50 protein-coding genes, 1 tRNA gene and 1 pseudogene (1 of these 52 cut by a window edge) are annotated in these 57,671 nt (G+C 44.0%); 15 read left to right on the forward strand and 37 right to left on the reverse strand.

Annotation, left to right across the window (positions count from 1 at the left end; translation table 11 throughout):
• Positions 1 to 54: 54 nt before the first annotated feature.
• The 4 genes from DW121_RS13760 to DW121_RS13775 form a co-directional block, all read right to left on the reverse strand.
• Positions 55 to 462 (reverse strand): hypothetical protein, encoded by a 408-nt coding sequence (locus DW121_RS13760; protein ID WP_118324119.1) that lies wholly within the window; start codon positions 460 to 462, stop codon positions 55 to 57.
• A gap of 65 nt (positions 463 to 527) precedes the next feature.
• A complete protein-coding gene (locus tag DW121_RS13765; protein WP_158573931.1) occupies positions 528 to 887 on the reverse strand; it encodes a hypothetical protein in 360 nt (119 codons plus the stop codon).
• 63 nt (positions 888 to 950) lie between these two features.
• Positions 951 to 1,379: a hypothetical protein gene (locus DW121_RS13770; RefSeq protein ID WP_118324123.1), complete on the reverse strand. Its 429-nt coding sequence runs from the start codon at positions 1,377 to 1,379 to the stop codon at positions 951 to 953.
• Between the two features lie 63 nt (positions 1,380 to 1,442).
• Positions 1,443 to 1,832, reverse strand: a complete 390-nt coding sequence (locus DW121_RS13775) for a hypothetical protein (RefSeq protein WP_118324125.1) — start codon at positions 1,830 to 1,832, stop codon at positions 1,443 to 1,445.
• A 72-nt stretch (positions 1,833 to 1,904) separates the two neighbouring features.
• Between DW121_RS13775 and DW121_RS13780 the strand changes: the two genes are divergently transcribed.
• Both DW121_RS13780 and DW121_RS15950 read left to right on the forward strand, forming a co-directional pair.
• Positions 1,905 to 2,501: a master DNA invertase Mpi family serine-type recombinase gene (locus tag DW121_RS13780; RefSeq protein WP_118324185.1), complete on the forward strand. Its 597-nt coding sequence runs from the start codon at positions 1,905 to 1,907 to the stop codon at positions 2,499 to 2,501.
• A 24-nt stretch (positions 2,502 to 2,525) separates the two neighbouring features.
• Positions 2,526 to 2,633: pseudogene (locus DW121_RS15950) on the forward strand (DUF6808 domain-containing protein); the annotation flags it as partial.
• Between the two features lie 122 nt (positions 2,634 to 2,755).
• Here the strand turns inward: DW121_RS15950 and DW121_RS13785 are convergent.
• The 7 genes from DW121_RS13785 to DW121_RS13815 form a co-directional block, all read right to left on the reverse strand.
• A complete protein-coding gene (locus tag DW121_RS13785; RefSeq protein ID WP_118324127.1) occupies positions 2,756 to 3,739 on the reverse strand; it encodes a serine protease in 984 nt (327 codons plus the stop codon).
• A 298-nt stretch (positions 3,740 to 4,037) separates the two neighbouring features.
• Complete coding sequence (locus DW121_RS13790) at positions 4,038 to 5,288, reverse strand: site-specific integrase (protein ID WP_118324129.1); 1,251 nt, start codon at positions 5,286 to 5,288, stop codon at positions 4,038 to 4,040.
• A 152-nt stretch (positions 5,289 to 5,440) separates the two neighbouring features.
• A tRNA-Arg gene (locus DW121_RS13795) sits at positions 5,441 to 5,514 on the reverse strand.
• Positions 5,515 to 5,743: 229 nt separating this feature from the next.
• The gene (locus tag DW121_RS13800; RefSeq protein WP_117711728.1) at positions 5,744 to 5,926 is read right to left on the reverse strand and encodes a hypothetical protein; all 183 of its coding nucleotides are present in this window, start codon (positions 5,924 to 5,926) and stop codon (positions 5,744 to 5,746) included.
• A gap of 287 nt (positions 5,927 to 6,213) precedes the next feature.
• Positions 6,214 to 7,671, reverse strand: coding sequence for an AbgT family transporter (locus tag DW121_RS13805; protein WP_117711729.1), 1,458 nt, complete (start codon positions 7,669 to 7,671; stop codon positions 6,214 to 6,216).
• A gap of 20 nt (positions 7,672 to 7,691) precedes the next feature.
• Positions 7,692 to 8,420, reverse strand: a complete 729-nt coding sequence (locus DW121_RS13810) for a DUF5932 domain-containing protein (protein ID WP_117711730.1) — start codon at positions 8,418 to 8,420, stop codon at positions 7,692 to 7,694.
• Positions 8,421 to 8,484: 64 nt separating this feature from the next.
• Entirely contained in the window at positions 8,485 to 12,810 is a 4,326-nt protein-coding gene (locus DW121_RS13815) for a DUF5113 domain-containing protein (RefSeq protein WP_118324131.1), read from the reverse strand.
• 159 nt (positions 12,811 to 12,969) lie between these two features.
• On the opposite strand from DW121_RS13815, the gene DW121_RS13820 reads away from it, so the two are divergent.
• A complete protein-coding gene (locus DW121_RS13820) occupies positions 12,970 to 13,908 on the forward strand; it encodes a ribose-phosphate pyrophosphokinase (protein WP_187120043.1) in 939 nt (312 codons plus the stop codon).
• An 89-nt stretch (positions 13,909 to 13,997) separates the two neighbouring features.
• Here the strand turns inward: DW121_RS13820 and DW121_RS13825 are convergent, their stop codons facing one another.
• The 5 genes from DW121_RS13825 to DW121_RS13845 form a co-directional block, all read right to left on the reverse strand.
• The gene (locus DW121_RS13825; RefSeq protein ID WP_117711732.1) at positions 13,998 to 15,155 is read right to left on the reverse strand and encodes a phosphatidylinositol-4-phosphate 5-kinase; all 1,158 of its coding nucleotides are present in this window, start codon (positions 15,153 to 15,155) and stop codon (positions 13,998 to 14,000) included.
• Between the two features lie 79 nt (positions 15,156 to 15,234).
• Entirely contained in the window at positions 15,235 to 16,527 is a 1,293-nt protein-coding gene (locus DW121_RS13830; RefSeq protein ID WP_118324133.1) for a M16 family metallopeptidase, read from the reverse strand.
• A 14-nt stretch (positions 16,528 to 16,541) separates the two neighbouring features.
• Positions 16,542 to 17,300 carry a 3-deoxy-manno-octulosonate cytidylyltransferase gene (gene kdsB, locus DW121_RS13835; protein WP_118324135.1) on the reverse strand — a complete coding sequence of 253 codons (759 nt, stop codon included), beginning with the start codon at positions 17,298 to 17,300 and terminating at the stop codon, positions 16,542 to 16,544.
• A 47-nt stretch (positions 17,301 to 17,347) separates the two neighbouring features.
• A complete protein-coding gene (locus DW121_RS13840; protein WP_117711735.1) occupies positions 17,348 to 17,722 on the reverse strand; it encodes a 2-amino-4-hydroxy-6-hydroxymethyldihydropteridine diphosphokinase in 375 nt (124 codons plus the stop codon).
• Between the two features lie 23 nt (positions 17,723 to 17,745).
• Positions 17,746 to 20,067 carry a transglycosylase domain-containing protein gene (locus tag DW121_RS13845; RefSeq protein ID WP_117712001.1) on the reverse strand — a complete coding sequence of 774 codons (2,322 nt, stop codon included), beginning with the start codon at positions 20,065 to 20,067 and terminating at the stop codon, positions 17,746 to 17,748.
• 597 nt (positions 20,068 to 20,664) lie between these two features.
• On the opposite strand from DW121_RS13845, the gene pyrB reads away from it, so the two are divergent.
• The 5 genes from pyrB to glyA all read left to right on the forward strand — a co-directional run bounded on the left by pyrB (position 20,665) and on the right by glyA (position 24,906).
• A complete protein-coding gene (gene pyrB / locus DW121_RS13850; protein ID WP_117711736.1) occupies positions 20,665 to 21,603 on the forward strand; it encodes an aspartate carbamoyltransferase in 939 nt (312 codons plus the stop codon).
• A 55-nt stretch (positions 21,604 to 21,658) separates the two neighbouring features.
• Positions 21,659 to 22,120, forward strand: a complete 462-nt coding sequence (pyrI, locus tag DW121_RS13855; protein ID WP_117711737.1) for an aspartate carbamoyltransferase regulatory subunit — start codon at positions 21,659 to 21,661, stop codon at positions 22,118 to 22,120.
• A gap of 8 nt (positions 22,121 to 22,128) precedes the next feature.
• Entirely contained in the window at positions 22,129 to 22,695 is a 567-nt protein-coding gene (locus tag DW121_RS13860) for a flavin reductase family protein (protein WP_117711738.1), read from the forward strand.
• Between the two features lie 47 nt (positions 22,696 to 22,742).
• Positions 22,743 to 23,522, forward strand: a complete 780-nt coding sequence (locus DW121_RS13865) for a porin family protein (RefSeq protein ID WP_118324137.1) — start codon at positions 22,743 to 22,745, stop codon at positions 23,520 to 23,522.
• Positions 23,523 to 23,625: 103 nt separating this feature from the next.
• On the forward strand, positions 23,626 to 24,906 hold the full coding sequence (gene glyA, locus DW121_RS13870) for a serine hydroxymethyltransferase (RefSeq protein ID WP_117711740.1): 1,281 nt from the start codon (positions 23,626 to 23,628) through the stop codon (positions 24,904 to 24,906).
• Positions 24,907 to 25,155: 249 nt separating this feature from the next.
• Here glyA and DW121_RS13875 read toward each other — a convergent pair whose 3' ends face one another.
• Together DW121_RS13875 and DW121_RS13880 are read right to left on the reverse strand one after the other, a co-directional pair.
• The gene (locus DW121_RS13875; RefSeq protein ID WP_118324187.1) at positions 25,156 to 26,826 is read right to left on the reverse strand and encodes a formate--tetrahydrofolate ligase; all 1,671 of its coding nucleotides are present in this window, start codon (positions 26,824 to 26,826) and stop codon (positions 25,156 to 25,158) included.
• Between the two features lie 733 nt (positions 26,827 to 27,559).
• Entirely contained in the window at positions 27,560 to 29,725 is a 2,166-nt protein-coding gene (locus tag DW121_RS13880) for an outer membrane beta-barrel family protein (protein ID WP_118324189.1), read from the reverse strand.
• 182 nt (positions 29,726 to 29,907) lie between these two features.
• Between DW121_RS13880 and DW121_RS13885 the strand changes: the two genes are divergently transcribed.
• The 3 genes from DW121_RS13885 to DW121_RS13895 all read left to right on the forward strand — a co-directional run bounded on the left by DW121_RS13885 (position 29,908) and on the right by DW121_RS13895 (position 32,943).
• On the forward strand, positions 29,908 to 31,509 hold the full coding sequence (locus tag DW121_RS13885) for a sensor histidine kinase (protein WP_118324139.1): 1,602 nt from the start codon (positions 29,908 to 29,910) through the stop codon (positions 31,507 to 31,509).
• A gap of 3 nt (positions 31,510 to 31,512) precedes the next feature.
• Positions 31,513 to 32,229, forward strand: a complete 717-nt coding sequence (locus DW121_RS13890; RefSeq protein ID WP_118324141.1) for a response regulator transcription factor — start codon at positions 31,513 to 31,515, stop codon at positions 32,227 to 32,229.
• Between the two features lie 132 nt (positions 32,230 to 32,361).
• Entirely contained in the window at positions 32,362 to 32,943 is a 582-nt protein-coding gene (locus tag DW121_RS13895; RefSeq protein ID WP_118324143.1) for an occludin, read from the forward strand.
• Here the strand turns inward: DW121_RS13895 and DW121_RS13900 are convergent.
• The 19 genes from DW121_RS13900 to DW121_RS13990 form a co-directional block, all read right to left on the reverse strand.
• On the reverse strand, positions 32,940 to 35,147 hold the full coding sequence (locus tag DW121_RS13900; RefSeq protein ID WP_118324145.1) for an AAA family ATPase: 2,208 nt from the start codon (positions 35,145 to 35,147) through the stop codon (positions 32,940 to 32,942). The genes DW121_RS13895 and DW121_RS13900 overlap by 4 nt on opposite strands.
• A 163-nt stretch (positions 35,148 to 35,310) precedes the next feature.
• Positions 35,311 to 36,198, reverse strand: a complete 888-nt coding sequence (locus tag DW121_RS13905) for a F0F1 ATP synthase subunit gamma (protein ID WP_118324147.1) — start codon at positions 36,196 to 36,198, stop codon at positions 35,311 to 35,313.
• A gap of 52 nt (positions 36,199 to 36,250) precedes the next feature.
• Positions 36,251 to 37,834 (reverse strand): F0F1 ATP synthase subunit alpha, encoded by a 1,584-nt coding sequence (gene atpA / locus DW121_RS13910; RefSeq protein WP_118324191.1) that lies wholly within the window; start codon positions 37,832 to 37,834, stop codon positions 36,251 to 36,253.
• A 30-nt stretch (positions 37,835 to 37,864) separates the two neighbouring features.
• Positions 37,865 to 38,425, reverse strand: coding sequence for a F0F1 ATP synthase subunit delta (locus DW121_RS13915; RefSeq protein ID WP_118324149.1), 561 nt, complete (start codon positions 38,423 to 38,425; stop codon positions 37,865 to 37,867).
• A 19-nt stretch (positions 38,426 to 38,444) separates the two neighbouring features.
• Positions 38,445 to 38,945, reverse strand: coding sequence for a F0F1 ATP synthase subunit B (gene atpF / locus DW121_RS13920; protein WP_117711747.1), 501 nt, complete (start codon positions 38,943 to 38,945; stop codon positions 38,445 to 38,447).
• A 12-nt stretch (positions 38,946 to 38,957) separates the two neighbouring features.
• On the reverse strand, positions 38,958 to 39,215 hold the full coding sequence (gene atpE / locus DW121_RS13925) for an ATP synthase F0 subunit C (RefSeq protein WP_005653914.1): 258 nt from the start codon (positions 39,213 to 39,215) through the stop codon (positions 38,958 to 38,960).
• 53 nt (positions 39,216 to 39,268) lie between these two features.
• Positions 39,269 to 40,375, reverse strand: a complete 1,107-nt coding sequence (atpB, locus tag DW121_RS13930; protein ID WP_117711748.1) for a F0F1 ATP synthase subunit A — start codon at positions 40,373 to 40,375, stop codon at positions 39,269 to 39,271.
• Positions 40,359 to 40,784: a hypothetical protein gene (locus tag DW121_RS13935; protein WP_117711749.1), complete on the reverse strand. Its 426-nt coding sequence runs from the start codon at positions 40,782 to 40,784 to the stop codon at positions 40,359 to 40,361. Before DW121_RS13935 ends, atpB begins: the two co-directional genes overlap by 17 nt.
• Positions 40,785 to 40,817: 33 nt before the next feature.
• The gene (gene atpC, locus DW121_RS13940) at positions 40,818 to 41,063 is read right to left on the reverse strand and encodes an ATP synthase F1 subunit epsilon (RefSeq protein ID WP_117711750.1); all 246 of its coding nucleotides are present in this window, start codon (positions 41,061 to 41,063) and stop codon (positions 40,818 to 40,820) included.
• 32 nt (positions 41,064 to 41,095) lie between these two features.
• Positions 41,096 to 42,616, reverse strand: coding sequence for a F0F1 ATP synthase subunit beta (gene atpD / locus DW121_RS13945; protein WP_117711751.1), 1,521 nt, complete (start codon positions 42,614 to 42,616; stop codon positions 41,096 to 41,098).
• An 832-nt stretch (positions 42,617 to 43,448) separates the two neighbouring features.
• The gene (galE, locus tag DW121_RS13950) at positions 43,449 to 44,483 is read right to left on the reverse strand and encodes a UDP-glucose 4-epimerase GalE (protein WP_118324151.1); all 1,035 of its coding nucleotides are present in this window, start codon (positions 44,481 to 44,483) and stop codon (positions 43,449 to 43,451) included.
• A gap of 219 nt (positions 44,484 to 44,702) precedes the next feature.
• Positions 44,703 to 45,281: an electron transport complex subunit RsxA gene (gene rsxA / locus DW121_RS13955; protein ID WP_117711753.1), complete on the reverse strand. Its 579-nt coding sequence runs from the start codon at positions 45,279 to 45,281 to the stop codon at positions 44,703 to 44,705.
• Positions 45,282 to 45,310: 29 nt separating this feature from the next.
• Positions 45,311 to 45,895 (reverse strand): electron transport complex subunit RsxE, encoded by a 585-nt coding sequence (rsxE, locus tag DW121_RS13960; protein ID WP_117711754.1) that lies wholly within the window; start codon positions 45,893 to 45,895, stop codon positions 45,311 to 45,313.
• A gap of 15 nt (positions 45,896 to 45,910) precedes the next feature.
• The gene (locus DW121_RS13965; RefSeq protein ID WP_117711755.1) at positions 45,911 to 46,546 is read right to left on the reverse strand and encodes an RnfABCDGE type electron transport complex subunit G; all 636 of its coding nucleotides are present in this window, start codon (positions 46,544 to 46,546) and stop codon (positions 45,911 to 45,913) included.
• The gene (locus DW121_RS13970) at positions 46,543 to 47,535 is read right to left on the reverse strand and encodes an RnfABCDGE type electron transport complex subunit D (RefSeq protein ID WP_118324153.1); all 993 of its coding nucleotides are present in this window, start codon (positions 47,533 to 47,535) and stop codon (positions 46,543 to 46,545) included. The genes DW121_RS13965 and DW121_RS13970 overlap by 4 nt, the downstream gene beginning before the upstream one ends.
• Positions 47,536 to 47,558: 23 nt before the next feature.
• On the reverse strand, positions 47,559 to 48,896 hold the full coding sequence (gene rsxC / locus DW121_RS13975) for an electron transport complex subunit RsxC (protein ID WP_117711757.1): 1,338 nt from the start codon (positions 48,894 to 48,896) through the stop codon (positions 47,559 to 47,561).
• A 37-nt stretch (positions 48,897 to 48,933) separates the two neighbouring features.
• A complete protein-coding gene (locus DW121_RS13980; protein WP_118324155.1) occupies positions 48,934 to 49,794 on the reverse strand; it encodes a Fe-S cluster domain-containing protein in 861 nt (286 codons plus the stop codon).
• A gap of 38 nt (positions 49,795 to 49,832) precedes the next feature.
• Positions 49,833 to 50,252: a SoxR reducing system RseC family protein gene (locus tag DW121_RS13985; RefSeq protein WP_117711759.1), complete on the reverse strand. Its 420-nt coding sequence runs from the start codon at positions 50,250 to 50,252 to the stop codon at positions 49,833 to 49,835.
• Between the two features lie 203 nt (positions 50,253 to 50,455).
• Positions 50,456 to 51,877, reverse strand: coding sequence for a DUF3078 domain-containing protein (locus DW121_RS13990; protein WP_117711760.1), 1,422 nt, complete (start codon positions 51,875 to 51,877; stop codon positions 50,456 to 50,458).
• A gap of 205 nt (positions 51,878 to 52,082) precedes the next feature.
• Here DW121_RS13990 and DW121_RS13995 point away from each other — a divergent pair, with 205 nt between their 5' ends.
• From DW121_RS13995 to DW121_RS14010, 4 genes are all read left to right on the forward strand, one after another.
• Entirely contained in the window at positions 52,083 to 53,696 is a 1,614-nt protein-coding gene (locus tag DW121_RS13995; protein WP_117711761.1) for a CTP synthase, read from the forward strand.
• 41 nt (positions 53,697 to 53,737) lie between these two features.
• Positions 53,738 to 55,585: a membrane protein insertase YidC gene (yidC, locus tag DW121_RS14000; RefSeq protein WP_117711762.1), complete on the forward strand. Its 1,848-nt coding sequence runs from the start codon at positions 53,738 to 53,740 to the stop codon at positions 55,583 to 55,585.
• Positions 55,586 to 55,727: 142 nt separating this feature from the next.
• Positions 55,728 to 57,059 carry an MATE family efflux transporter gene (locus DW121_RS14005; RefSeq protein ID WP_117711763.1) on the forward strand — a complete coding sequence of 444 codons (1,332 nt, stop codon included), beginning with the start codon at positions 55,728 to 55,730 and terminating at the stop codon, positions 57,057 to 57,059.
• 44 nt (positions 57,060 to 57,103) lie between these two features.
• On the forward strand, positions 57,104 to 57,671 hold the beginning of the coding sequence (locus tag DW121_RS14010; RefSeq protein ID WP_233555818.1) for an alpha/beta hydrolase family protein. Its footprint extends 1,637 nt past the window's final position; 568 of the gene's 2,205 nt are visible here — the first part of the coding sequence; it begins with the start codon at positions 57,104 to 57,106; the stop codon falls past the right edge of the window.

Consider the following 57,671-nt stretch of genomic DNA (forward strand, 5'->3'; position numbering starts at 1 on the left):
TTTTAGGGGCAAAGAATATGGCGGATATACAAGGAGTTAAATAATACTTCCTAATTAAGTAAGAGTAATTAACTTCCAATCATAAAAGTTACTTTTGTTTGCAGATACTCTAAAATATAATTTCCAATTATTGAGACCACATAAAAATTGCATAATATAGCTTCCGTCTTGAAGTGCAAAAGTACTCAATAAACCAACTCCAGTAAATCCATTAGGAATATTAGCACAGTTTATCGCTTCTAATGAGATTGTACAACTATTGATAATAGTATTGCAATCCGTACACCATTCACCCCATTTATACGTATTATAAGGGAACGATTTTTCATCCAACATTATTTCACCTATGGTTTTTGCTAAATCATCCTTTTTAATCTTTATTTGTGAGCCATCTCCTAACTCTGCATAAACGTATGCTGCATCCGTTGCCGGCGTAAACTCATTCATCTTCTTATCTGTCATACCCTTGTACCTTTTAGGGGCAATGAATATGGTACAAAAAGCACGTACAGGCATTTACATGAAAATCAAGTAAAAGATATTGCTTTCCAGTCCGTCCACTGATCCCATTTTCCATTATTATACAATAATGTCCTATATCCAATATTACGATTATATACGCTGGTCGAAATTTGTATAGCAGCACCATTTAAAGCGAAACACAGTAATATTCCAGTATTATATCCGTTTATTGTATTACCTGTTGTATAAAATACACTATTTTCTTTTAAATCATTAAGATCTCCTTCAAAAGTTCCTTTCAATTGAAATAATAAAGAGAACAAATCATTCTTCTTTATTTTCACCTGCGAACCGTTCGCATCTTCCGCATACATATATTCCGTATCTGCCACCTGTTGAAACTCATTCATTCGTTTATCTGCCATCATTATACTTTTTAGGGGCAGAAGATATGGCTGAGAATAGTGAGTAAAAAAGACAGTGAGTTATTAGGTAAAAGATATTTTCTTCCAGCTTAATTGAACTTCTTCTCCTACATTGATTATTTGCGATTCAGCAACTCCAACCATTATCCCTCTATTAGAAAATACATAAACATGTTTATCTACATCTAAATTGCATGTTGACACCCATTTACCTAAAGTATTCCTTACTCCATATTGAATACAAATATTTCCACTACTATATTCAGTTCCGATTGATTGTAGAATATATTCTCTACTTTTACCTGCTATTAGTACGCTGCCGTCAGTTGATAAATTATCACCAAGTACTAATGTAGAGAAAGACGAACTTAGCAGTTTGATGAAATCACTTTTTTTTATCTTTCCCTGATTCCTACCTAATTCTATGTAAATGTACTCGTAGTCTGATTTAATTGTAAGTTCATTCATAGGTATATCCAATTTCTCTTCCATATCCCATATATTTAAGGGGCAAAGAATATGATAGTTCTTTAATTGTCAATTTCTATATATCTTTTATGGTAATGAATCTTTATCTATATATAGACATATCTGAGTATCTGCCCCATTAACAACAGAGGTCCCTTGATTATTTTGTGCACCTAATGTAAGTTCGTTTGACGTCAAAGGAATTCGAATAGCAAAATCTCCAATATTTCTAATATACATATATACAATATATTGAGTCGGATTATTTGAGTTATAAGCAAAAATAATACCGACGTTCGGCATACATATACCAGCACCGCCACCATCTTCTTTTTTAATTCCAACAGAAGATAATTTTAATAATAAATTTTTCTTCAAAAGCCCAAAAGATATTTTTCCACTGTTATTTCCAAGCAATCCCCTTACATAATCAACTGAAAGTAGCTCTTTCATTTCATTTTCTCTTTTATCCGCCATAATCTTACTTTTTAGGGGCGTCTAATGTGAGTTTTGTTCGCACAGATACTATCCTTACTTTTACAGGCAAAAATGATTTACGCTTACATCAGAGTATCAACGGATAAACAAACAGTTGAAAATCAACGCTTCGAAATTGAGAAATTTGCTCGCATCAGAGAATTGTCTATTGATAAATGGATATCCGAAACGGTATCAGGCACAAAGTCTGCCAAAAAACGAAAACTCGGTCCACTCATTAAGAAATTAAAGAAAGGAGATACCCTTATTGCATCAGAAATCAGTCGTCTCGGTCGCCGATTAATGGAAGTTATGTCTATATTGAACACTCTTATGCAAAAGAATATCACTGTTCTTACGGTTAAAGAGAAATATGAACTTGGTAATAATATTCAATCACAGATACTTGCTTTCGCCTTTGGTTTATCTGCACAAATTGAACGTGATTTGATAAGCCAACGGACAAAGGAGGGGCTTGCTCGGCGTGTGGCTGAGGGACAAAAATTAGGTCGTTATAAAGGAGGCCATAATTCAAAGTATAAATTGACAGGTAAAGAAAGCCTTATCCGTACAATGCTTGAATATGGATACAGCAAGGCAGCTATTTGTCGAAAGTTGAAATGTAACCCTAAGACCTTGGACGACCATCTTGTGAGAATGGAATTATAAAGGGTATCAACTCTACTAAAAAACATAGTTCCGAAGAAGAAGCGTTGGGGATTGGGGTTACAGGTTGGGTATGGATATCCGGGTGGTTTTTATGTTGGAGCTGGGGTGAGTTGTGATTTATGGCAGTGGTAATTTCTGTCTTAAAGTTCAGTAAATTAGTGAAAAGAATTATTTTGAACTCTTTTTTGAGCAGATATATACCTCTTTCTGATTTGTTATTTTTACAATCTGTATTGTTTCCATTTTCATGTGTTTTATTCGTGAAAGTCCTCAAAGCGAACAGGCATTTCATGTTTTTGGGCTATAATTGAATTTATTATTTTAATAGGAATAGCGACACCATAGCCAAGCTCATCATAACTATCTCCTTCGGCTATTGTATCGCTAATCGCAACACCAACAATGGAACCATATTTATTAATAACTGGTCCGCCACTGTTACCACCTGTTATCCGAGCTGTTATTAACATTAATTGAGTGATATTTTGTGTGAACATTTCATTTGCAATGGAAGTAATAGCCCCACGTGATGGGGCAAAACGAACATTTGCTAAAGACGAAACTGTAGCTTTTTCAACCGTGAGAAAATTAAGAAAACGAGGTATCATTGGATATCCCATAACAAGAATATCATCTAAGATATATGGATCTTGAATAAAAACTTGCTCCGTTTTTTGAGACAAATCTATATAGGCTATATCAATAGCATCATTGTCACTTATATAAATTTTGGCTTTGCTTAATTGTTCCTTGCTATAACCTGGTATTGAAACATAAGCCCCGTCTTCTAAACAGTGTTTAGCGGTAACAATGCCATTAAGAAACTTAAAGCAACTTCCCATCATAGGCTTTTTATCTTCTGTATATGCGATAATAGGAATAACCTTATCTTTGTAGAAATTATATACATATTCGAAACCATAAACTACAGAGTTATAGTAATGGGACATTTCGTCCTTTAGGGTAACTAAAGCATCTAAATTTCCTACATATCCATAATTATTGTTTATCCCCAGTGCAGTTCCCCCTTTAATCAAAGACATTATATTGTTATTGCACAATATATCACATATCTTGGTAATGATAGCTGGCTGTAAAAATTGTACCCCCTGTGGAGAGTGTGTTGTACAAAAATCTACAATATTTCTCTTATTGATACTATTACTGACATGAAAATATTTCAAGATGTCAATTATTAATTCTGGATATAAAATATCATAGTCATTAAAGTCTTTCATTTCTACAAATTTAATATTGATAAGCAAAGATACTCATTGTTACTGAAAATATGGGTAAGTTATGTAATTTTAGTTAGAAGTAAATATCTATAATATTCTAAATATCTACATTTAGTAGAATGGTAAAAATTGTGTTTTGATTAAATTTGCAGTGCTGGTAAAAGCATAAATGTATCAGTCAATAATGAATTTGACGTGCCACGTTGGGATATGACTATTATGGATAATTGGGCGTTGATAATAAGCAATTGATATAAAAATCCCCGATATGCTCGAACACCAGGGATTGCCTTTCTTCTTATCCTTTCATCATCATAATATCAGCCCTCATCTCTATGTAGTCTTGGTACTTCTCCGGGTTGTTTACATAGTCAATCACCCTGTTGATGGCTATCTCCGCTTGTTTCTGTTTGACTTTCGTGTAGTACCTTATGATACCCTTGCTTTTATCCGAATGTCCAAGGCAGTAGTCTATCACGCTATCGGGTATTCCAAGTTCTGATGCAAACTGGGCGAAGGTCTTGCGGGCTGAATAGTAAACGACCTTTTGATTGACGTTTAGATTCTCCGCTAAAAGATTTATGTTCCGCGTTAAATATCGATAGAAATTTGAGTAGGTGAACTTATAACCAAAATCAAGTTTCCCAGTATTGCGATTCATCCATTCATTTATTATCGATTTCGCTACATCTGGAATCGGAATGACTATCCGTTGTTCCCCTTGCTTTAGATTGCGTGCTTTTTTTCTTATATATTCCACTTTATCAGTTCTTCTGAAATCAACATTAAGCAAGTCAGCCAAGTTTATTCCACCAAGATAAAATGAGAGCATAAATAAATCTCTTGCTACACGCAGTCTTTTCTCTTTCGGTGCGTAGTTTTTTATCTTTATTAAGTTTTCTACTGTTATGTCAACTTCTCTAACAGGAGAACTTTTGATTGAGTAATAAGCAAATGGATTCACATCATACTTAACCAATTGTTTTTTAATTCCACGATTGATAATTGTTCTTGTGCGGGACATCATCATGCTGATAGTAGTCTCTCCTACTCTTTTCGTATTTCGCAGAAAGCGGTCATAGTTACTAATAATCTCCGGCGTGATTTCAGATAATAAGAATTCTCCCTTTGTAAATTCAGTAAAGTACCTGCAATTCCGTTCAAGTAACTTGGCGTAGTTTTCACGTCCGTCCTCGATAAGCTCGTTGATGTACGCTTGAGATACAGCTTGAAATATCGATGCTGTTTGTCCTGCCGGTGTACTGTTGACCAATATTTCACGTAATTGCTTGCAGTCGTACATTTGAATACATTTGATGCTGTCAAGCTTTTCTTGATATTCATTCAGAATATTACGTAACTTAGTATTTATTATTGCTGCATCCGGACGTTTTACTACTTGTCCGTTTTTGAATTGAGAAAGATGGTCGATTTTAAATCGAGTGACAATATACTTCGTTTCTTCTCGATGATGGATAGCTATACGAATTTTGTGTGAACCATCACTCAATACCTTTGCTGGAATTAAAGCTAATCTGATTGTTGCCATGGTCTAAAAAAATTAGAGAAATCCTTAGACAAGATTTCGACAAGATAAATCGCTCAAAAGTGAGCATTTTCTCGTTTTTTTTAATCCAATAGCGATTGATAAAAAAGAAAAAAACGCTAATTATCTTATTGATAATCAGCGTTTTACAGAAGTGATTCCGTTGCGATTCGAACGCAAGACCCACGCCTTAGAAGGGCGTTGCTCTATCCAGCTGAGCTACGGAACCAGCCTTAATTGCGGTGCAAAGGTACGCTTTTTTATGAAAACTGCAAATATTATATTCAAAATATTTATTATCTGTATTAAAATGATAATATCTTGCATAAAGAGTAAATAGTTGTATAATTGAAATACAACACATTAACTCCCATGAAGTCATTCTAAAGAATATACGAGTTATATGTCAGAAGAGTTTTTACAATCCCTCTCCTATTTCGGTATCAATTATAATTGTACTACAACTGATAATAGGTATCATTAGCCATAACAATTGCATCTTCCAAAGTACCTCCACTTTGTTCTACAAATGCAATAACGGCATCTATAAATTCGTTGAAAGTGGCAACATCCTCACCGGCAATTTTTTCATTATAATCTTCCTCTGTAAAATCCAAATTTTCTATTAATTCTGTTTTCATTTTTGTTTCAATGGTTATATTATAGTATCATTATTGAATACCTTTTTTTGCAAAAATAATATATCGTCTTGACTTCTTAGCTATTATTTGCAAATAATATTTACCATTAAATTATATTTTAGCAAACAAAATTCAAACATAAACTTACTTATTAACAGCTATAATGTAATAGATTTCCAAGTATTCTCAAGTTATTCAGAACAGTCTTAACAAATGTATATGTTTTTCCAAACGATTTATTTAAATCAATATCATTCACATTCTGCTCTATCTATAATGTCAAGATATCACAACCCAAGTGGTAGTTTACAGGCGTACCAAAGTACAAACAAAGCAGTCCAGGCAATAAGAATAGCCAACGAATATCTCCATGTATATTGAAGTAGTGAACCATATGTGGACTGCCTGTCGTATTGCTGCATATAGGTCAGCACAAGCGGCATATAGAACATAAAGGGGGTTATGGCATTCGTCGCGCTGTCACCAATACGATATGCACATTGCGTCATATCCGGTGAAATTCCCATACCGGCCAATACCGGAATAAAGATAAAAGACATAAACGCCCACTTCGACGTGGAGGAAACCATTATAAGGTTGATAAGAGCAGTAAACAGAATGAATAATATCAATATCCACAAACTATCCAGTTGGGCAGAAGAGAGTGCATTCGCTCCCATTATTGCGATACATTTATCCAAATGGGAATACTCAAAGCAAGCAAACATCTGGGAAGCAAAAAAAGCAATGACAAAATAAACGCCCAATAGATTCATCGGTTGGGTCAGCCCCTCTATTACATCGTTGTCCGTACGATAACGCCCTGATGCAAATCCATATACCATTCCCATTAAACCGATACCCAAAGAGAGCAAAAACAAGATACCTATAATGAAAGGTGAACGGATAAGCCCGCCGTTGACACCCCTCAAAATTCCCCATGAAGAGAATGTAGCCCACAGAACAAGCGTTGCATAAAGCAACCCTACAATTACCGCTCCCCACAAAGCCCTCTGTTCCTTACGAGAGAGCTGCTTATAACCGCAGAAAGCACTGTTCCCATTATATTTTCCCAAACTTGGCAATAACTTTTTACGGGTGATGTAATAGATAATGAATATCAATAGAAAAGTAGATATACAAAAGAAATAATAATTGCATAGCGGTCCGACTCTTCCACCCGATACATTCGTCATATCAGAGGCCTCTTGTGTTGCAGCCGCAAGCATAGGGTCGAGCGTACTTAAAAGAATATTGGCACTATAACCACACGATACAGACACATAGGATGCAATAATACCGCCTATGGGATGCAATCCCACTGAGTGAAACAATGTTGCGGCAATAGGCAGTAATATGATATATCCGGCATCCCCCACTACATTGGACAGCAATCCCAGAACAATAACACTAAGCACAATACGCCACGGATTATGTTCCCGGTTGCGTATGCCTTTGCGTATACACGCATCTATAAACCCCGAATGCCGGGCAACTCCTATTCCGAACATCGCCACAATAACCAGTCCCAACGGAGCAAAACCGGTAAAGTTTGTCACCACATGGCGCAGCAACCAACGAATCCCTTCCGGGCTCAACAAACTTTGTACACGTATTTCTTCTCCGGTCTGAGGCAGACGCACGCTTAAACCGTAGACATCAAATATCCACGACAGAAAGATGACTCCCAGCGTCAACAGGAAGAACATCGTTGCAGGATGGGGCATGCGCCATTTATTTCTCATAGTTTCTCAGTGCCTCCGGACTATTCATCGTCCGCTTCCAAGTTGTCAATATCAAGAATGCGCAGTTCAAGTGCACGCACAACAAGGCGCGTAGCGTTCACTCCCATCCGTTCGGAAGCCGAGAAAAGGCGTCCTACCAAATCATTCTGCCGCTTCTCCAATGATTTCACTCCGAACGGCATTCCTTTCAGATTGGCAATCATTTCTTTGGTATATCCCAGGGCCAAATGGCGCAGAAAACGTTCATCATATTCGTCTATATCGTAACTGATGACGGCTTCCTGCCGTTTCGCGTCATTTTGGACGGAAGTCTTAAAGCGTTCCACAATCTTCTCCAATATGGGGTAATTAAAAACAAGTTTCTTGCCATCCATAACGGCTTGTACGTCCGTCTTTGTCAACAATTCTCCGGTTTTCAGGATGATACCGTCAGCTCCTGCATCAAGAACATCTACCCATAGTTTCTCATTCAAAATCTCTCCGGTAAATATCAGCACGTGCACGCCGGGATACCGTTTAAAGATATTGCGGCAAATATCCACACCGATAGTAGTAGAGCCACCCAAGCCTAAATCCAACAACACGAGATCAGGTACACCGGCTTCCATTAAGGTCCAGAACTCCTGTTCCGTCATGGCGGTACCGATAACTTCCGCATCCGGTATCTCATGGCGGAATATCTCTTCCGTACCTTTTAACTCCAGTTTTACGTCTTCTACAATGATGACTTTAAATTTCTTTGCTTTCATATTTCATATCTTTTCATCCTAACTTATTTTGATTTGCTCCGAGAAAAAACAATTATCCTCCGGGCTAAACTCTCTTTAGACAACGGGGCAACGTAAAGTATACTGCAAATCCTCCCCCTTCCATCGGCTCTGCATTGATGCGGCATCCTCTCCTTCCTGCAAATTCATCATGGTCGCGAATAATCTGTTTACATATCAGATATTCCGTACCATGCAACTCTCCCCTTTCACCTGCCGTCATACGTGCCAAGTCCGGGTAGAACAATTGGTTCAATTCTTCCTTTGTTTTCTCCCGCCGCATATCCGTAAAAAGGAAACGCACAAAATCATCTTCTACTGCACAAGTCAGGCAGATTTTTCCTGAAACAGATACAGACAGGGCTTCATCAATCAGATTCTCCAGCAGAAAACGCAATTGATTCACATCTCCGACAACTGACTCATCCACTGCTTCCGCATTGAAAACAACGGAGGTAGAAACTCCCTTGCTTGCCTTGCGGAAATACTTCTCCGCAGCTTCCAGCAGTCCGGGTACAGGAATCACCGTACGCCTGAAAGTAACCTCCTCCAGCTGGCGGGACGCACATTGGCTCAAAATAGAGAATACGCCTTTATAATACTCTATCAGTTCACTGATGGCCGCCACAGTTTCCTGTTCTTCCGTTTCCGGCAATTCACCGGAACGGAGCCTGCCTATCAGCTGCTTTATCCTGTTGGGATAATAAATCGTCTCATGTTTGATGGTAGACAAACAATTGTCGAGCACCATATTCTGCACATGCAGCAAGCTATCTTCCCATGATGCACGGCGTGCTTCATCCTGAGCCGTTTCGATATCCCGGTATTTTATGGCCAACTTCACCACCGCATTAAATACCACTATCGCAACGTAGCGGGCTATCAGTTCCAGCAGCAAACGGTCGGATTCTTGTTGCGCTTCACTTCTCACCAAACACAGCACTCCTATACATTGACTGGAATTTCCGGCTTTCACGACAAGAGGAAGCGCTTGCATTCCATTCTCCGACAAGTACATTTGCTCCTTAAAACAACGTTGCATCAGGTCTGTCCATGCAGGCAGCTGCCCCTCGGTTATTTCTTCCAGAGGATTGGCGGCGTATTCCAGTTTGCGGGCGGCTTCATTATATACAGCAATACCCAGCCGTTCTATGCCCAGCAACTCATTAACGGCATCGAACGCATTGTTCGCTATTTGTTGCGGAATATCTTTCAACGTATCTTCTTCCCGTTGCAGCATCTCCTCATTTTCAGATACAGGCATTACAGACGCAGTAAATACCTGTTTGTTGATTTCCAACACTTGTTCCAGATTCCAACGGTTCACCAACCTCCGGCGAAAATACAGGATGTAATACCCCAGACATAGCGTAACCAGCAAAATAGCGACCAGTAAGATACTCACCATCTTATTATTCGTAGAACGTTCCAGTTCACGACAGAAGCTCTCCAGAGACTGATCTTCACCCAGCAGCTTATACAAAGTAGTATAAGCGCTATTATTATAATTGTAATTATCCCATTGCTTCAAGGCGAGAAACGCCACAGCCGCCTCATTCCTAATATCCAGTATCACATGAAAATCGGAATTGAACATCTCGTTCCACCAGTCCAGTTCGGCAGGCATATCATTCCCCGTTAAAGTCATATAGCGGTCCGGTTGCCCGGCATACTTCCTATAATGTTCATTCAGGCAAGTCATTGCGGAATCTATATATTGCAAAGCCATTGCAAATTCGCCGTCCACATTACAGTAGTACGCTTCATTGGCATAATCGGAAGCCCGGTCCAGCAATACCCCGTATTCTTCCTGCAAAGCCAATGTCAACGAATCCGTAAGAGTGTCCATAGGCACATCATCGCCGGCTGCCTTCGTACAGGAAGCCACACTCACAAACAGTACCAGCAACATCATTGTCAGAACCTTGCGTACACCGGTAGGCAGTCTGAAGTAGAAACGGCTGCCCTGTCCCAATGTGCTTTCCACATTGAACAGGCACACATTGAAAATCGGGTTCGTTTTCTTATACTTCTCAATGATGCCCTTACAGTTCATCAAGCCGAATCCGCTACCTTTGTTCTTCCTCAATTCCTCCCGGTCGGACGCATCTTTCATACCGATAGCTTTGGAGTCATACACTTTCTCGCCTACGATGCGGGTAACATCTTCCGGAGACAGGCCACACCCGTTATCTTCAACGGATATTTCCACGCAGTCATTCTCCTTACGGGCATAAACCCTTACCTTTCCTCCTTTAGGAGTATATTTGCGCGCATTTTCAGCCAGTGTATTTATCATAAAGAGAGTCAATGCCCTGTCTGCCTTCACGCAAGCATCGGTCGGTTGCACTTCCAAATCCAGTTGTTTCATTTCAAAAGCCCGGCTTCCTTTCCTCAACAGTTCGAAGAGTTCATTCAGTTCAAATGCTTCAATGTTCAGGCTCAACGTACCTTGCTTCATCTTAATCCACAAAGCCAAAATATCATTGTACTCGTTAATCGTGGTGACAAGCTCGTCAATATACTGATACTTCTCTTTTTTGATAGTTTCGTCATGGATATACCCCATGCGCACCAGCTTGTGCACCTCGTTCAGAATACGGTCAATATACGGATGAATACCGTTCACAATAGACAGACAAGCCTTTTTTATCAGATTCTGCCGTTTGTTTCCGGCGATGTGCTGTTCGTGGATATAACGTTGTTTTTCCAGCCTGCGCTGTTCCTCGCCGAGGGAGATGGAAGTCATTCCGTTGTCCAGCGCCCATTGTATATAAGGGTTGATTACTTGCATCATAGCCTGTTCATCTTTCCCCATGCGCTGTGCGAATACCAGTTTTCTATCTTTAATAGATATATCTTCTGTACCGAATAAGTCTTTCAGCTCAGGACGTACTGCCGCTAAAATCGCATCCGTTATATCCTCCTCGGTTTGTGCATCGGCGAGGATAGATGCAGTTATCCCCTGACATATATCCAGCATGGATTGCAAGCGGCGCAGATGTAATTTGTTGCGTATTTTGGAGCGTTTATTAAAGAACCAAAAGAATATCAATACCCAAATAACTCCCGTAATCACAAAGAAAAGCAAGAAGTTCAGTTGTCCCGCCTCCTTCTCCAATGCTTGGTAGCGGCTTTCCAGTTCTTTGTCCTGACGGGTATCTTCCAGAATATCCAAATAGATATTCCTGTTATAGTCAGAATATTCTTTCATCTCCAGTCCGGCATATGTCACGCTCAGTTGTTCTCGTATTCTTGAAATCCACTCGGGCACGGTCTTCAGTTTCTGTTGAATCCACGACTTCTCCGCGCATATCGTATCACGGCGGTCATATGCCTTCAGCCAATCCAAGCTGTCGTGACAATCGTAAAAGCGGCGATGATGATCGTTCACACATTCCAGAGCACGTGTCAATGTGTCCAGAGCCTGTCCATACTCCCCGTGTGCATTCAGATACTTCCCGATAGACACATAAGCGCCTGCTATCTGGTAAATGTCATTGTATTGCCGGAACTTCTCCAAAGCCAATTGTCCCAACCGCATGGGCAATAAAGAATCCATCGGCTCGCCAAACTGCTTCAGAGCGTGCGAACGACGTCCTTGAAAAAATTCATAATCATCCGGCGAAGCCGTCAGGTTTGCCAGACCTTGCACACCGTTCCCCTCAAAATACAAATACCCTTTTCTGGAAGCCAGCCTCCAAGTAGTATAAAGTTCGTCAAATTCCCTTAGACGACGCTCATCCGGCGTCTCGCCTTCACACAAAGAAGCCGAACCTTTTATATAGTGATAATACAATAACTGGTTGGTATCTGTTGCCAGTTCCTCGTTCTCCGACACCTCATTTATGGATGCCAGAGCTTCCGGACGCTGTTGCAGATAATAATAGTATACGGCAGATACAATATAGAACTCCGACCGCGCATAACTCAGGCGCATTCGCTCATGCCTGTCTGCAAACAGGTTATTATCCTCCGCAATACGCTTCATACGGCGTACGGCGCTATTTCGATAATCATAAAATTCCTTGTTCAGCGCTGTCCGTTGATAAATCTTCATCAAACCGATATCGGCGATAAGAAGTTCCAACTCGTTCTTTGTCAGATTGTACACTTCCTGATGATACCTCTCGGCCTGTTCAAAATCCATACGCATAAAGGCGCAGAATCCCAAGTTATTACAGGCTTCGGCCTTTCCCTGCCTGTAAAGTTCCGCCTCTTGATAGGCCCTTGAAGCCGCATGGAACGATGAATCCAGATTTTTATATCGATAGGCGTATGCCGCCTGATTCAAGGAGTCAATCAGGTGCACCTCCTTTGTGGGAGCCGTACCCACGCACGAAACAAATGCCGTACCAACCAAGTATAGCATTCCCACCGACAATAATATAGATGAAAGGCGTTTCACAAAGCAAAGCTACAAATAAATCCGGTAAAGAAAAATATTTTTTCTACAATAAGTCTTGTATTATGTAGCGGGAAATTCATACCTTTGCATGCAAATTAATAAATAGGTAACATCTATTACAAAATGAGCGAAAAAGCACCCTTTATGGTATTCTCAGGAACAAACTCGAGATACCTTGCAGAAAAAATCTGCGCCAGCCTTGATTGCCCCTTAGGAAAGATGAACATCACCCACTTTGCTGATGGTGAATTCGCCGTTTCTTATGAAGAGTCTATCCGTGGCGCAAACGTATTCCTGGTTCAATCCACTTTCCCTAATTCCGACAATTTGATGGAACTTCTGCTGATGGTTGATGCGGCCAAAAGAGCATCTGCCAAAAGTGTAATTGCAGTTATTCCTTATTTTGGTTGGGCACGTCAAGACAGAAAAGACAAACCTCGTGTTTCCATCGGCGCCAAGCTGGTAGCCGACCTGCTCTCTGTTGCAGGTATCGACCGTTTGATTACTATGGATCTCCATGCTGACCAGATTCAAGGTTTCTTCAACATTCCGGTTGACCATCTGTATGCATCGGCAGTATTCCTTCCTTATATCGAATCATTAAAGCTGGATGATCTTGTTATTGCAACCCCCGACGTAGGCGGTTCAAAACGTGCCAGCACATTCTCCAAATACCTCGGTGTACCATTGGTTTTGTGCAACAAAACGCGCGAAAAGGCGAACGTAGTTGCCACCATGCAGATTATCGGCGATGTACAAGGCAAGAATGTCGTATTGGTAGATGACATCGTAGATACGGCAGGCACTATTACCAAAGCAGCCAATATCATGATGGAGGCCGGTGCCAAGTCCGTACGTGCCATTGCCAGCCACTGCGTAATGTCCGACCCCGCATCATTCCGTGTACAAGAATCCGGTTTGACGGAAATGGTTTTCACAGACAGTATTCCTTATGCCAAGAAGTGCGCTAAAGTTAAGCAATTAAGTATTGCCGATATGTTTGCCGAAACTATCAGAAGAGTAATGTCAAACGAATCCATCAGTTCTCAATACATTATTTGAGAATAAAAAATTGAAAATAAAAAAAGAGAGAGGGCTGCACAGTTTCATTGCGCAGCCCTCTCTCTTTTTTTATTCTCAATTCTCAATTCTCAGTTTTCCAATCTTCCCATTTTGTAGGTTCCCTTCCGCACTAACTTTCCATTCTTGTCGGTTTCTACAAACGGGCCATCCTTTTTGCCTTGTTTGAAGAAGCCTTCGTAGCGGTTGCCGTTCTTATCTTCCTGTACGCCGCTTCCCTCTTCCAGTCCGTTCACAAAACCACCTTTGTATTTTGTGCCGTCGGTAAGAATCAGGGTTCCTTGACCATTGAATTTATTATCTTTCCATTCACCTTCGTAGGAGTCACCGACGTTCCATTTGTAAACGCCATAACCGTTGCGTTGGTTGTCCTTCCACTGACCGTCATATACAGCACCGCTTGCCCACGTAAATATACCGTGCCCGTCCTGCATACCGTTCTTGAAGTTTCCTACATATTTATTTCCGCTCGCATGGTAGTAAATACCTGCGCCCGTACGTTCGCCCTGCACATAAGAACCCTCGTAGCGGTCGCCCGTATGGAAGAAGTAAATACCCTTTCCATGCTGCATATCCTCTTTCCAGTCGCCCACGTACTTGTCACCATTGGCATATTCAAACGTGCCTTTGCCGTCGCGGACATCATTTTTCCAATGCCCGTCGTATTTGCAGCCGTCATTCCATATTAATGTGCCTTCTCCGTTTTTCTTGTCATCCTTCCACGAACCGATATATTTGGAACCGTTTTTCCAAGTATAAGTGCCTTCGCCTTCACGTTTGTCGTTTGCCCAGTCACCTTCGTACAGGTCGCCGTTATAATAGTACATGGTACCCTTACCGTGTTGGTAGTCCTGATACCACATACCGTCGTAACGGTTGTTATTCATAAAATAATAGATTCCTCTGCCATGTTGCTGGTCTTGAAACCACTGGCCGTCGTATTTCTCGCCGTCGGGAAAAGTGTAAACTCCGTATCCCTCTCGTTTTCCTTTGACGTACTCGCCTTCATACACATCGCCATTCTTGAAAACCGTTTTTCCTTTGCCGTTGGGTTTGCGTCCTTTCATCTCGCCGGTATATACGGAACCGTCTTTAAACGTATGCGTCCCTATTTTTATTTCCGATGAGAAAGTCCCTTTTATTTTATCAAAGAAACCGCTTTTTTCTTGGGCTGCGGCATTTCCCTGTGACAAGAATAACAGAATGATTGCAGTATATAGATATTTCATCTTTGGTTACAAATTACTTGATTAGGATTTGGACAAAGATACGATTAATCTGCTAAAACCACGAGACGCATTCCGCTTTTTATGACATTTTTTTGCCGGATATGACTTCTTTTAATTTCTCTTTGCACAAATGCCGTCCGGCAAGTTCGCGTATATCTTCGGGGGTAATCTCCTTAACCGCATTCAGGGCATCCTCAAAGTGAGTGTCCCCAAAACCGGAAACTTGGACGAATATCCACGCATCTGCCAGTGAGAATGCCGATTCATAGCTGCGGCACATCTCGCCCAGCATATAATTCTTTACCATAGAGAGTTCGTCTTCCGGCACCAATTCATTCTGCAGGCGGTCTATTTCATGGTAAACCTCCTGAATGAGAGGTTCTACAAACTCGTTTGCCGTTTCCGTATTGACAACCAGCATCCCCTTTCCCGGATACGGGACGATGCCTGCGGAAATGCCATAGGTATAGCCTTTCTCTTCGCGGATGTTGGACATCAGGCGGCTTCCGAAGTATCCGCCGAACAACGTCACCATTACCCGCGTCTTCAGGTAATCGGGATGGTTGCGTTCCAAAGAGAGCGTGCCCATGCGGACTGCACTCTGCATGGCATCCGCATACTCCACAAAAATCCGTTTGTCCGCAGATGAAGCCGGGATAAAATCTTTCTTCTCCGGTTTGCGGAAATCCCTGCCGAACGCTTCCTTGCCGAACAAGTCTTCTATCCGCCGGATGCAATCATCGCTCACTTTGCCGGATACATAAATCGTGCAGTTGCATGAATGGTAGTGGCGGTCGTAGAACTCCTGCAACACAGCCGGGTTTATCCGTCCGTAATCGTCCTTCTGCACCAGCCGTCCGCAAGGATGCTCCTTGCCATACACAGCCTCCATCAATGCCCGGTGGGCCAAGAAGTCCACTTTGGACGAATTGACCAAGAATTGCTGTATATTATTGTCTATAATAATGCCCAACTCCTTCTCCGGAAATACAGGCTCTTTTACGATAGACTCCAGTATCTCCAACGTCTGCGGCAGATATTTATTCAGTGAATAGAGCGTGATGTAGGCATATTCCGATGCGATGGACAATTCCAGCCATGCGCCGTAATAATCCAGCTTCTCCGCTATGTGCAAAGCATTGTACCGACGTGTCCCTTCACGCAGCATACGGTTGGTGAACAGAGCTTGCAGGGGCCGGGACTGTTGCCAGCGTCCGCCCTCCATCAGCAAGTCGATGCGCACCACTTCATTATCACCGGAATCGAGCACATTCAGAGATACGCCATTGGGCATGACAGAGCGTCGGGGCATCTGTACGGCCAAGTGCTCTATATTCCTCACTTCGGGTTGGATGGTTCTGTCCACAGGCATTGTCAATCAGGTATTCATTTGGCGTTTCGGGCTTGCAAGAAGCGTTCCGCCTGCTCCAAGTCCTGCGGGGTATCGATGCCTATCGTCTCCACTTCGGTGACACCTGCCTTAATGGTATAGCCGTTCTCCAACCAGCGCAATTGCTCCAGTGACTCCGCCAGTTCCAATGAAGATTGGGAAAGTGAGGTTATCTCCTTCAGCACTTCCACGCGATAGGCATACAAGCCGATGTGTTTGTAGTATGTATGGTTTTTCAGCCATTCGCGTTTTTCCGCATTACGCTGGTAGGGAATGATGGAACGGCTGAAGTAGAGAGCATTCATATTCTTGTTGAGCACCACTTTGGGAGAGTTGACGTTCTCCAATGCCTCGAAGCCGTTGTCTGCGGTGAAGGGTTTTACCAGAGTGGCTATCTGTGTGGACGGGTCGTTAAAACAGGCCTTTACAGTCTCCAGTTGAGACGGCTGTATAAAAGGTTCGTCACCCTGAATGTTCACCACTACATCAAACCCTTCCCCCACTTTGGTGCAAGCCTCGTAGCAACGGTCCGTACCGCTTTTGTGGTGCACGGATGTCATTACGACTTTTCCGCCGAATGCCTTTACGGCAGCTTCGATGCGTTCGTCATCGGTTGCCACATAAGCATCGTCCAGAACACCCGCCACTTGTTCGTACACCCGTTGGATAACGGTTTTTCCGCCCAATAAAGCCAAAGACTTGGCAGGGAAACGCGTAGATGCGTAACGGGCGGGGATTATTCCCAGAAATTTCATATCGTCAAAACTTTATTTACTGTGTTATTATTCGGGAAACGGTCCGGCTACGCTTTTTCGTCCAGTTCCTCCAGCCCGCGCACGATATAGTCCCGTTTCAAATCCTCCGGCTTATACACCCGGCTGTCGCAAGAAAGCAAGTCTATATCAAGACGGACAATCTCCTGTTTCTTTTCATCGGGAGTCCTTCCGGCTTCCCGTTCTATATCTTTCAGATGGTGCATTACTTTGTCGGCATCACAGTCGGACATGAAGCGTGCCACCTGATTGGCAAACAATGCCTGCCGCCGGAAGAACAAAGGTTTCGTGTCCGCCTCTGCAGAAAAGCGGATATTCGGAAACAGCTCTGACAGCCTCTTACGCGCCAGCGCCAAATTGTCCTTCCTATGCTCATTGCTGCCGATGCAGATTGTATAAACCATTTTTTAAGTTCCGAATCTCATTTTCAATTAAACAGGTCGTCCAGCCCCATTTCCGATGCAGGCTCCGTCTCCTCGTATTCATTATCCTTACACGGGTCAAAGCCTTCGGGCAGTTGGAATGTTTCGTTCTCATCATATCCCAAAGACTTGTCGCCAAGCACTTTCACCATATATTTGGCCCAAATAGGCAATGCCATGGAGGCGCCTTGCCCGTGAAGCATCGTATCGAAGTGGATATCACGGTCTTCACCGCCTACCCAGCAGCCGGAAACCAGTGACGGCGTGAAGCCCATGAACCAGCCGTCGGCATTATAATTGGTAGTACCCGTCTTGCCGCCCATATCGGCTTTTACTCCCAGGCGGCGAACACGCCCGCCCGTACCTTCATTGATTACGGCACGCAGCATTACCAGCATCTTGTAGGCGCTGGATGCACTGATTACTTCCTGCATCTCCGGCGAGAATGTAGCCAGCACGTTGCCGTCGTTATCCTCGATGCGGGTTACGAACAGCGGTGCAACCCGGATACCCTTATTGGGAAATGCGGTGTACGCGCTCACCATCTCGCCTACGGAAATCTCGCAAGGGCCGAGACAGAGGGATACGGAAGGTACAATCTCGCGGTTGCGCACACCGAAGCTGTGCACCAGACGTTTCAGTTCATAGGGGTTCAGCTTGCTCATCAGATAGGCCGTTATCCAGTTGTCCGAATTAGCCAGGCCCCACTTCACCGTCACCATTTCGCCGTAGCGCTTGTTGTTGGCGTTGCGCGGTGTCCAAGGCGTCCCGTTTTCGTCTATCAGCGTATATTCCACGTGACGGGCTTGGTCGCAGGGAGAGAACCCGTTCTCCATAGCCAGCGAATACACATAGGGTTTCATGGTAGAGCCAATCTGACGGCGTCCCACCATCGCCATGTCATATTTGAAGTAGTGGTGGTTCGGGCCGCCCACATACGCTTTTACATGGCCGTTGCGCGGGTCCATCGACATGAATCCGGCACGCAGGAAAAATTTATAATAGCGTATGGAGTCCATCGGAGTCATCACGGTATCTTTCTCGCCGCTCCAACTGAAAACGGACATTTCTTCGGGCGTGTTGAACGCTTTCTTTATTTCGGCTTCGGAAGCCCCGGCATTCTTCATGATGCGGTAACGGTCGGACAGTCTCATGGCACGTCCCAGAATCTCATCCACCTGTTCCTGAGTCAGGCGGAAAGTATAAGGCGCTTTCTTGGCTCCCTTCTTCTCTTTGAAGAAATAGCCCTGCAATTCCTTCAGATGCTCGGTCACGGCATCCTCCGCATATTTCTGCATACGGGAGTCAATCGTGGTATAGATTTTCAGCCCGTCCGTATAAAGGTTGTACTTGCTTCCGTCTTTCTTCGTGTTCTTTTCGCACCAGCCGTAGAGCGGATTGGTTTCCCAGTCGAGCGAATCCTCGTAATACTTCTGCATCTGCCAGCCGCGATAATCCGATTTATCGGGCTTCTTGGCATTCAACACGCCGCGCAGGTATTCGCGGAAATACGTTGCGAGGCCTTCGTTATGGTCTACACGGTGATACGAAAGTTTCAAGGGCAACGCCTGTAATGAGTCACGCTCCTCAACGGTGATATATCCGGCTTTGCGCATTTGGTCGAGCACCACGTTGCGGCGTCCGCGCGAACGTTCATTGTAGCGCACCGGATTGTAAAGGGACGGATTCTTGCACATGCCCACCAGCGTGGCGGCTTCCTCTATCTTCAGGTCCTTCGGCTCGCAACCGAAGTAAGTGTAGGCGGCAGTCTTTATGCCGACCGCATTATTCAGGAAGTCGAACTTATTGAGATACATCGTAAGAATCTCCTCTTTGGTGTAATAGCGTTCCAGCTTTACGGCGATAACCCATTCGATGGGTTTCTGGAACAGACGTTCCATTATGTTATCGGCGCTCGGCGAATACAGCTGCTTGGAAAGCTGCTGGCTGATGGTACTTCCTCCGCCGGCGTTCTTCTGCATCAGGATGCCACGCTTCACCACAGCGCGGAACAGGGCAATGGCATCGATGCCCGAATGTTCGGCAAAGCGCACGTCCTCCGTTGCAATCAGCGCATTGATGATGTGGGGAGACAGGTCGTTATATCCCACGAACACACGATTCTCCTTACTATAGGAATAAGTGCCCAGAACCTTTCCGTCTTCCGAGAAGATTTCCGTTGCAAATTTATAATTGGGATTTTCAAGGTCTTCAACGGGAGGCATATAGCCAATCCAACCTTTTGCTATCGAGAAGAAAATAATAACGCATGCCAGTGCTATCAGTGCTATGAAAATCCAAAGGACTTTTACGACTTTTTTTATCATGTCCGGTTCAACAATTTCTGTGATTATAATAATAGGACAAAGGTACGGAAATATAATGTATATACACTCAAACACCGCTGTTTTTTTCGTCTTTTTTTAGGTTCGGAAAGTGGGTTATCCTATGCATTTTTTTGCAAAATCTGCAAAAAATTACATAGGAAACGGCTCTAAGCCGAACATTTTTTGCACCCGTTTCAACGCGATACTTCGCTAACAAACAAGCTTTTGACCTTTTTTTCCACACGTTTTTTATGCAAAAAAATGATATATATTATATTTATATAACAACAGCAACATAAAAAGAAAGAAAAAACGCTGCTGTTGCCGCCGCTTTTTTCTCCTCGGGAAAGCACGCAGTTCATCGTCCGAAAGCACGCACCTCATCACCCGAAAGTACACACCTCGCGAAGCCCGACCACGCACGCCGAATCATACGGGCTGCGTGGTTTCGGGTGATGAGGTGCGTGCTTTCGGACGATGAACTGCGTCATTGGCGGCAACGAGCATTTTTATCTCAAAAAAGTCCTCTCACATTTTCGTGCGCCACATCTTTTTCGTACCTTTACACTCTCGAAAAGTAAAAAGAATATCAACGATATGGAAAACAGAAGTTTAGTCACTATCGCCGAACACAGCAAGGAAAAAATCCTCTACATGCTCGAAATGGCGAAAGAGTTTGAGGCAAAGCCCAACAGGCATCTGCTTGATGAGAAAGTTGTCGCCACCCTATTTTTCGAGCCGTCCACCCGTACCCGCTTAAGTTTTGAAACTGCCGCCAACCGTCTCGGGGCACGCGTCATCGGTTTCAGCGACCCTAAAGCCACCAGTTCGTCCAAAGGCGAAACACTGAAAGACACCATCAAAATGGTGAGCAATTATGCCGACATCATCGTGATGCGCCACTATCTGGAAGGGGCGGCACGCTATGCCAGCGAAGTAACCGCAGTGCCCATCGTCAATGCCGGAGACGGAGCCAACCAGCATCCTTCGCAAACGATGCTCGACCTCTACTCCATCTACAAGACACAAGGCACACTGGAAAACCTGAACATCTACCTCGTGGGTGACCTGAAATACGGCCGCACCGTGCACTCCCTGCTGATGGCAATGCGGCACTTCAACCCCACATTCCATTTCATCGCTCCCGAAGAGCTGAAAATGCCGGAAGAGTACAAGATTTATTGCCGCGAACACGGCATTAAGTTCGTGGAACACACCGACTTCACCGAAGAAGTAATAGCCGATGCAGACATCCTCTACATGACCCGTGTGCAGCGCGAACGCTTCACCGACCTCATGGAGTACGAACGTGTAAAGAACATCTACATCCTGCGCAACAAGATGCTGGAACACACCCGTCCCAACCTGCGCATCCTTCATCCGCTGCCCCGCGTCAACGAGATAGCGCTCGACGTGGACGACAGCCCCAAAGCCTATTATTTTCAACAGGCGCAAAACGGACTCTATGCCCGCGAAGCCATCCTGTGCGATGTGCTCGGCATTACGCTGGACGACGTGAGAAGAGACGGGAAATAAGTGTGTTTTTTCAAACTTCATACTTCTAATTTTACACTTTATACATCAATCACACATGAGCGAGAAAAAGCAAGAATTACAGGTTGCCGCATTAGAAAACGGCACTGTTATCGACCATATACCTTCCGAAAAGCTGTTTACAGTGGTGTCGCTTCTCGGACTGGAACAGATGAGCAACAACATCACAATCGGCTTCAACCTCAAGAGCAAGAAGCTGGGAACAAAGGGTATCATCAAAATAGCGGACAAGTTCTTCTGTGACGAGGAAATCAACCGCATCGCCGTAGTTGCCCCCAACGTCAAACTGAACATTATCCGCGACTACGAAGTGGTGGAAAAACGCGAAGTGAACCTGCCCGACGAATTATGCGGCATCGTGAAGTGCGCCAATCCCAAGTGCATCACCAACAACGAGCCGATGCCCACCCTGTTTCATGTGGTAGACAAGGATAATTGCGTCATCAAATGCCACTATTGCGAGAAAGAACAGAAAAGAGAAGAAATAGAGATAATTTGAGCGATTTCATGAAAGAAGACTGGAAACCGGGAACCATGATTTATCCGCTCCCCGCCGTGCTGGTGAGCTGCGGAAGCACACCGGAAGAATACAACATACTGACTGTCGCATGGACGGGGACGCTTTGCACGAACCCGCCTATGTGCTATATCTCCGTACGTCCGGAACGCCACTCCTACGACATCATCAAGCGCAACATGGAGTTTGTCATCAACCTGACAACCAAAGACATGGCACGTGCCACCGACTGGTGCGGCGTACGTTCGGGCAAGAATTACAATAAATTCGAGGAGATGAAGCTGACGCCCGGCAAGAGTACCGTTGTCAGCGCTCCGCTCATAGAGGAGTCTCCCTTGTGCATTGAGTGCCGGGTGAAGGAAATCGTAGCCTTGGGCTCGCACGATATGTTCATAGCCGACGTGGTGAATGTGCGTGCCGACACCTCCCACCTGAACACGGAAACCGGAAAACTGGAACTGGCAGAGTCCAACCTGTTGGTCTATGTGCATGGAGGCTATTATGAATTGGGAGAGAAAATCGGAAAATTCGGCTGGTCGGTAGAGAAGAAAAAATGATAAGATACACCCAAGCGTATCATTACATTAATTATTCAAAAACAAATATGGGAAAAAGAGGATTGCTTTTCGGGTTTTGCCTACTGGCTTTCTCCACAGCCATGTGGGGGCAACTCCCCTTTGTGCCCGGAACGGAAGAACCGGAACACCCCCTGCATACCCACCGCCATGACCGACGGGTGAACTTCGGCGTCAAAGGCGGCTTCACCTCCTCGCTTTTCCTCGTGTCGGACTTAGTGCTTAACGGCACTGTCATCAACGAAGTGCAGAACAACTACAAGATAGGCTTTTTCGGCTCGTTCTTTATGCGGATAAACTTCAAACGCCATTTCCTGCAACCGGAACTGTCTTATACAATCAACCGCTGCAACATCACCTTTGAAAAGCCGCTGCCGGAGGACGCACCCGAAAACAGCGTGCCCGAAATGGCATCCATCACCTCCTCTATCCACAGTTTCGAGATTCCCGTAATCTACGGCTACAACATCATCAAAGAAGGGCCTTACAGCCTTGCCGTATTCGGCGGCCCGAAAATACGCTACATATGGGACAAGCAAAGCAAGGTTACTTTTGATAATTTCGACCAACGGGATATTGAAGAAGAACTCTACCCGCTGAACGTCAGCTTCACCGCCGGCGTTGCCGTAACCATTTCCCGCGTTTTCTTCGATTTCCGGTACGACATCGGACTGCACAACATCTCCAAACGCATCAGCTACAAGCCCATCTACGACGAGAGTGCCGGCGAAGAAGCCCCCCTTGCCAACCAAATACGATTCCACAGGCGGGATAATGTGCTCAGCTTTTCGCTGGGAGTGTTCTTTTGATAGGAAATTTCTCACTTTTCTTACAGTTTATTCATTTATTTCCTTTAAATTTGTGCGCTTAATAAGAGAACACAGAATTATCAAACTTATCTAATAAGCAAGAATGAAAAGAGACGATTTAATTTTCGACATCATCGAAAAAGAACATCAACGTCAGCTCAAAGGCATTGAACTGATTGCATCAGAGAACTTCGTAAGTGACCAAGTTATGCAGGCAATGGGCTCCTGCCTCACCAACAAGTATGCAGAAGGCTATCCCGGCAAACGCTACTACGGCGGTTGCGAAGTTGTAGACCAAAGCGAACAGATTGCCATTGACCGCCTGAAAGAAATTTTCGGCGCAGAATGGGCTAACGTACAGCCGCACTCGGGTGCACAGGCCAATGCAGCCGTATTCCTCGCAGTGCTGAATCCGGGTGACAAATTCATGGGCTTGAACCTTGCGCATGGCGGCCACCTCTCTCACGGCTCATTGGTTAATACTTCCGGTATTATCTACACCCCCTGCGAATACAACCTTAATAAAGAAACCGGACGCGTGGACTACGACCAAATGGAAGAAGTGGCACTGCGCGAAAAACCGAAAATGATTATCGGCGGCGGTTCTGCCTATTCACGCGAATGGGACTACAAACGTATGCGCGAAATTGCCGACAAGATAGGCGCTATCCTGATGATTGACATGGCACACCCTGCCGGACTGATTGCCGCCGGCGAACTGGATAACCCTGTGAAATATGCCCATATCGTAACTTCTACCACCCACAAAACCCTGCGCGGCCCTCGCGGCGGTGTTATCATGATGGGTAAGGACTTCCCCAACCCATGGGGCAAGAAAACTCCGAAAGGCGAAATCAAGATGATGTCTCAATTGCTCGACTCTGCCGTATTCCCCGGTATTCAAGGCGGTCCGCTGGAACATGTCATCGCAGCAAAAGCCGTTGCCTTCGGTGAAATTCTGCAACCGGAATGGAAAGAATACGCCAAGCAAGTGAAGAAGAATGCCGCTACATTGGCACAAGCCTTGATGGACCGCGGCTTTACAATCGTTTCCGGCGGCACGGACAACCACTCCATGCTGGTAGACCTCCGCAGCAAATATCCTGACTTGACAGGTAAAGTAGCCGAAAAAGCATTGGTGTCCGCAGACATCACTGTCAACAAGAATATGGTTCCGTTCGACAGCCGCTCTGCATTCCAAACTTCCGGTATCCGTCTGGGTACTCCCGCCATCACAACCCGCGGCGCAAAAGAAGATTTAATGCTGGAAATCGCTGAAATGATTGAAACCGTTCTCTCCAATGTAGAAAACGAACAGGTCATCGCAGACGTTCGCGCACGCGTGAATGCCAAGATGAAGGAATACCCGCTGTTCGCCTACTAAAACAAAGGAAGGGCTAAATGAATGAAGAACCACTGAAATGAAGAATTAAGAATGAAGAATGAAGAATTGAGGAATATATAAGTTTCTACAATTAAGAATAAAAAGGAGATAGGCTGCGTAATGTTCGTTTTGAACTACGCAGCCTATCTTCTTTTATTCTTAATCCTTTACTCTTAATTCATCACTCCCAATTCTTCATTCTTCATTCTTCATTCTTAATTCTTCATTTCAGTGGTTCTTCATTCAATTTCAAGAAAGTCCCTCTATGTTGCCGTCCACTATGTCGATATGCTCTGCCTGCGGAACTTTGGGCAAGCCCGGCATTCGGAGTATCTCACCGGCAATGGCTACAAGCATTTCCGCACCGTTGTTGATAACGATGTCCTTGATGTGGAACTCGAAATTATTGACCGCTCCGTATATCTTAGGGTCGGCAGAGAAAGAATATTGCGTCTTGGCTATGCAGATGGGGTAATGTGCAATGCCCATTTCTCCGATGAGCTTCATCATCTTGCGCGAAGCGCTGCTGTAAGTCACCACGCTTGCTCCATAAAGGTTGCAAGCCACCTTCTCTATCTTCTGCTGCACGCTATCGTTTTCTTCGTAGGTGTATTGCAGCGGAGCGGAAGGTTTCCTTTCAATCGTGTCTACTACAAGGTTAGCCAAATCGATAGCGCCTTCCCCACCCTCGGCAAAAGCATTGTTGATGGCAAAGCCCACTTTCAAATCTTCTTCGCAATGACGGCGGATGGCTTCCACTTCTTCATCCGTATCGCTGGCAAAACGGTTGAAAGCAACAACAACGGTCTGCCCGAAATAGCGCAGGTTACGGATATGTTTGTCAAGATTACCAAAACCCTCTTTCAGACCTTCCATATTCGGTTCCTTGATGCGGTCGAGACTGACGCCACCGTGCATTTTCAATCCTTGTGCAGTGGCAACGATAACAGTCAGCTTGGGTTGCAAACCGCTCTTGCGGCATTTGATGTTATAGAACTTCTCCGCTCCCAAGTCTGCACCGAAGCCGGCTTCCGTCACTACATAGTCGCCAAATGTCATTGCCATTTTGGTGGCGAGAATGGAGTTGCAGCCATGTGCAATATTGGCGAACGGACCGCCATGAACAAAAGCGGCTGTCCCTTCGGTAGTTTGTACCAAGTTGGGATGAATAGCGTCCTTCAGTAATACGGTGATGGCGCCGGCAACTCCTAAGTCTTTTACAGTGAATGGTTTGCCGTCAAAATCAAAGCCCAGTATGATATTTTCAATACGCCTGCGAAGGTCTTCCGTATCTTTTGCAAGGCAAAGGATTGCCATAATCTCCGATGCGGGCGTAATATCGAAGCCGGACTCCATAGTGACCCCGTTAGTGCGCGGTCCGAGGCCGGTAACAATGCTGCGCAAAGAACGGTCGTTTACATCGAGCACACGCCGCCAGATAATTTCTTTCAGACCGAAGCCATCTGCCTGATGCTGGTAAATATAATTGTCCAGCAAAGCTGAAATCATGTTGTGAGCGGAAGTGATGGCATGGAAATCTCCTGTGAAATGTAAATTTATTTTCTCCATTGGAAGCACCTGTGCATAGCCGCCTCCCGCCGCTCCTCCCTTCATGCCGAAGCACGGACCGAGCGAGGGTTCACGCAAAGCTACAATCGCCTTCTTTCCAATCTTATTGAGCCCCAATGCCAGACCGATAGAAACGGTGGTCTTACCAATGCCTGCCTTCGTAGCCGTGATAGCGGTTACAAGAATCAGGTTACTTTGTTTTACTTTCTCTTCGTCAATCAGCTGTTCGGGAATCTTAGCGATGTAACGGCCGTAGTTTTCTACTTCTTCACGAGGAATACCCACACTTTCAGCAACCTGCTTTATCTTTTTCAGTTCTATGCTGCGCGCTATTTCAATGTCTGATTTCATATAGGGCTTTTCTTTAAATAACAACTTTGATTTTTGAAAGTTGCAAAAGTACAAAAAAGAAGGGAAAATACAGGTATATACAAAGAATTTAGTAAAACAGTAGTTTATTAAGTTTTCAGGTTAGATTAGGTTATTGGATGAGATTATCGGATGAAATTAAATCACGGGATGAAATTAAATCATGAGATGAGATTAAATCATTAGATTGGATTAAATTATTAGATTGGATTAAATTATTAGGGATTAATGGGATAACCTAAGGCTGAAAGCCTTTTATCATATAGCCCGGGGTAACACCCCGGGGACATTTTGTCCCCAAATATTTTGTGCCCTGTAAGGGCAAAACATCAATATTCACAGATTTTGCCCTTACAGGGCGCAATGTTAATCATATGCATACCCCCGGGGTGTTACCCCGGGCTATATGATAAAAGGCTTTCAGCCTTAGGTCTTTTTCAAATCATAAACTAATTATCATGTCATAAATTGATCACTATGTCATAAATTGATCACTATGTTATAAATTGATTACTATGTCATAAATTGATTGGCATAAAAAAACAGGTATAATCAACTTGTACTATCTGTCATTCAGAGCGGAGCGAAGAACCTCTTCTCTCAAATATAGGGAGAGGAGATTCTTCGCTCCGCTCTGAATGACAGATACCCTTGATATAAACTAATTACCAACTAATACTTATCATTAATTAATCATTAATTGACTGGCACATCATTATTTAAACCGCGACGTATCCACCCCTTCCCTTTGTTTTTCTTTATAACCGCCAAACTTATATGTGAACGACACGCCCAATTCACGGAAGCAAGAATAATGATTGGTTACGTTCTGTGTCAGGAAGCGGATACGTGGAGAGATTTGTCCGGTTTCAAATATATCGTTGCAATACAAGTTCAGTATCGCTTTTCCATTAGCAAAGCCATAACGCAAGGCAGCATTCACATTGCCGGAAGTAGGCAGGTCGTAAATTCCCTGAATGGCCTTGCTATGTACAAATCCGGTAACGGTCAGCTTCAAATCGGGCCGGGTGGAAAGGGTGAAAGTATTATTCATTTGCGCTATGCCGTAACATTGCTTGCGATTGAAAGGAATATCCCAAAAATCATTGTCTTTCTCGTGATGCCATATCCCGATGAGCGTCAGACGAGAGTTCAACCAATTCTTTATCTTAAATGGTACGGATGCTTGTATACCAGCTTGTTGTTGATAGTCAAAATTCATATATTTATAAATCTCAACCAACCGTTGCGAGGATTGGTAAAGCGTCTGCGTCGAGTAGTCTTTAGTGTGGTTGAGCCAAGCGCTGAAGATATATTTTCCTTTCAAAACGTAGTTCATTTTAAACTCGTAACTTTGCGCAGGCTTCAACAGAGGATTACCGTGAATCTCGGAATATCCGCCGCCAAGATAAGAAATGGCATCCTGCACAGCCCAATAGTCAGGATAGTCCTTATCGCTGCTTAGAGCAAGTTGCAGGATATGTCCGGGGGCAGGCATATAATTGAGGTTGATGGTAGGATACCAATCCCACTGATTCCAAACAGGTGACTTATAGCGTTCTATAGCCAAGGAAGCATCCAGTGAGAGCTTGTCGCCGAAACTCTTGCTGAAACCGGTATAGATGTTCAGCGTCTCTTCCCGCTTGCGGGACTTCATGCCGCTAAGATTGGCGCCGGTATTTTCATCCGTTGCCGATGACGTTGCATCTGTATTGCCAAACTGTTCTCCTGTCTCCGGATTATAATAATATTGGTAACTGTTGTCTGTGCTGGTGGTATAGACCACTCCATAGTTCAGTGCCCAGCCCTTACCCAAGTTGTGCTCCTGTGCCAAAAACATCTTCCAACGATTGATGCGCTGACAGTCTTGTGTAAAGAAATCAAGTTCATCACTATCCAACAAACGGCTGTGCAGCAACTGGTCGGACGGAGAACGGTAATAAGTAAGCTCAACACCCGCCTTCAGACCGAAAGGAGTGCGATAGTCCAAGCGTCCGTTGTGAAGCCAGTCGGTGCTGTTGCTAAAGGTAGTGGACTGCTGCGAACCGAAGATGTTCATCCGGTTGTGAAACGTTGTATAGTTTCCGTTATAGACAAAACTCAACTGATGCTCCTTAGCGATATTGTAATCGGCTCCCACCCGGAAACTATGCGTATGCGAGCGGCCGCGGCGCACCTCATCGGTTGTCATTGGATGCACCGAGCCATCCGCTAAAGTGTGCACAGCATCTTTGTCCGTCGTATTGTAAGTACGGCCGTGTTTGTGCGAGTAAAGAAAATCTGCCGAGAATTTATTTCCGTTATATAAAAGGCTGGCGCGTTCTTCAAAGTTTTCGTAATACTTCTGATGGTATTTGGCATAGAGTTCGCCTTGCCAAGAAGAAGGACCGTCCGAAGTTTGCTTCAAATGTACATTGATAAGGGCGCCACGCACTTGGTAGCGGGCAGGTGCGTTATACATTACTTCGGCTTTTTCTATCCGGCTTGCGGGGATACTCCGCAGTAATGAATAAAGCTGTTCGATGCTGAGAGTTGTAACTTTTCCATTCAGAATGACGGTGACGCCCTGCCCTGCCAGTTGCAAAGCGCCGTTCATCTCGGTTACACCGGGAAGCTCCTTTACGGCATCATAGGCGTTGTCCACAGGCAGGTCGCGGATAAGGCGAGGCAAATCGTAAACCAGTTTGCCCTGCGATGCTTTCACAACGGGACGTTCGCCGGTAATCATTACTTCGGGAAGGCTCTGGTAAATGCTGTCCAAACGTGCATCCGAGGTTATAATACTGTCTGCACTGAGAGTACGTTCTGCGCCGGTGTTTTCTTGGGCGGAAAGACTAATGCCTGTCAGGCAGATTACTGATAATAAATAGAACCGTTTCATATGTTTCATATTATATTTTGTATTGACCTCTGCAAAGTACGGCATTAGCTGCGTAACCCTGTGTTATCATCGGCTTACCAAGTGTTATCTACTGTTATCGGAAGTGTTATTTAGTCTTACCACATGATACAGCACACGATATAACTCCTTATATTTGCCTGCATAAGCATAAAGGAATCATTATGAAACTGCCTCTGAAATATATTGCCGTACTCGTTATCCTGTCTTTGGCGGGTATCTTCTCCTATCAGGCCTATTGGCTCGGTGGATTGTACCGTACCATGCGCGATGATTTGGAACGTAATGTCATAGAAGCCATGCGCATGAGTGACTACAACGAAATGATGCTGCGCGTGGAAAGGATACGTAAGGACAGTACCGACCATGGAGAAGTAAGCGTATCCGCCGGATTCGAGAAGGACGGAACGCAAAACAAAACCTATGTACGCAGTAGCACCAGTATAGACCGCAACGGCCGGAAAGAAGAAACCACCACCCAACAGGTCATTCATCAAAAGAGTGATACCGTTTCGATGAATATCTCGGACAATTCTTCCGTACAAACTATTATCACCCGAGATGACACTGCCGCCTCGGACTCCGACAACTTACCCCGGGCCGCCTTGATAGCAAAAAACGGACTGGATGTGATTCTGCGTGACCAAAACAGCATGTTGGAACTCGCCACATACTTCCAACGAGGCCTGCATTCCGGTCTGGACATTATTTCCGATCCCGATGTCCTTGTATACGACAGCCTGCTGACCCTGCAACTGAAAGAACGAGGTATCACGCTGCCCCACCGTTTGGAGCACATTTACACGAGCGACCGGAAATCGCCTTACACATTCGTGGACACACTTGCCGTTGCCGGTACCGCCGGATACATTCCCAGCTCCAAAGCCAAACAATACAACTATGCTTTCGACCTCAATACCCACCAAAGTTACCGCCTTTGGATAGAACCCGTCACACAGTTAGTATTGAAACAAATGTCGGGAATTCTCGCCACCTCATTCGTAATCCTGATTATTCTTGTTTTTGCATTTTGGGTACTTATCCGAACTATCTTGCGGCAAAAGACACTGGAGGAAATGAAAAGCGACTTCACCAACAACATCACCCATGAACTGAAAACCCCTATCGCCGTTGCCTATGCAGCCAACGATGCCTTGCTGAACTTTAACCAAGCGGAAGAAAAGATACAACGCGACAAATATCTGCGTATCTGTCAGGAACAGCTGCAACGGCTCAGCGGACTGGTAGAACAGATTCTTTCCATGAGTATGGAACGCCGCAAGACGTTCCGCTTGCATCCGGAGGTACTGTCCATAGAAGGCATTCTCGAACCGCTCATCGAACAGCATAAACTGAAGTCGGAAAAGCCCGTACATATATCGATGGATATCGAACCCTCAGGACTTACCCTCACCGCAGACCGTACCCATTTCAGCAATATCATCAGCAACCTGATTGACAATGCCATAAAATACTCCCCCGAAGAAGCGGAAGTGAACATCCGCTGTCGCCAAACCTGTTCTGCGGAACAAGGAGAACTCGTTGAAATCGCTATCAGCGACCGTGGAATCGGCATTGACTCCGAGAAACAGAAACATATATTCGATAAGTTCTACCGCGTCCCCACCGGCAATCTGCACAATGTGAAAGGTTACGGGCTCGGTCTGTTCTATGTCAAGACCATGACCGAAAAACATGGAGGAAGCGTTTCCGTGAAGAGCGAACCGGGCAAAGGAAGCACTTTTATTGTAAAATTAAACAAATAAACGATGGATAAAATAAAAGTTCTATTAGTTGAGGATGAAGAAACCCTCGCCATGATTATTAAAGATACACTGGAAGGACAAGACTTCATTATATACACCGCTGCCGATGGCGAAGAGGGATTGCGCCAATTCTTCGACCTGCGTCCCGATGTACTTGTGGCAGACGTCATGATGCCTCGCATGGATGGCTTTGAAATGGTACGCCACATCCGTCAGACGGACAAGCATACACCAGTACTTTTTCTTACTGCCCGTTCTGCCATCAATGATGTCGTAGAGGGCTTTGAACTCGGCGCAAACGATTATCTGAAAAAACCTTTCGGTATGCAGGAACTGATTATACGCATCAAAGCACTGGCTGGCAGGGCTTTCAGCTTCACAGAAGCGGCACCCAAAGAAGTCACCGACTTTGAGATAGGAGATTATCGGTTTAACTCCGTCACACAACGGTTGTCGTATGTAGGAACCGCCGTATCTCCACGCGCTGATACGGAAGTGGAGCTCTCCCACCGGGAATCGGAAATACTGAAACGCCTTTGCGAAAACCGTAACCAAGTGGTCAACACTCAGAATGTTTTACTGGACCTTTGGGGAGACGACAGCTTTTTCAATTCCCGCAGCTTGCACGTATTCATCACCAAATTACGCCACAAACTTGCGCTGGACGACCGAATCCGCATTGTAAATGTACGGGGAATAGGATATAAACTGATTTTTTAATATTTACTTAAAGAAAATTCGGGGAATGGCTGGAAAGATTTATCTTTGTAGTTAAGAGATGAGGAGTTAAAGGATTAAAGAGTCAAGCCAATTAATTGGCGAAGGCTCCATTAAGAATAGTTGAATGGAACAATGAAACGAATTTGTTTTTTTATCATCACATTACTTGTAAGCGCTGCTCCACTGTATGCCCAAAGCGAAGTGAAAGGTGACAGCATACACTCCAATGCCTTGCCCGACGGCACTCCGCCTGAAGGGATGCTTATGCCTGAAGTGAAGAATTATGACGACTTTCTCTTAGATATGAGTTTAATGAAAATGGAAGCGCCCCGCCTGCCTAAGTTCACGCTGAAAATACCGGATGCAAGCAAGGACTACGGCAGACTATTCCGCCTTAATCCGAACGCCACCTACTCACAAGGGCTTTCAAATGTATTTTCACTTACCAATTCCACCGTTTACAGTATGAACCCGTTCGGACTGACCGGATTCTGGTCGTCACCGGAGAATCTGCAAATGGGCAGCTTCAAACTGAAAAACGGTATGCGCATCAATACCTATGGCGAGTACGACAAAGACGGTTGGAAAGTACCCAACCATTCGGCACTGCCTTGGGAAAGGAATAACTTCAAGGGAGCATTCGAGATGAAATCTTCCAACGGCGCTTTCGGCATACGCATCGAAGTGCAGCAAGGAAACAGAACACCGTTTTAAAACATAAGTTCCGGTTCTGCCAATCCCTTTTCGTTGCGGTACATACGCACCATTTCCAGAATTATATCTCCGTATTTCTCTACTCCTTTCTTTCCGAAATAAGGGATGCGGACAAGCATGGCTTTATCTGCCGGCAGCAAATTGCTTATACCCAAAATTGCTTTTTGCTGAATAACCGTATAAACGGGCAGCCCCAATCGGGATGCTTCCGAGTTTCTCCACGCTACCAACCGGTCGTATAATTCGGGATGCAGCACGTCTGACGGAACTTGAATGGCAGTTGCAGTTGATTCTTTCTTCTTCCGCTCCCGTATATACTTCTCTACCGCCTCCGACATACCTCTCCGTTTCAAATCTTCTTTTCCGGAGATAGCACGGTCGCCGATAGAGAATACCGCTTTCTGCCTTAAATAGTCGGCTGTGTGGAATCCGTTTTCCATAACGTAAACCAGAAGGTCGTCTTTCAGTAGGAAAAGAGTATTCAGTTCTTCTTTCGCTGCATTCAGCTGTTTTTTCAATTCTTTATTGTCAGTGGCAAGAATCTGTTCTCTTATCAATACAAGGTATTGGGGTTCCATTTCTTTTCTGAAGTAATTGGCTCCTGCAACAATTCGCTCCTGCAATGTCTTGTCCGTAGCATAGTTCTGTGCAGCGTCAATCAGACGGTTGTATTGCATACCGAACTTCTGCGCTACTTCCACCACCTTTTTGTGAAAACGTTCCGTTTCTTCTTTGTATGCAGCCAACTGTTTGGGATAGAGCTTATAAAGATGCTCGTCAATCAGGCGTATATAGCGTTGCAACGCTTGCTCTAACGGTTGGAAATCGAATAATCCGGACAACAGTTCGTGGAAATAGGTTCGTTGCAATGAATGGAAACGATTCTCATCCGGTTCGTTTCTGCGGGCTTCTTCCGTAAAGCGGTCTACCGCTTGGTCACTGATAACGGCCTTTGCAGAAAGAGGGGCGCTGAGCACCAAACCGTCCAACGTCTTGCAACGACTCAAAGCCACATACGTCTGCCCATGTGCAAAAGATGAACTGGCATCGATTATGGCACGCTCAAACGTAAGCCCCTGACTTTTATGGATGGTAATGGCCCATGCCAGTTTTAAAGGAAATTGACGGAAAGTCCCTTCAATATCTTCCACAATCTCCTTGCTTTCTTCGTCCAATACGTATTTTGCATTTGTCCACTCCTCTTCTTGCAGTAAGAAAGATTCGCCGCTGTCCTTGGCACACACTTCAATACTGTTGGCGGAAACATCAGAAACTTCACCAATCATGCCGTTGTAGTAACGGTGTTCGCCGGACGAATCATTCTTTACAAACATTACTTGGGCGCCTTTTTTCAGTTCAAGGACTTCGTCCGTGGGGTATGAATATTCGGGAAACTTCCCCTCTATCGTGGCACGAAAAGCATAGGAGCGGCCCGAAAGCTGTTCTAACTCATAATCGTTGATGCGCTGCGCCTGATAGTTATGGGTAACTAAACGAATATAGCCTTCCTCTTTTCGGGGCTGGAAACCGGGAAGATAACGACGGTTCAACGCTTCCAATACTTGAGGGTTGCAATGATTTTCGCGAATACGGTTCAATAAGTTCAAGAAAGTTCCGTCACTCTGCCGATATACGGTTTTGAGTTCGATAGTGCAATATTCCGTCTGTTTCAATGCCCGGCTGGAGAAAAAATAGGGAGTGTCGTAATACTTCTTCAGCATCTGCCATTCCTCATCCTTCACCACGGGTGCCAGTTGTTGTAAATCGCCAATCATCAATAGTTGCACACCGCCAAACGGCTTGTGGCGGTCACGGTAACGGCGAAGCATTTCATCTACCGCATCCAACAGGTCGGCACGCACCATACTGATTTCATCAATCACCAGTAAGTCCATGCTACGTATGATATTGATTTTCTCTTTACCGAAACGGAAACGGTAGGTGGCCTTTCCATTCGTACTGAACGAGCTTTCGGGTACATAAGGTGCGAAGGGAAGCTGAAAGAAAGAATGGATTGTGACACCGCCTGCATTGATAGCCGCGATGCCCGTAGGCGCAATAACGACCATGCGTTTAGGACTCTCCTGCTTGAGTTTACGTAAGAAAGTTGTTTTACCTGTTCCTGCTTTACCTGTCAAAAAAAGATGAGTGCCTGTGTTTTCAATGAACTGCCATGCAAGCGCTAACTCAGAGTTCTGCTCCATTATTCTTTTCAGTTTGTTTTTACGAGTGGTAAAGGTAGTACAAATATAAGAAGAAAGAGGGAATTGCCCGGATGTTTTTTGCGGGACAAACGGCAGACATAAATATAAGAGGTTATATCCTTTTGGAACATAACCTCTTATATTTTTCTCTTCGCTGAGAAAATTATTTCAGACTACCGCCGATAATATCCAGCAATTCATTCGTAATCGCTTGCTGACGACTCTTGTTATATTGCTTTGTCAAGTCCTGAATCAGTTCATTGGCGTTGTCCGTAGCCGCTTGCATAGCAAGCATACGGGCTGCATGCTCGGAAGTGTTCGAATCCAACAAAACCGTGTAAATCTTCTGGCTCAGAACTTTAGGAAGAAGTTCAGCTATCAACCGTGCTGCAGAGGGTTCTACAATATAATCATTATTGAAACGGCTCTTCTCCACGGTGATTTCGGTTGCTTCTTCCGCTACCTTTTCCAAGTTGATAGGCAAATACTTATCTCTTGTCAGAACTTGTGACCCGGTAGATTTAAAATGATGATAAATCAACTCCACCTTGTCGATGCGTTCCTCCAAAAATTCTTTCATCAAGAGTCCCGCAAGTTCATAAGCCTGCACATACGAAGGCTTGTCAGCCATTTCCTGATAACTGCCTTGCGGTTCATAACCCAATTTCCTTACGGCTTCTTCCACCTTCTTACCTACGGGATATATCAAGATATTCTCCCTACCCAATGATTTATAGTCTTCCAATGTACGTTCCAACATCTTCGCCACATTAGAGTTGAAAGCACCACATAAGGACGAGTTGGACGAGAATGCCACAATCGCTATCCTCTCTACCGGACGTTCGTTGGTATAGGGCGACTCTACCGTAACATCTGTACTCAAGAAGTTTGTCAGAATCTCGTTCAGCTTCCGTTGATAAGGCAGCATATTCTCAATCCGCCCTTGCGCCTTGTGCAGTTTGGCAGATGCTACCATCTTCATCGCCGAAGTTATCTGACGCGTACTCTTGACGGAGCTTATTCTATTTTTTACCTCTTTCAGTGAAGCCATTTTATATAGTGATTAGGTGTTAGTGATTAGCGGTTGGATATCTAACCGCCATCTACATAAATTGCTTGGCTGCCTTTGCCGCTGTCTCTTCTATCTTCTTGCAGACCTTATCATCAATGACGCCCGTCTTCAGTACGTCGAGCACTTCCAGTTGATAATCTCTTTCAAGGAATTCGAGGAAACTGCGTTCAAACTCGCTCACTTTATCCAAAGGTACATCTTTCAGCAAACCGTGGGTACCGCAATAAAGAATAGCAATCTGCTTCTCTACGGGCATCGGGCTATACTGAGGCTGCACCAACAAACGGGTATTCTTTTGTCCCTTATCAATAGTCAATGCTGTTACAGGGTCCATATCACCACTGAATTTGGTAAATGCTTCCAATTCGCGATACTGAGCCTGGTCTATCTTCAATGTACCCGCCACTTTCTTCATCGCCTTAATCTGGGCATTACCACCTACACGACTCACAGAAATACCCACATCAATAGCCGGACGGTTGCCCTGATTGAATAGGTTTGTGTCGAGGAATATCTGTCCGTCCGTAATGGAAATTACGTTTGTCGGGATATAAGCTGACACGTCACCCGCTTGCGTTTCAATAATAGGAAGCGCTGTCAATGAACCGCCTCCCTTTACTTTGCCTTTCAGACTTTCGGGCAGGTCGTTCATCTCACGCGCCACTTCTTCCTGACTGATAATTTTTGCCGCACGCTCCAACAAACGGGAGTGCAGATAGAAAATATCACCCGGATACGCCTCACGCCCTGAGGGACGGCGCAAAATCAGAGACACCTCGCGATATGCCACTGCCTGCTTGGACAAGTCATCATAAACAACCAGTGCATGACGACCGGTGTCACGGAAATACTCGCCAATTGCAGCACCTGCAAACGGAGCATAGTACTGCAATGCAGCCGGATCGCCCGCTGTAGCTGCCACAACGATAGTATAATCCATTGCACCGTATTCACGCAGTGTATTTACGATAGATGCCACCGTAGAGCCTTTCTGACCGATGGCTACATAGATACAATATACCGGATCACCGGCTTCATAATTGGCACGCTGATTAATGATGGTATCAATAGCAATGGCAGTTTTACCCGTCTGGCGGTCACCGATAATCAGCTCACGCTGTCCGCGACCGATGGGAATCATAGCATCAACGGCTTTCAAACCGGTCTGTAACGGCTGGTTTACCGGCTGACGGAAAATAACCCCCGGTGCTTTACGTTCCAGCGGCATCTCACAGAGTTCACCGCCTATCAGTCCTTTGCCATCCAACGGTGCGCCCAACGGATCGATAACACGCCCCAACATACTTTCTCCTACCATAATGGAGGCAATACGTTTGGTACGTTTCACCACGAACCCTTCCTTGATTTTGTCCGTAGGTCCCAACAATACAGCACCTACATTGTCTTCCTCAAGGTTCATCACGATAGCTTTGATACCGTTGTCAAATTCCAGCAACTCGTTTGCTTCGGCATTGCGCAATCCGTAGATACGTGCAACACCATCGCTGACTTGCAGTACCGTACCGATTTCATCCAGTTGCACACGGGTATCAATACCTTCCAACTGTTTGCGCAAAATATCGGAGACTTCGCTTACTTTTATATTTTCAGACAACATTTTATTTAGTGATTAATTAGATTAGTGTTATACAATTCTCCTGTTCTTATCAATGAACTGTTGTTTCACTCTCTTCAACTGAGTAGCAATACTCGCATCCAAACGGAAATCGTTGATGTCGAAAACGAAGCCGCCTTCAATAGATGGATCAACATCTGTCTGCAACTCCATTTTGGCATGTAACAAATGGGAAGCACTATTTCGAATACGTTCCTCTATTTCACGGCTTACAGGCACGGCAGTCGTCAGTTTCGCAACACCGATATGCCTGCTCTTTCTGTATAAATCCAGAAAACTCAAACATATATATTGCAAAAATGACTCACGCCTGTTTCTTAATACCAGTGTAATGAAACGGGTTAACTCTCGTTCAGCGGGAGCATTTCCCACAGCTGCAGTACAGATAAGCGAAAATTTCTCCTGCATCGGCAAAATCGGATTCTCCAATGCAGTACGCAAATCGGGGTGCTTCTCAAAACTTCGGCTCAACATACGTATCTCTGCATACAGCCTGTCTTCCGTACCCGTACTTTTAGCATACTCCATAAGAGCCTTTGCATATCGCATCGAAACAATTCCTATATCCATTTTTTCTAAAGGTTACTGATTAGTGATTAGCCGTCAGCATTTCATCCAGCATACGGTCAATCATTTCCATTTGTTCATGCTTTTCGTCCAAGTTACGACGGATAATTTTTTCTGCTATATCTACCGATAGTACAGCAACTTGACGACGAATATCACGAATAGCCTCTTCCTTTTCTTGCTGAATCTGCAGTTTCACATCATCCAATTCTTTCTGCGCAACGGCTTCCGCATGTTTACGTGCTTCGATAATAATCTTGTCACGCTCGTGCATTGCTTCCCGCATGATGCGTCCCTGCTCCTTGTTCGCAGCAGCAATCAACGCTTCACTCTCCTCTTTCAATTTGGCGAGTTGGGCGTTAGCCTGGCGTGCCACTTCCAGAGATTGGTCTATGTAGGTTCTACGACCTTCCACCATTTTTGTAATGACAGGAAAACCATATTTAGCCAATACCACAAAAACCACGCCGAATGAAAGGAGCATCCAGAACAGCAGACCACTATCAGGTAATAACAATGACATAATTTTATTTTTTTATAAGAAGAATACCAACAGACACACAACAACTGCCAACAAAGCAACACCTTCAATCAAGGCAGCGGCAATAATCATGTTCATACGAATATCTCCCGATGCTTCCGGCTGGCGTGCTATGGCTTCCATGGCAGAACTACCAATCTTACCAATACCCATACCGGCACCGATAACAGCTAAACCAGCGCCGAGCGCTGCACCTAATTTACTAACTCCAACCCCTGCCGCAGCAGCTTGTAATAATACAGATAGTAACATAACTTTCAGTTTTTAAATGATTATTTTATTAATGTTTTATATTCTCAATTTTATCACTTTATCACCTTCTCGCCCGCCTTTTCTTTGTGTTCCTCCTGAGCCAAACCGATAAACACAGCGGACAGCATAGTGAACACATATGCTTGGATAAAGGCAACCAATAACTCCAATCCGTTCATAAAGATATTGAACAATACCGAAGCTACCGTCAGCGACCCGTTCAAAACAGGTCCCATACTTGCCGATATGAATATCAAACAAGTAAGCACCAACATAGCCATGTGTCCTGCCAGCATATTGGCAAAAAGACGAATCATCAGTGCAAATGGTTTTGTAAAAATACCAAAGAGCTCAATAAACGGCATCATAGGTACAGGTACTTTCAACCACCAAGGCACATCCGGCCAAAAAATTTCTTTCCAATATGTCTTGGTTCCAAAAATATTAACGGCAAGGAATGTACAAATAGCCAATACCATTGTAATAGCAATATTTCCGGTGACATTGGCCCCTCCGGGAAATATAGGAATCAATCCCATGATATTATTTATGAAAATAAAGAAAAATGCAGTTAGCAAGTATGGTGCAAACTTGCGATACTTTGGTCCTACACAACTTTTTATAATATCATCATTCACCATCATAATAAACATTTCCATAAATCCGATGAAGCCACCCGGAGCTGCACTGCCTTGCGGATGCTTACGATACCATTGGGCTACACCCAGAATAATAACGAGCAATAACACACTATTGATAAGCAATGCTAACGCAACTTTCGTAATGGACAAATCCCAAGGACGCACCTCATTACCCGCAGCATCATATTCTATCAATTTTCCTTCGTACCTACTGCCTTCCGGAGCAATGGAGAAGCCCTCATAACATCCACCATTCTCTTCCAAACGGGAAGACAGGAACATATGCCATCCCGTTGTATTGCTATATAGAATGACAGGCAAAGGAACAATAACTTGCGTTTTTCCAAAAGCAGTAATGTGCCATTCGTACGAATCGCCAATATGACCGAATACGATTTCCTTTACGTTCACCGTAGCCTTCTCTTGTTCTGCAGGAATACTATCAGCCTGCACAGCAGCTGGTAGTAACAGTCCTATCACCAATAATACTCCGGTTAGTATGTTACGCAATTGTTTCATTTTCTTTTCTCATTTTCTTTTTCAACTTTCGGTTAGCTTCAAAAGTGAAGAAAAACCAAGAGTCATAAATCAAATATATCAGATAGTTTGCGATAAACGTCAGCAAAAAGCCTTTGGCTTCCTCACGTACCGCAACACAATACACCAACATCACAATAATAGAGGCAAGCATCCTCATAACACGCATCAGTAAGTATATCTGCAACATACGTCCCGGCATCCGATAGCGGCAACTTTCGACCATGTTTATCATAAATACGCCAAAGACCAAGAAGAAGATCGGTATCAGCGGATAACCACCAAAATAATGATGCGGAAATACTGAATAGTAAACCCAGCCACCTATACCACCTACCAACACGGTCAAGAGCGCTACCTGCCACAAATAGTTTCGTTTTGTAATACTCACGTCAAATCATTTTAAGGTTAGAAATCAAAAGGGTCAGTCTACACAAACCGAAACTTTATTGCCGTTCATCTCCACAAAACCGCCATGAATATCCTGCACATGTTCTTCTCCATCCGTTGTAACATAAGCCAATGCACCGGTTGCCAGCGATGACACAATAGGCGCATGGTTCGATAATATAGTAAACGAACCAAGCGTACCCGGCAAAGTAACACTGTTGACCTCACCACTGAATATTTCCTTATCCGGTGACACAATATCCAAATGCAGTCCCTTCATCTCTTTAGTCTATTGAAAATTAAATACTCCGATTACTTTTTTGCTTGCTCCAACAACTTCTTGCCTTTCTCTATCGCTTCCTCAATAGTTCCTACATTCAAAAAAGCCGGTTCTGGCAGATAATCCACTTCACCATCCAAAATCATTTTAAAGCCTCTGATAGTATCTTCTATGGAAACCATTGTACCGGGAACTCCGGTAAACTGTTCGGCAACAGCAAACGGTTGGGACAAGAAACGCTGTACACGACGTGCCCGGTTCACCAACGTACGGTCAGCATCGGATAATTCTTCCATACCCAAGATTGAAATAATATCCTGCAATTCTTTGTTACGTTGCAGAATCTGTTTTACACGTTGGGCCACTTCATAATGTTCCTGCCCTACAATGTGCGGATCAAGAATACGCGAGGTCGACTCCAATGGATCAACAGCCGGATAAATACCCAGTTCGGTAATCTTACGACTCAATACGGTTGTTGCGTCCAAGTGTGTAAAAGTTGTGGCAGGTGCAGGGTCGGTCAAGTCATCAGCCGGTACATAAACAGCTTGCACAGAAGTAATAGACCCATTACGTGTAGAAGTAATACGTTCTTGCATAGCACCCATTTCCGTTGCCAGTGTCGGCTGGTAGCCTACAGCAGAAGGCATACGTCCCAACAATGCAGATACTTCAGAACCGGCTTGGGTAAAACGGAAAATATTATCAATAAAGAACAATATATCACGCGGACCGTTCGATTCGGAGCCCATATCCCGAAAAGACTCCGCCACTGTTAAACCTGACAATGCAACGGATTGACGTGCACCCGGCGGTTCATTCATCTGACCGAATATCAAAGATACCTGCGATTTGGCCACTTCATTATAGTCTACTTTAGAAAGGTCCCAATGCCCCTCTTCCATTCCTTTTTTAAATTCTTCACCATAACGGATAACACCGGACTCAATCATTTCTCTTAACAAGTCGTTACCCTCACGGGTACGCTCTCCTACTCCGGCAAATACGGAAAAACCATTTTGCTTCTTGGCAATATTATTAATCAATTCCTGAATAAGTACAGTCTTACCCACACCGGCACCACCGAACAGACCAATCTTACCACCCTTACTATAGGGTTCTAACAAGTCAATAACTTTGATACCTGTATAAAGGACTTCTTGTACAGTAGTCAAATCCTCAAATTTTGGGGGTTCGCGATGAATGGGATATGCACCGGCACGATCCAACTCTTTCATTCCGTCGATAGAGTCGCCTACTACATTCATCAAGCGGCCTTTAATTTGCTCTCCTATCGGCATAGTGATTGGTCCGCCCAACGGGTAAACTTTCATACCTCTTTGCAAGCCGTCCGTACTATCCATAGCTACGGTTCTTACGGTGTTTTCACCAATATGCTGTTGTACTTCTACAATCAGCCTCTTACCGTGATTCTTTTTTATTTCCAGTGCGTCGTGAATGCTTGGCAGCATCAGTTCTGCCTCCGTACCTTCAAAATAGACGTCTACAACAGGTCCGATAACCTGAGAGATATGTCCAATAATCTGTGACATAAGCAATCTTTTTATATTCTATTTTCTTAATTATTATCTAGTAAAGTTGTAAGTCGTCGCGTGTAATCTTCTACCAGCCAAGTCGCGTCCTTCATCACTCAATTTCACTTTGCCCTATTAACATTTGCACCAGGCTGTTTGTTCATTCAAAATAGTTACATAAGCAACCTCACAAATGTATAAACAAATCACGTCTAATTGTTCTCCTTAGAAGCTTTTTTTCTATAAATTATACGATTTTGAACGTTTTATACTACAATAGGAACAATTTATTCCATATATAATAACGTTGATTAACAATTAGTAATGCACCTAATATCACAGACTACACATCTCGGTAATTCCAATGACGCATCTCAGCTTCCCAAACCTCACACCTCAGCTCCTCAAATGCCTGTGGTTTGCAGGACAAATGCCCGTGATTAAGGGAGCTGAGGTGTGAGGTTTGGGAAGCTGAGATGCGTCATTTGGGGAAGCAAAAAGCGCGTTCCACCCGCTACCCCGTATAAACAGGAGGTTTCGGAAGGGTGGAAGGGATATAACAGGTCTTTGTTGGCTGAATAATCTCTACTGAGCCATGAAAAGCTGCCAATCCCAATACACAAAAAAATAAGCCCTGTCTCTCGACAAGGCTTATTCACAACACAAACACAAAATAAAACACGACAAAACTACTATGCAATCTTACCTGTCTATGCCGGGGAGGCATATGTACCGGTTATGGATATTCACATACACATAAGCAGCTTCAGGCTGATTTGCATGTAATAAACAAATGCGGGGAGGCATTTGTTTATTTTCTATTTGTTAATAAAAACAAATCCATTTATTCTTATTGAATACCTCTTTCACGAAGTTTCAATTGCCAATTCCATGCAGAACGTAAAGTATCTTCAATACCCACTTCTGCTTTCCAGCCTAATTCATTGTTAGCCAATTCCGGATTAGCCCACACCTTTTCAATATCTCCGGCACGACGACCCACTATCTGATAGTTCAACTTCACACCGGTCGCTTTTTCAAATGCATTAATCAACTCTAAAACAGAAAGCCCCCGTCCCGTACCAATATTGAATACTTCCACTTTTTCTTTTTGTTTCTTCTCCAATATACGTTGAATGGCTACAACATGAGCCTTTGCTAAATCTACCACATTGATGAAATCGCGAATACAAGAACCGTCAGGAGTATCATAGTCATCACCGAACACACTCAGTTTCTCACGGATACCGATAGCAGTCTGAGTAAGATATGGTATCAGGTTCTGCGGCACGCCGTTGGGCAGTTCCCCAAGCAAGGCTGTAGGATGAGCGCCAATCGGATTAAAGTAGCGCAACAAAATAGCATTAATAGGTGCACCGGAAGTAACTGTATCACGAACAATCTCTTCGTTTATCTGCTTGGTATTCCCATAAGGCGACTCCGCTTTTTTGATAGGCGCCTCTTCTGTTACGGGAAGTTGATCCGGCTGACCATATACTGTACAAGAAGAAGAAAATACAATACCTTCCACTCCATGTTTCGGCATCAGTTCCAGTAAGTTTATCAAAGAAACCAGATTATTACGATAATAAAGCAACGGTTTCTCTACGGACTCTCCCACAGCTTTACTTGCTGCAAAATGGATAATTGCTTTAATACCTTTATATTTGGTAAATATAGCATCAAGACCTGCATAATCCAAGCAATCCAACTTTTCAAATACAGGACGAATACCCGATACCTTTTCAATGTTATCTACGACATCTGCACTGGAGTTTGACAGATTATCGATAATAATAACTTCATAACCTGCGTTCTGAAGTTCTACAACAGTATGAGAACCAATATAACCTGTTCCACCTGTAACCAAAATTTTTTCTTTCATATTAAAATAGATAATTTAGCTTTTAGGTTATCATTAGGCTACAAATGTAAGGAAATAAATTCAGAATACATATATACATGAAGGAGAAAATTAACTAAAGATTATCTTACCCCTACCGTGTACGATAACTCCCCATAAAACAAAATAAAGCGAAGAACCTACCCTCTGCTTTTATGGAGAGAGTAGTTTCCTCGCTTTATACTAATTCCCGGATATATCTTAGATTTTAACTACACCGGAGAAGCCCATAAATGCCATCGCCAACAAACCGGCTGTAATCAAAGCTATCGGAGTTCCCTGCATACCTTTCGGCACGTTTACCAGACTCATCTGTTCACGCAAACCTGCAAAAAGTGTCAATGCCAAGCCAAAACCAAGAGCAGTGGAGAATGCATAAACCACACCGGTCAATAAATCATAGTCTTTCTGAATAACAAGGATAGCCACACCAAGGATACAGCAGTTCGTTGTAATCAGAGGCAAGAATACACCTAAAGCCTGATATAGAGAAGGAGACACTTTTTTCAGGATAATCTCTACCATCTGCACCAATGCGGCAATCACAAGGATGAAGGTGATAGTTTGCAAATATCCTAAATCGAAAGCATCAAGCACATACTTCTGAATGAGGAACGTTACGATTGTTGCAATAGTAAGCACAAATGCTACTGCCGCTGACATTCCTAACGCTGTCTCTACTTTCTTGGATACACCCAAAAACGGACAAATACCCAAGAATTGCGACAACACGATGTTATTGACAAAGATTGCCGAGATAAATATCAATATATATTCCATAATATCAATTACTAATTATGAATTACAAATTATGCTTTCTTAAAGCTGTTAACCAATGCGATGAGATATCCCAAAGCAATGAACGCACCCGGAGCAAGGACAAATACCAACATTCCGTATTCTTCGGGAAGAATCGTAAGGTTGAAAATCTTGCCTGTACCCAAGAATTCGCGAACAGCACCGAGCAAAGTCAATGCAATAGTAAAGCCTAACCCCATACCCAGACCGTCAAAAAGCGATGCCACCGGATTATTCTTGGCAGCAAAAGCTTCGGCACGTCCTAATACAATACAGTTTACCACAATCAACGGGATAAACAAGCCTAATGTTGCATAAAGCGCAGGAACATAAGCTTGCATCACCATTTGCAGCAGAGTTACGAATGATGCAATTACAACAATAAAAGAAGGAATGCGCACCATGTCCGGAATTAAGTTCTTAATAGCCGAAATTACCACATTAGAACAGATGAGCACAAACATTGTAGCCAATCCCATGCCCATACCGTTGATAGCGGACGAAGTAGTACCCAAGGTAGGACACATACCAAGCAGGAGCACAAACGTAGGATTCTCTTTAATAATCCCGTTCATCAATACTTTAAAATTATTCATATCTCTACTCCTTTCTTATTTAGCACTGATAGAATCAGTGAGTTCAACTTTAATAGTAGCTCCCGTAGCACTATCTGCCGTATTTTGACCAGCATATGCAGCATATGCAACATTCACGGCATTCAAAAACGCACGTGAAGTAATGGTAGAAGCTGTAATAGCGTCCACTTTACCACCGTCCTTGCTTACAGTCAGAGGAGCTTCTCCCGGATTCATACCGGTAATATCTCCCTTATTTCCTTTCTTGAACCAATCTGCGGCTTTGGAGCCTAATCCCGGAGTTTCCACATGCGACAGCAAAGAGTAATCAATAATCTTACCTTCAGCATCGAAACCTACCAGAACCTTCAGTTCACCACCGAAGCCCATAGAAGTTGCTTCAACAGCTGCACCGATGAATTTACCTTCTTTTGTGGCAGGATATACAGAGTATTCAACACCGTTCACCTCTTGAGTTTTCTTTTCTGCAATCGGATCATTATCAAAACCCGGAACTACGGCACTCACAGCATCACTCAATGTCTTGGCATTGGCTTGTGCGATAGGTTCTTTCGTCAGTTCGTTTACATAAGCCAGCAATGCTACGGAAATAGCAGTAACGCCCGTAAGTACCAGCAACATATTCTTTAAGGATGATTCTAACTTTTTCATTTCTTCTTCGCTACCTCCCCAAAGCGTTTAGGTTTAACATATGTGTTGATTAGCGGAGTGAACGCATTCATAATAAGAATAGCGAATGACATACCTTCCGGATATGCACCGAACAAACGGATAATTACCGTCAACAGACCGATACAAACACCGTAAATCAACATTCCCTTATGGCTCATCGGAGAAGTTACATAGTCCGTAGCCATGAAGACAGCACCCAGCATCAAACCACCGGACAACAGCTGCACCACCGGAGATACATAAATTTCCGGATTAACCATATACATAATGCCGGAGAAAACAAACACCGTAACCAGAATAGAAACAGGAATATGCCATGTAATAATCTTCTTCCACAACATATAAGCCAATCCCAGCAACAAAGCCAATGCGCTGACTTCACCCAAGCAACCGCCATTATTACCAATCAGCAAGTCAAAAGATGCGGGAATATCACTTAATGACATACCCGGAGCGCCATTGATTACACCTTTCATAATAGCCAGCGGTGTAGCGGCAGTAGTAGCATCCGTATAGGCTGTCAACTGTCCGACAGCTGGCCATGTAGTCATCTGCACCGGAAAAGAGAGCAACAGGAATACACGTCCTGCCAATGCCGGATTAAAAGGATTACAACCCAAACCACCGAAAGACATCTTGCCCACACCGATAGCAAACAAAGCGCCCAAGATGATTATCCAGATAGGAAGGTTGGAAGGTAAATTAAATGCCAGCAACACACCGGTAATAACAGCAGAACCGTCACAGATGGTTGTGGTTTCTTTTTTCATCAGGAATTTGCCGATAGCCCATTCAAAGAACAAGCAGGCAGCTACGGAAGTAGCCGTAACAATCAGTGCACCCAGTCCGAAAAAGTAAAGCGACACAAGAAATGCAGGAATCAATGCAATGAGCACGCCATACATATTCTTCTTCACGCTGTCACCACCGTGAACATGGGGCGAAAGGGATACGATTAATTTATTCATAAGATTATACTAAATTAAATCTTTCATTTTTTTACTTGACGTGCACGTATCATTGCTCCTACCTTTCCCTTACCTAAGCGGATATAATCCAGCATCGGACGGTTGGAAGGACAAGTGAACTGGCATGAGCCGCATTCGATACATGACATTATATCTTCTTTCTCTACTCTTTCAAAATCTCCGTGAGCCGATACAGTAGCCAGTAAGTAAGGTTCCAGTCCCATAGGGCAAGCACCTACACACTTGGCGCAACGGATGCATGGTTGTGCCTCACCGCGCTTAGCTTCTTTATCATTCATAATCAGAATACCGGAACTACCCTTGGCAGTCGGTACATCTGTATTAACCAAAGCCTTGCCCATCATCGGACCACCACCGATTATCTTACCTGTATCTTCGGGCAGACCACCGCAAGCATCAATCAATTGCTTCATCGGCGTACCGATACGTGCCAGGAAGTTAGAAGGTTTGGAAAGAGATTTGCCGGTTACGGTAATTACACGTTCAAACAACGGTTTATTTTTCTGAACAGCCTGATACACAGCAAATGCAGTACCTACGTTCTGAACGACTGCACCGGTAGAGATAGGTAATGCTCCGGCAGCAACCTGACGACTGATTACAGCATCAATCAGCTGTTTTTCACCACCTTGCGGATATTGAACTTTCAAAGGAACAACCTCAATACCGGCGTAACCGGCAGCAACTTTCGTCATTAGCTGGATAGCATCGGGCTTATTATTCTCAATACCGATAAATGCCTTATTCACTTTTACGGCTTTCATCAGGATAGAAATACCCACCATAATCTCTTCGGCATGCTCCAACATCAGCTGATGATCGGCAGTCAGATACGGTTCACACTCTACGGCATTGATGATAACACATTCTGCCTTAAAAGCCGGAGGCGGACACAACTTAACTTGTGTAGGGAAGCAAGCGCCACCCAAACCAACGATACCTGCATCCGCAATTTTCTTCACAATTTCCTCTGCAGTGAGGTTGCACTCTTTTACCAATGTATCGGTGCGGTCGATAGATTCTTCCCACTCATCTCCTTCTACATCAATAAAGATAGCGGGTTTGGCATATCCGCTGGCATCGACAACTGTGTCAATCTTAGCGACCTTTCCGCTGACAGACGAATGAATAGCAGCTGATACGAAGCCACCGGGTTCGGCAATCTTTGTACCTACTTTCACGACATCACCCTTAGCAACGATAGGCTTTGCAGGAGCACCGATGTGCTGGCTCAGTAAGATTGTGGCTTTTGCCGGAATCTCTGCCTGCACGATAGGCTGATGTGCTGAAAGTTTATTTTCGTGTGGATGAACTCCACCAATTGAAAATGTCTTCAACATACAATTCTGTATTTTTAGTCGTTTTATTACTTTAATATTATGCCTCTACTTTCGGAGCCTCTATGTCTGTTTTCGGCTTGCGTGGAGGGAAGTTAAGTGCGATAATTGTACCTTGCGGACAAACTTCTTCACACTTGCGGCAAGATTTGCATTTGTTCGGATCGATGTACGCCAAATTATTTTCCAAAGTAATCGCTTCAAACGGACATACTTTCACACATTTGCCACAGCCGATACAAGCTACAGTACAAGCCTTACGTGCCACTGCACCCTTATCCTTGTTTACACATTGCACATACACGCGACGGGATTTCTTACCCTGAGGACGGATTTCGATAATGTTTCTCGGACAGGTCTTAGCACATGCGCCACATGCGGTACATTTAGCTTCGTCCACTTCCGGAAGCCCGGTTTCGGGATTCATGTGGATAGCATCGAACTGACAAGCATCCACACAGTCACCGCAACCCAAGCAGCCAAAACTACATCCTGTTTCACCACCATAAAGAGAAGATGCAATCGCACAACTCTTTGCACCGTCATATTGGTTGATACGGGGACGGTTGGCACATGTTCCGTTACATCTCACTACTGCAACCATAGGTTCGGCAGCTGCTGCATCCAATCCCAAGATTTCGGCAACCTTCGTCATAACGGGTTGTCCACCCACCGGACAAAGCTTACCTTCCAGCGAACCTGCCTTGACACAAGCGTCAGCAAATCCGCTACAACCCGGGTAACCACATCCACCGCAATTTGCTTGGGGAAGCACAGCTGCCACTTGCGCAATTCGCGGATCTTCATACACGGCAAATTTCTTGGAAGCTACATAAAGTATAGCCGCTGAAACCAGTGCTATAGCTCCCAATGAAATTACTGCAATCAGAATTACATTCATAAATTAGTTGTTTATTAATTATTTATTTTATGTATTAGTTAGTTCATTGGTTTGACTGAAAAAGAGAACTTCTTTCCCAACCTCGACTTGTTCAACCACAATATATAATAATAAGGTATAAGGAGAGCTAACGAACAAAGTGCGGAACTCAGTTCATCATTCCATATAGCCATAAAAATAAAAAGGGAAAAAATTAAAACAAAGAAAGGTAGTACAAAAGCAAGCAGAACCGCCATCACTCCCATTGACAATTCACCGATAACCCATACGCGGTCACCGGGCTGATAGGCTGTTTCGCTGTCATTGGTAACATCAACGAGCTTCTCTTTCGTATCGGCGGAACTGCAATGTCCCTTGATACTACATGAAGCGCATGCTGAAGTCTGAATAATTCTCACTTGAAGATGAGAACCGTTTATGTTTTCCACAATACCCTGATGTTTTATAGTATTCGCCATTTTGCAAAGTGTGCATTACAAATCGCGGCAAATTTACGCATTATTTGCGAACTGCAAGGGATTAGATTGTTTTTTCTGTGTACGTAAACGTTCATTTTCCCGTTTTTAGTGATTTTTCTTTATTTTTTCTACTAAAACACACAAAGAACGCCCCGTTTTCATTCAACGGGGCGTTCTTTTTAGTCGTTAACAATATGTATGGTTTACCATTTGTAATTGATACCGAAGCTCAACAATTCTTTTACCTGAAAATAGCTGTCTCCTTCGGTTGGCTTGGCACTGTCATCAAAACGGGCGTGTACATAAAGCTTAGTGGAAAGATAACGGTTCAGTACAAAATTCACAGTATTTTCCCATTCAATACGTGTCCATTCATAACTGGTCTGAAAATCCAAACGAGAATCCAGCACAATGGAAGGTATAATGGTCCATGACAGCGTCGGTTGTATTTGAGAACCGAAATTATGTTTGACACACTTGCCTTCGTCCAAACCGAACTTTACTTCATCTACCTCCTTATTGCCCACATAACGCAACATATAAGTCAACGGAGCCATGAAAACAGACAAATTAAATTTCTTCTTTTTCAGTTTATAATCCATACCGATACTGGACGACCAGTCTGCCGGAGCAAAGAAAGCGGAAACCAACTCCTCACTGTTCGCTTTATAACCGTGACAGAACTGTGTCTTAAACTCGGTAGTAATTGTATAATACCATTTAGATGCAGCCTGAATACCTATTTTACTATAAATACGAAGTTGGTCGGTACTTACCAGATAATTGTGAAACTCATCGGAAGGGGCGGAACTGAAGCCTAATTTAGCATCCAGCAGGTTCTCCCATTGAACTTTCTCCTTATCATTATAATTAGCGAACAACTGCAAATTGGCAAGCACGGCATTTGTGCTCTCACCACCTTTATACCAGTTATCGGAGATATAGTTCTGCGTAATTTGCAATGAACCGTTTCCTCCGGTGACCCACCAGTTAGGTTTCTGTATCACCACCTCCGCTTCTTCTTTCACCCCTATCATTTTTTCTTGGGCAAAAAGTTTGGCAACGGAAGGCTTGGAAGAAACTTCCTTTTCAATATTATCCTTGAAAACTTTCGTTTTTTTAATTTCCTTTTCAGTCATTACCACTAAGTCCGGGCGATTAACATAGGTATTCAGCATCACGCGGTCTACTATCTTATTGGCATTTTCCTTCGACAAGAAGCTCAATGTATCAAACGGTAAAAGTTCTTTTGTCATTGCCGGTACCGTATCAGGCTTTTGAAAACTCCAGTTTACCTGAGACAAACGTTCCATTGGAGCATAATAATAGGTAGTGGGAACAAACAAACGGTAATAGTCCGGGTTGTATGCAATATAGCGTTCGGGAGTGGCCGGATCATTTAAATAATTCAGCACTCCAAAATATTTCTCATGCAACACCGAGACTGTATCCAATTGATATCCTTCATTGTACGGTTGCAGCTTCAATATCCAATTTTGGCTCCAAATGCCCGACAATGTATCCGCCTTTTCCGTTGCAGCCTGTTTCTTTATAGAATCCTGGGCTATTACCGGAAATGAAAATAGTGCGGCAACTAATCCTATTAAAACACGTCTATTCCTCATAATTTCTTAAAATCTATATTTGAACGCAAAATTAAACCAAAATGTTCAGATTACAAAAGGAGTGAAGTGAAAGTTTATCAGAACCTTATTATACACGCATATTCCACTTTTTATAATTGTTTTCACTAAACTGTTATGTACTTCCTCTTTTTTTTCATAATTTTGCGCTTTAATTTTTAGAGAAAACATTTAAAACAGTATAGCTGTGGGAGAAACAAAGTATATTTTCGTCACCGGTGGCGTTGCCTCTTCATTAGGCAAAGGTATCATTTCGTCATCCATCGGTAAGTTATTGCAAGCAAGAGGTTATAAAGTAACGATTCAAAAGTTCGACCCGTACATCAACATTGACCCGGGTACACTGAACCCTTATGAACACGGAGAATGCTACGTAACGGTAGACGGTCATGAAGCTGACCTTGACTTGGGACACTATGAGCGTTTTCTGGGCATCCAGACTACCAAAGCTAACAACATTACAACCGGACGTATCTATAAGAGCGTCATCGACAAAGAGCGTCGTGGCGACTATTTGGGAAAAACGATTCAGGTTATCCCTCATATTACGGATGAAATCAAACGTAATGTAAAGCTCTTGGGCAATAAATATAAATTCGATTTCGTTATTACCGAGATTGGCGGTACGGTAGGTGACATCGAGTCTCTCCCGTATTTGGAAAGTATCCGCCAGCTGAAATGGGAATTGGGTAAAGATGCACTGTGCGTACACCTTACTTATGTACCCTACCTCGCAGCTGCTGGTGAACTGAAAACCAAACCGACCCAGCACTCCGTGAAGGAACTGCAAAGCGCCGGAATCCAGCCCGATATACTTGTGCTCCGTACGGAACATGAATTGAGCACCAACTTACGCAAAAAAGTGGCGCTTTTCTGTAATGTAGACGAGAATGCCGTTGTACAGAGTATCGACGCACCTACTATCTATGAAGTGCCTATCTTGATGCAAGCTCAGGGATTGGACCAAACTATCCTGAAGAAAATGGGACTTCCTGTCGGAGACACTCCGGGATTAGGTCCTTGGCGTGCTTTCCTCGAACGCCGCCACAAGGCGGAAACAACAGAACCGGTGCATATAGCATTGGTTGGCAAGTACGACTTGCAGGATGCTTACAAGTCTATCCGCGAAGCGCTCTCACAAGCCGGAACATACAATGACCGCAAAGTATCGGTAGATTTTGTAAACAGCGAAAAGCTGACAGACGAAAACGTAGCGGAAGCATTAAAAGGCATGTCAGGCGTTCTTATCGGACCGGGCTTCGGCGAACGCGGCATTGCCGGAAAATTTGTAGCCATCAAGTACGCGCGTACACACGACATTCCCACATTCGGTATCTGTCTGGGTATGCAGTGCATAGCCATTGAATTTGCACGTAACGTCTTGGGATATGCGGATGCCAACTCCCGTGAAATGGACGAAAAGACTCCCCATAATGTTATCGACATCATGGAGGAACAGAAATCCATTACCAATATGGGCGGAACCATGCGTTTAGGCGCTTACGAATGTGTGCTGCAAGAAGGCAGCAAGGCATACGAAGCCTATGGCACAGAACACATACAGGAGCGCCATCGCCACCGTTATGAGTTCAATAATGCTTACAAGGAAGAATATGAAGCAGCAGGCATGAAATGCGCGGGTATCAATCCTGAATCCGACTTGGTGGAAATTGTAGAGATTCCGCAACTGAAATGGTATGTCGGAACACAGTTCCATCCGGAATACAGCAGTACGGTATTGCATCCGCATCCGTTGTTTGTAGCTTTTGTAAAAGCTGCGATTGAAAATGAAAAAAAGTAATCATTACTAATTTTAATAATTGATAATTCATAATTGATTAAATGGATAAAAATACCATCACAGGCCTTGTCCTAATAGCCGTTTTGTTAGTCGGATTCAGTTTCTTAAGCCGTCCGAGCAAGGAACAGCTGGCAGCACAACAACACTATTATGACTCCATAGCCCAAGTACAACAACGCGAAGCTGACTTGAAAGCAAAGGCGGAAGCCGCTTTGGCTAACGACAAAGAGGTTCAAACGGCAGACTCCGCCGCCCTCTTCTTTGATGCGCTTCAAGGAACTGACTCACAGGTTACAATACAAAACAACCTGGCGGAACTGACAGTGGCCACCAAAGGCGGACGTATTTCATCAGCTACATTGAAAGAGTATATGGGACAGGACAAAAAGACGCCTGTTACCCTATTCAGCGGCGATGACGCTTCCATGAACTTCCTTTTCTACAACAAAAAGGAAACGATACAGACAGAGGATTACTATTTTACAGTGGCAAACCGTACGGACAGCACCGTAACCATGCGTTTGTCTGCAGACAGTGCCAGCTATATCGACTTTAAGTATGCCATGCATAATGATACGTACTTGGTGGACTTCACAATAGATGCCGTAGGCATGGAAGACAAGCTGGCAAGCACCAACTATGTAGACATTGAGTGGTCGCAACGTGCACGCCAGATAGAAAAGGGTTACACCTACGAGAACCGTTTGTCTGAATTGACTTATAAAATTACCGGAGACGGAACCGATTATTTGTCCGCCGGCAAGAATGATGAAAAAGAAGTTGCAGAACGTCTGGACTGGATTGCCTTCAAAAATCAGTTCTTCTCTTCCGTATTCCTGGCTGACGCAGATTTTGAAAAGACAAAGTTAAACTCAAAGATGGAAGCGCAAGGCAGCGGATATATCAAGGATTATTCTGCAGAAATGAGCACTGTTTTTGATCCGAGTGGCAAAAATCCTACCCGGTTGTTCTTCTACTTCGGCCCTAACCATTACAAGACACTGACCGCACTTGACAAAGGGCGTGAAGACAAGTGGGAGCTCAACCGTCTGGTATATCTGGGCTGGCCGTTAATCCGCTGGATAAACAAATGGTTCACCATCAACATCTTCGACTGGTTGTCGAGTTGGGGATTGAGTATGGGTATCGTTTTGTTGCTGATGACATTAATTGTAAAAGCGGTAGTATTCCCTGCAACATGGAAAACCTATATTTCTTCAGCCAAGATGCGTGTGCTGAAACCGAAAATTGACGAAATCGGCAAGAAGTACCCGAAGCAGGAAGATGCCATGAAGAAACAACAGGAAGTAATGGGGCTTTACAGTCAATACGGTGTCAGCCCCATGGGAGGATGCCTGCCGATGCTGATTCAGTTTCCTATTCTGATGGCATTGTTTATGTTTGTGCCGAGTGCCATTGAGCTTCGCCAGCAAAGTTTCTTGTGGGCCGATGACTTGTCTACATACGATGCATTCATCAACTTCCCGTTCCATATTCCGTTCTTGGGCAGTCACCTCAGTTTATTCTGTTTGCTGATGACAGTAACCAATATTCTGAACACCAAGTTTATGATGCAGCAGCAAGACACAGGCGCCAATCCGCAAATGGCAGCTATGAAGTGGATGTCATATCTAATGCCTGTAATGTTCCTGTTCATATTGAATGACTATCCTTCGGGACTGAACTATTACTACTTCATTTCGACGCTCATCAGTGTAGTGACTACGCTCATCATGCGTAAAGCCACTAACGAAGAAGCCCTTCTTGCACAATTGGAGGCAAAGAAGAAGGATCCGAAAAAGATGAAGAAAACCGGCTTCGCCGCCCGCCTTGAAGCAATGCAGAAGCAACAAGAGCAGATGATGAAAGAAAAGCAGAACAGGAAATAAACTTCCGTTCAAGATATTTTTCAGAAGGGAGCCGGACAATTCGCATTGCCCGGCTTTCTTTTCCTTTTTCAAGTATATCAAAAAGGATTATCAAGTATATCAAATGATTTTTTCAAGTATATCCAAAAATTATCTATCGAATATGCAAACTAAATACACCTACAAAGAGATTTGGCTCATAGCCTACCCTATTTTAATCAGCTTGCTCATGGAGCAGATGATTGGTATGACAGACACAGCCTTCTTGGGGCGTGTAGGCGAAATAGAATTAGGAGCATCTGCCATTGCAGGCATCTTCTATATAGTAATGTTCATGGTGGCATTCGGTTTCAGTATCGGAGCGCAAATTCTGATAGCACGGCGTAACGGTGAGCAACAATATAAAGAAATAGGCAACTTATTCTATCAAGGCATCTATTTTCAAGTAGGAATGGCAGCGGTCATGTTTGCTGTATGCTACAGCTTTGCACCGGCAATATTGAAACGGCTTGTCTCTTCCGAACACATTTACGATGCGGCAATGAGTTACCTGAACTGGCGTGTTTTCGGCTTCTTCTTCTCCTTTACGGCAGTAATGTTCCGTGCCTTTTTTCTGGGAACTACACAAACCAAAACACTGACACTGAACTCCATTGTCATGGTATTAAGCAACATCGTGTTCAATTATATCCTGATATTCGGAAAGTTCGGCTTCCCCGCCCTCGGCATTGCCGGAGCAGCCATCGGCTCGTCAATGGCGGAATTGGTGTCATTGATATTCTTCATCATCTATACCCGCAACCGTATTGATATTCGCAAATACGGACTGGACAAGATACCGGGTATCCGTTGGAACATACTCAAACGTATGCTCAACGTTTCTCTATGGACCATGGTGCAGAATTTCCTCTCACTCTCCACGTGGTTCCTGCTCTTCCTCTATGTAGAGCATTTGGGAGAACGTTCACTCGCCATTACAAATATCATCCGCAACGTATCCGGAATCATGTTCATGGTGATGATGGCATTTGCTTCTACTTGCGGTTCACTGGTCAGCAACCTTATCGGGGCGGGAAACATCAGTTGCGTACCCGGAACAATACGGCAGCACATACGCATAGCCTATGCCTTTGTATTGCCCTTCGCCATCTTCTTTGCACTATTCCCCAAACTGATATTGGGAGTGTATACGGACATTCCGGAACTGCAGGAAGCGGCCATCCCCTCGCTTTGGGTACTTTGCTCCGCATACCTGTTCCTCGTGCCGGCCAATGTTTATTTCCAGTCCGTATCGGGAACGGGTAACACACGTACCGCATTGGCTTTGGAAATGATAACGCTGGTGATTTACACCTGCTATATCACATATATCGTTGCCTATCTGAAATTGGACGTGGCATTTGCATGGACCTCTGAAATAGTTTATTCCGTGGGTATTTTGGTGCTTTGTTACTTCTACATGAAGAAAGGAAAATGGAGTCTGAAGAAAATTTAAATTAATTCCCTATCTTCGCTACCAAAATAAATCTTCAAACATATATGAAACAATCAAACCTATTATTTATGTCGGCAGCAATGATGTTGGCATCCTGCGGCGGAACTAAAGACGCAGGACAAAACGGGGCGCTTATCGAGAAATCGGATATAAAGATTGAAGGTAAACGCATGACGCCCGAAGCGCTTTGGGCAATGGGACGTATAGGCAGTGTAGCCGTATCGCCCGACGAGACGCAGATTGCCTATTCGGTGGCTTATTACAGTGTACCGGAAAACAAGAGCAATAACGAGTTGTTTGTCATGAATGCAGACGGCAACAATAACAAGCAAATCACTCGTGACAATTGGCAGGAAAGCCAACCAGCCTGGATTAAGGAGGGTAAGAAGATTGCTTTCCTCTGCAATGAAAGCGGCAGCAGCCAAGTATGGGAAATGAATCCCGACGGCACGGAACGTAAACAGCTTACTCAATATGACGGAGACATCGAAGGCTTTTCTTTCTCTCCCGACGGTAAGAAGTTACTTTTCATAGCCCAAGTAAAAACGGTGCAGAGCACTGCGGACAAGCATTCCGATTTGCCCAAAGCAACCGGTATCATCATTACCGACC

This window comes from Bacteroides sp. AM10-21B (assembly GCF_003472565.1).
Taxonomy (GTDB): Bacteria; Bacteroidota; Bacteroidia; order Bacteroidales; family Bacteroidaceae; genus Bacteroides; species Bacteroides propionicigenes.

Excerpts from the sequence above, each read along its gene's own strand:
- DW121_RS13760 (WP_118324119.1), bottom strand. The coding sequence starts at position 462 with ATGACAGATAAGAAGATGAATGAGTTTACGCCGGCAACGGATGCAGCA.
- DW121_RS13765 (WP_158573931.1), bottom strand. The coding sequence starts at position 887 with ATGGCAGATAAACGAATGAATGAGTTTCAACAGGTGGCAGATACGGAA.
- DW121_RS13770 (WP_118324123.1), bottom strand. The coding sequence starts at position 1,379 with ATGGAAGAGAAATTGGATATACCTATGAATGAACTTACAATTAAATCA.
- DW121_RS13775 (WP_118324125.1), bottom strand. The coding sequence starts at position 1,832 with ATGGCGGATAAAAGAGAAAATGAAATGAAAGAGCTACTTTCAGTTGAT.
- DW121_RS13780 (WP_118324185.1), top strand. The coding sequence starts at position 1,905 with ATGATTTACGCTTACATCAGAGTATCAACGGATAAACAAACAGTTGAA.
- DW121_RS13785 (WP_118324127.1), bottom strand. The coding sequence starts at position 3,739 with ATGAAAGACTTTAATGACTATGATATTTTATATCCAGAATTAATAATT.
- DW121_RS13790 (WP_118324129.1), bottom strand. The coding sequence starts at position 5,288 with ATGGCAACAATCAGATTAGCTTTAATTCCAGCAAAGGTATTGAGTGAT.
- DW121_RS13800 (WP_117711728.1), bottom strand. The coding sequence starts at position 5,926 with ATGAAAACAGAATTAATAGAAAATTTGGATTTTACAGAGGAAGATTAT.
- DW121_RS13805 (WP_117711729.1), bottom strand. The coding sequence starts at position 7,671 with ATGAGAAATAAATGGCGCATGCCCCATCCTGCAACGATGTTCTTCCTG.
- DW121_RS13810 (WP_117711730.1), bottom strand. The coding sequence starts at position 8,420 with ATGAAAGCAAAGAAATTTAAAGTCATCATTGTAGAAGACGTAAAACTG.
- DW121_RS13815 (WP_118324131.1), bottom strand. The coding sequence starts at position 12,810 with ATGCTATACTTGGTTGGTACGGCATTTGTTTCGTGCGTGGGTACGGCT.
- DW121_RS13820 (WP_187120043.1), top strand. The coding sequence starts at position 12,970 with ATGAGCGAAAAAGCACCCTTTATGGTATTCTCAGGAACAAACTCGAGA.
- DW121_RS13825 (WP_117711732.1), bottom strand. The coding sequence starts at position 15,155 with ATGAAATATCTATATACTGCAATCATTCTGTTATTCTTGTCACAGGGA.
- DW121_RS13830 (WP_118324133.1), bottom strand. The coding sequence starts at position 16,527 with ATGCCTGTGGACAGAACCATCCAACCCGAAGTGAGGAATATAGAGCAC.
- kdsB (WP_118324135.1), bottom strand. The coding sequence starts at position 17,300 with ATGAAATTTCTGGGAATAATCCCCGCCCGTTACGCATCTACGCGTTTC.
- DW121_RS13840 (WP_117711735.1), bottom strand. The coding sequence starts at position 17,722 with ATGGTTTATACAATCTGCATCGGCAGCAATGAGCATAGGAAGGACAAT.
- DW121_RS13845 (WP_117712001.1), bottom strand. The coding sequence starts at position 20,067 with ATGATAAAAAAAGTCGTAAAAGTCCTTTGGATTTTCATAGCACTGATA.
- pyrB (WP_117711736.1), top strand. The coding sequence starts at position 20,665 with ATGGAAAACAGAAGTTTAGTCACTATCGCCGAACACAGCAAGGAAAAA.
- pyrI (WP_117711737.1), top strand. The coding sequence starts at position 21,659 with ATGAGCGAGAAAAAGCAAGAATTACAGGTTGCCGCATTAGAAAACGGC.
- DW121_RS13860 (WP_117711738.1), top strand. The coding sequence starts at position 22,129 with ATGAAAGAAGACTGGAAACCGGGAACCATGATTTATCCGCTCCCCGCC.
- DW121_RS13865 (WP_118324137.1), top strand. The coding sequence starts at position 22,743 with ATGGGAAAAAGAGGATTGCTTTTCGGGTTTTGCCTACTGGCTTTCTCC.
- glyA (WP_117711740.1), top strand. The coding sequence starts at position 23,626 with ATGAAAAGAGACGATTTAATTTTCGACATCATCGAAAAAGAACATCAA.
- DW121_RS13875 (WP_118324187.1), bottom strand. The coding sequence starts at position 26,826 with ATGAAATCAGACATTGAAATAGCGCGCAGCATAGAACTGAAAAAGATA.
- DW121_RS13880 (WP_118324189.1), bottom strand. The coding sequence starts at position 29,725 with ATGAAACGGTTCTATTTATTATCAGTAATCTGCCTGACAGGCATTAGT.
- DW121_RS13885 (WP_118324139.1), top strand. The coding sequence starts at position 29,908 with ATGAAACTGCCTCTGAAATATATTGCCGTACTCGTTATCCTGTCTTTG.
- DW121_RS13890 (WP_118324141.1), top strand. The coding sequence starts at position 31,513 with ATGGATAAAATAAAAGTTCTATTAGTTGAGGATGAAGAAACCCTCGCC.
- DW121_RS13895 (WP_118324143.1), top strand. The coding sequence starts at position 32,362 with ATGAAACGAATTTGTTTTTTTATCATCACATTACTTGTAAGCGCTGCT.
- DW121_RS13900 (WP_118324145.1), bottom strand. The coding sequence starts at position 35,147 with ATGGAGCAGAACTCTGAGTTAGCGCTTGCATGGCAGTTCATTGAAAAC.
- DW121_RS13905 (WP_118324147.1), bottom strand. The coding sequence starts at position 36,198 with ATGGCTTCACTGAAAGAGGTAAAAAATAGAATAAGCTCCGTCAAGAGT.
- DW121_RS13915 (WP_118324149.1), bottom strand. The coding sequence starts at position 38,425 with ATGGATATAGGAATTGTTTCGATGCGATATGCAAAGGCTCTTATGGAG.
- atpF (WP_117711747.1), bottom strand. The coding sequence starts at position 38,945 with ATGTCATTGTTATTACCTGATAGTGGTCTGCTGTTCTGGATGCTCCTT.
- atpE (WP_005653914.1), bottom strand. The coding sequence starts at position 39,215 with ATGTTACTATCTGTATTATTACAAGCTGCTGCGGCAGGGGTTGGAGTT.
- atpB (WP_117711748.1), bottom strand. The coding sequence starts at position 40,375 with ATGAAACAATTGCGTAACATACTAACCGGAGTATTATTGGTGATAGGA.
- atpC (WP_117711750.1), bottom strand. The coding sequence starts at position 41,063 with ATGAAGGGACTGCATTTGGATATTGTGTCACCGGATAAGGAAATATTC.
- atpD (WP_117711751.1), bottom strand. The coding sequence starts at position 42,616 with ATGTCACAGATTATTGGACATATCTCTCAGGTTATCGGACCTGTTGTA.
- galE (WP_118324151.1), bottom strand. The coding sequence starts at position 44,483 with ATGAAAGAAAAAATTTTGGTTACAGGTGGAACAGGTTATATTGGTTCT.
- rsxA (WP_117711753.1), bottom strand. The coding sequence starts at position 45,281 with ATGGAATATATATTGATATTTATCTCGGCAATCTTTGTCAATAACATC.
- rsxE (WP_117711754.1), bottom strand. The coding sequence starts at position 45,895 with ATGAATAATTTTAAAGTATTGATGAACGGGATTATTAAAGAGAATCCT.
- DW121_RS13965 (WP_117711755.1), bottom strand. The coding sequence starts at position 46,546 with ATGAAAAAGTTAGAATCATCCTTAAAGAATATGTTGCTGGTACTTACG.
- DW121_RS13970 (WP_118324153.1), bottom strand. The coding sequence starts at position 47,535 with ATGAATAAATTAATCGTATCCCTTTCGCCCCATGTTCACGGTGGTGAC.
- rsxC (WP_117711757.1), bottom strand. The coding sequence starts at position 48,896 with ATGTTGAAGACATTTTCAATTGGTGGAGTTCATCCACACGAAAATAAA.
- DW121_RS13980 (WP_118324155.1), bottom strand. The coding sequence starts at position 49,794 with ATGAATGTAATTCTGATTGCAGTAATTTCATTGGGAGCTATAGCACTG.
- DW121_RS13985 (WP_117711759.1), bottom strand. The coding sequence starts at position 50,252 with ATGGCGAATACTATAAAACATCAGGGTATTGTGGAAAACATAAACGGT.
- DW121_RS13990 (WP_117711760.1), bottom strand. The coding sequence starts at position 51,877 with ATGAGGAATAGACGTGTTTTAATAGGATTAGTTGCCGCACTATTTTCA.
- yidC (WP_117711762.1), top strand. The coding sequence starts at position 53,738 with ATGGATAAAAATACCATCACAGGCCTTGTCCTAATAGCCGTTTTGTTA.
- DW121_RS14005 (WP_117711763.1), top strand. The coding sequence starts at position 55,728 with ATGCAAACTAAATACACCTACAAAGAGATTTGGCTCATAGCCTACCCT.